Below are 54,843 nucleotides of genomic sequence, written 5' to 3'. Positions count from 1 at the left end.
CCACCCAGGAAGAAAAGGTCATCTTCGCAGGCTACGGCGAAGTGGTGATCGAGGAGCACGCCCCGCTGGTGCTGGGCAACTCCGCCGCCATCGTCACCGGCCGAAACGACCAAATGGCCGCGGATGGAGCCCGCATGCTCGAGGAGCTGGGCTGGCGCGGGATCGCTATGATCGATGCCAAATACGACCACCGCGATGGCCAGATCAAATTCTTCGAGATCAACCCGCGCCTGGGCCGCAACCACTTCTACCTGACCGCGGCCGGGGTGAACCCTGCCCGTTTCTACGTCACCGAGTTCCTCGGCGCGCAGTTCGACAATTCAGACCCGGAAACGGACGCCGTGGTGGAGACCGGGGCAGGGGTGCTGCAACTGTCGCGCCAGCGGCTGTTCACCGTGCTGCCGCACCATCTGCTGCGCCGCTTCTTCGATAGCGATACCGGACGCAAGGCCGAGGGGCTGCTCAAGGCCGGCAAGGTGTCGAACCCGTTGAAGTTCTCCGCCGAGAAGCACCCACGCCGCAAGCTCTACCTGCTGCTGAACGCGGTCAACCACTACCGCAAGTACAAGGCATTCCCGCCACGCGAGCAGTAGGCAACCTCGCCTAGGGCCTAGGGCCTAGGGCCTTGGCCGGGCAGGGGATTGCTGGGCGAAAGCGCCGGATGGAACTGTCCACCCGTCGCGGGCCTGGACCCACGGGCTCTGCGTGATCCGCGCGCCATCCAGGATGTCAAGGGTTGTGGGCTGGCCATCGATGGCCGGTGCGAGCTCGACCGGCGTTATGCCCTTGGCAACGGCAATGCCCAGCGCAACGGTTTCATCCGGATCCAGGGATGTCGACATGGCATTCCACTCCAAAGTCGAGATCACCGCCTCGCCCGCAGGGATGGCAACGCGCTCAAGCAGGATGCCCGGATCGGGCTGCAACTCGACATCCGGTTGGGCTTCCCCATCCGCATTGAGGAAAGCGATCTGCGGGTAGGAGCGCAGCGCGCACGGGCCGGCAGAAGTGTTCTTGGCAAACACCGGCAGGTACCGGGAACCGGCAGCCGCGTCAGGTGTTCCCAAAGCAATGTCCAGCTCATCCTCCGCACACCATGGGGCCGACGGGTCTTGGGACCAGCTGGTGACGTTATCGGGAAGAACCACCGGTCGGGGAATCAGCCATTCGGGTTTCTTGCCGCCAACCCAGCCTTCGGCAAGGACCTCGTATCCAGCCGAGAACAGCTTGTAGGGCATGGCCTCGTCAAATGCTTCATGCTGCTCCAGCCACACGTGGGTTTCCTGCTCGGCTGCTGCTGGCGCCTGGTTGCCAAGGGTCAGGTTCAACCCGGAATTATCAATGCTGGCGTTCTGGAAGATCCCCCGCTTGGCTGCATCGGCAAGGAGCTGGAGCTCGGACATATCGGTGCGATCCGTGGCCGAATAGCGCACGCTGTGATCGGCGAGGACCAGCTCGGCCGGGTGCTTGGCTTGGGCCGTGAATTCTCCCAGCTTCAGCAGCTGCTCCAGATTGTCCGCCGTGGCCGAGCCATTGATCACGCTGGCCGCGCCATGGTGGCGCAGGCCGAAGGCGAAGGCTGCCTTCTCGCCAAGCAAGGCAGGTTTCGCTTGTTCGTCAGCGGCGGCGGGGGAGATAATTTCGTTGATTTCCAACGGGTAGGCCTTGGTCTTCGACCCCTGGATTTTCCGCGAGGGGCCGGCAACGAAAGACAGGTGGATTTCATTCATGTCCAGCGCCGGGGCTCCGGCCTGGATGTCTTGGGCCATCTGGGTGACGGCTTCTCTGGCTTGCCCGGGGGCGAGCTGATCTGAGAGCTCGAATCGCACGTCAACTGACAACTCCGGTGCGGCCAAGGCATCGCGCTCCGACACCCTGGAGGACACCTGGGAGCCCAAGACGCCATCTCGATCCGCGACGGTTGCCAGGAAATCGCACACGTCATCGGGAGCATCGCAGGAGTCCCATGGTTTCCAGACCATCAGGAGAACTGCGATCAGCGCCAGCGCGGCAACGATGGCGCCAGCGCGCAGTGGTTTCATCTGGTTACTGTATCAAAAGCGTGTCCGTGCATCCGGGATGGCCCAGTGGAAAACAGCGTGGAAGCTATGCGAGTAAAATTTCAAGCACACGAAGTGAAAGGCAGTTCCCATGAGTTTGAAAGATCGCCTGCGCGATGACAGCATCGTCCACCTGAAGGCCGGCAACGAGCTGGAGAAGACGACCCTGCGCAATATCCTCAGCGCCATCGGCACCAAGGAGAAATCCGGGAAGAACCCCACGGAACTGAACGACCAGGACGTGGAGAACCTGCTGCGCAAGGAAGTCAGCAACCGCGAGGAAACCGCTGCCCTGGCTGCCAAGGACGGGCGTGCCGAACACGCCGAACGCGAGCTGGCCGAAGCCGCCTTCATCTCCACCTACCTGCCGAAGGCGCTGGGCGAAGCAGAAGCCCAAGAGGTTGTCGACCGCGTCATGGCGGAACTGGCCGCCGACCACGAGCTGACCATGAAGGACATGGGCCAGGCAATGAAGCTGGTTGGCGCCGAAATCGCTGGCCGCTTCGACGGCAAGGCGCTCTCGCAGATGGTGCGCGCCAAGCTGGGCTAGTTCCAATGCCGTTTAGTTAATCCTTTGCCCCGACTGCCAACAACTCACCAGCATCCATGATCTCGATGCCGAGCGTTGCCTTGGCCGACAGGGCACGTGGCTTGATGCGTCTGGCTTGGTACTTCGAGCTCTCCCGCTTCACCGTTCTGGACCGGGTGCGCAACCTGTGCGATGGCAGCGACGGCGCCAGCGGCTGCTGGCGCCGCAGGCCACCAATCCCAGAACCCTGGCTTGGGGTATCCGCTACTGCCGTGCAGGCCGGACAGCTGACAGCATGTGAGCAGGATCTGTATGGCGTCCGGCACGGTCAGGGCACCGAGACGCAGTTCCCTGAATGCCGCCGGTGGTGCTGGACGGGTAGCACATCCTTTCCTCGGATGCTGTGACGGGAGTAGCCTGCAACTACCGGGTCGCAGAGTAGGAGCGCTCATGCCGCAGTACATTATCTACTTCAACCAACAGTGGGTTGGGGAACATAGCGAGCAATGGTTCAGCGAACGTGGCCCGCTAGCCATGGCGGTCGTGGAGGAAATCCGCACCGCTGGCGAGTACGTTTGTGCCGGAGGCGTCGACGAAGACCTCGATAATGCCATCACCGCCGACGCCACCAGTGGAACTCTGGAAATCACCGACGGCCCCTTTGCACGCGCGGAACAATACATCGGCGGGCTTACTATCGTCGATGTCGCCGATGAAGCTCGGGCCCGTTACTGGGCGGGACGAATTGCGGAAGCGTGCGGCTGGCCGCAGGTGGCGCGCCGTCTCTATTGATAGTGTCGGCTGCTTCATACCACTCGATGTTCGCCGGCGTGAAAACACTTCTTGCCCAGTCGTTCCCCCGGACACAGCCATTGAGCAATGGGAATCGGCCGTTTCTGCCCTCTGAGATCCATATGGTTCTCTGAGCCGGGATCAAGGCGTCGAAGCTATGAGGGAGTTGGCTCAAGCATGCCCGGCCTCAGATGGACGCGCCGCTTTTTAGCTGGATGGCATGCACGATTCGACGGGATTTGAATCCGAAGCAGGCGGAGACACGGATTGAGCTGCTACGTCAATAGGTTCCGGCCTCGGGGTTCATTTGTGGTTCACTAGAAGCCGCTCATGTCGGTAGCAATCATTCCCTAGATATTGAATTCAAGATCGGCACGATCTTAAACTGGGTCCACCTTCCCGAACCGGCGATCGTCCGCCCGCCGGCAGACACCACCGAACCCGATATTGGAGTTGTCATGGCCAAAGTCTGCGTCAACAATCTCTTCATTTCACTCGACGGCTTTGCTGCCGGAGAATTCGTCACCTTCGACCAGCCGATCGGGGACGCACAAGCCCTGTTCTCATACTTCGACGGACGAGTGATCGAGGGTGTTCACCAGATCAATGACGCGGTCACCGCTGACCGAGCCTTGTTCGCAATGTGGGGTCAGGGCATAGGCGCAGAGATCATGGGCCGAAAGAAATTCGGCCCGCAGTCAGGACCGTGGCCCTCAGATGGTTGGCGAGGCTGTTGGGGAGACGAGCCGCCGTTTAAAACCCCGTGCTTTGTCCTCACCCATCATCCACGCGCTCCCATCAACTTCGACAACGGTACGAGTTTCCATTTCATTGACGCCGCACCAGAGGCAGCCTTCGAAATGGCAACAGTTGCCGCAAACGGCAGAAATATCCGTATCGGTGGTGGACCCTCTACTGTCAAGCAGTTTCTTGCGGCCGGCCTCATCGACTTCATGCACCTAGTCATTGTCCCTGTCACCTTGGGCCGTGGAGTCTCACTATGGGACGGTCTGGAAGGTCTCGAAAAGGACTTCACGGTCGAATCCGTCACCACGGCGAGCGGACTGACTCACCAGCTGTGGAACCGCCGCGTCGAGGGTTCAAGCGCATGAAGCGTTGAGCCAAGACGCCAGCTCGCTAGGCCGCGGGCTTCCTCCATGATTCAATGGCCTGCATTCGCCATTGCTCACGGCGGTCCAAACAATGGCGGATCAACGTGTCTGGCGACGCTACCTGGATGAGTCCGTCAAAACGAGCGTCTTCGAGGGCAATCAAGAAAAGTTCTCCCTGAACCCAAAGTCTGCGATGACAGCCTAATATCTTGCACAGAAGTGAGTCCGATTTCTCGCTGGAAATCTAAGTGGCCACGGTTCATGCTTAGCTAATCGGCAATGGGCTAGCCTCATAGGATTTCCACGCGCGACGAGGCCGTCCCGTTTTCCGGGGCGGCCTTTTAGCGTAGTGAAGGCAACGGATATGGGATCCGTGAATTGAAGCCGATAGTCTGTGGATATCATGCCTGACTTCCCGAAAAACCACGCCACCCTATCCAAGGGGTTTGGCGCCTTGCTGATCCTCGCGATCATCCTGGCCTCGCTGAATCTGCGGCCGGCCGTCACCTCCCTGGGATCGCTGCTCGATCTGGTGATCGAGGACCTGCAGATGAATGGGTTCGTGGCCGGAATGATCACCGGCATCCCCCCGTTGTGCTTTGCGCTGATGGGCCCCTTGGCTCCGCGGCTGGCGGGCAAGCGCGGCCCGGAACTGGTGGTGGCCGCGGCCATGGCAGCCGTGCTGCTGGGCATCGCCCTGCGCGCGGTCGCGCCGGGGACCGGGTTCTTCCTGCTGTGCACCGCTTTGGCTCTGGCCGGCATCGCGGTCGGCAATATCCTGATGCCGGTGCTGGTCAAGCGCTGGTTCCCGGGAAAGATCGGGATTGTCACCGGCGCCTACACCACGGCGGTCGCCTTGGGCGCGTCCGGGGTGGCTGGGATTGCCGTGCCGGTGAACCAGATGCTTGGCGGGAACTGGCGCCTGGGCCTGGGCTTCTGGGCAATCTTGGCATTGCTGGCCCTGATGCTGTGGCTGCTGGTGTACTTCGGCATGCGCAACCAGATCGCGGCCCAGCAGCAGCTGGCCGGCAGCTCAACTGACCGAGCCGGCATCGGGCCGATGCGCAAGAATGCCACCGCATGGTGGGTGGCGTTGTTCTTCGGCGGCCAGTCCGCCGTCGCCTATATCTTCATGGGGTGGCTGCCCAAGATCTTCATCGACTTCGGAGTCTCTCCCGCGTTTGCCGGATCCCTGCTGGCGATCCTGCTGGGCGTGGGTGTCCCATTGTCCTTCGTGATGCCAGCGCTGGCTGCCAAATTCTCCAACCAGACTCCATTGGTGATCTTCAACGGCGCCGTGGGCATCATCGCGATCATCGGCATGCTGCTCGCTCCGGTCCAGGGCGCAGTGCTCTGGGCGGTGCTGCTGGGCATTTGCGGTTCGAACTTCCCGCTGGCGCTGACCATGATCGGCTTGAAGGCCCGCACCGCCGCCGGGGTGTCGAAGCTGTCCACCTTCGGCCAATCGGCCGGCTACCTGATGGCCTTTCCCGGTCCGTTCCTGGTCGGGGTGCTCCATGAAACCTCGGGTTCATGGGTTGCCCCGATCTGGCTGATCGCCGGCCTGATTGTCTTCCAAACCCTGGTTGGCATCATGGCCGGGCGTCCGCGCTACATCGAGGACACCCAGCTTCGGGAAGTGCGCTAGCTGGCGACCTCGCCCGGAGAGGCCGAGTCGACGTGCTTGCCGAAGCCGAGATCCGCCTGGAATCCTGCCACGCGTCCGGCCAATGAGGCGTTGGCGCTCCCGGAGGCGGCGCGGTTCCTGCTGCGGCGCAGGAACGGGTAGTTGCTGCTGACGTAGTCGTCCACCTGCTCCTTGCGGCTGGCCAGCACCAGTTCGGTCCCGCTGCCGTTGTGCACGCTTTCTTCCTGGTACAGGGCGGCGATGCGCGAGGCGACCTGCAGGTAGAAGCTGCGCTGGAATTCGCGGCGCTCGATGGTCTTCTCCGAGTCGGTGTACCAGTTCGTGTAGAGCCTTCCCTCCTGCGCCCACCAGTGGGCCATGGCGGCGGTGGCCTGGACCACCAGGGAAGCGAACAGGTTCTTGACCGTGGCGACATCCGATTCGTGGCCGATGATGTACAGCCTGCACGAGTTCGAGTAGTTGCTTTGCAGCATCGACACCGTGCGGAAAGCCCGACCCACCGCGGACAGTCCGTCGCGCTGGCCCAGCCGGTAGACGCCGCGCATATCGAAGTGCTCCTCGATGATGGGTTCCTTCTTCTTGCCCCGGTCGGCCGAATCCGCGTCCAGCTCGGCGCGGCCGATGCCGTAGCGCACCATGAGCCGTTCGGCATGCTCCTGGAACGCCTGCGCTTCATGCGGGAAATTGGTGTTCTCCGCCTTGTTCAGCAACAGGGTGATGCGTTCTTTCAAGCGGTGCAGCTTCTGCTCTGAGGTGCTCATGGCTTCTTCCTTGGTAGCGGTCCTGCGGTGGTGAAACGGTGCTCTCCGGTTCTCTGCCCTAGTTTGCCACGAGGTGGCCGAGCCTGCTGGCGGGGCTGTGGGTAACCGCTTGCGGCAGACCCTAGCCGGTTGCGCGTTCCGCGCGTAGAGTGAAGGCACCAAGCAGGTCCAGCAGGCCGTGAACCTCGCTTCGCGGCTGGTCATCGGGAGGTTGTGATGGGTGATTTTCGGGCATACACCATGGAAGAGCGGTCCACGTACCTGGCTCCTTCGTGCGAGCGCTGCGGGCAGCATCGCCACGTCGTGTGGGAACAGGTAGAGGGAACCGACACCTACCTTCCACGCGATGCAGGGTGCTCCAATGAGGCTTGTACCGCGTAGCTAGCGCAGTCAGCCAGCCGGCGCCGCGTCAGGAGCGGACGCCAAGGCTTGCCGAGATGCGCGCCGACGCGGCCGCGAGCACGTCAGCAATATGGTTGCGGTCGCGTTCCAGTGGCGGGTAGATCACGGCAATGGCCGCTGGCTTGCCCTGCGGAAGCAGCAGCGGAACGGCAATCGAGGTCAGCCCCGGGATCACTTCGTCATGGCTGAATTCGAAATCCTTGGCCGGATATTCGTCGGGATTGAGCATGGAGCGGATGACCCGTCCCGGTGCCCCGTTGTCGATGGGATGGCGGGTGCCCGGGCGCTGGGCCACGGTGGCATCGGCCAGCCGGGGTTCGGCGGTGCTCAGCGTGACAGCCGCTTCACCGTCGAAGACCACCAGAAGCGCGGTCATCTGCAGCTCATCGGAGATGGTGGCCAAATGCGGTGCGGCCGCGGCCTGCAGGGACTTGGCGACATTGCGTGCCAGCGCGCCCAGGCGTGCTCCCAATTCAAGCTCGCCTGCCGGGTTGCGTTCCACGAAACCGTACTGCTCGAAGGTCTTGACCAGCCGGTAGGCCATGGAGCGGTGCACGCCCAGCAGCCCTGCGAGTTCCGAGACGCTCAGCGGCGCCGCGGATTCCCCGATCAGGGTCAGTGCTTCTAGCCCGCGACCCAGGGTCTGCGAACCGCCTTCGGTGGTTTTGCTCATGATCCAATCATTTCATCTGGCATGCGCGGATGCTTCCCGCGCTGTTCCCGGTGTGACGTAGGTCTTGCCTCCAGCCTACGTGAAAGCTACGATTGTTTCTATAGTTACAACAGTGTCGCAACTATAGAGACAGAAGAGGGTCGCGGCACAGCACAAGGAGTCAGATAATGCAGATTCACCACAGGGGATACGTCTCCGGAGACCCGCGCGTCAAGGAAGCCGCCGGCTACGGTATCAACCGCGCCGAGGAAATCCCCGATGAAATGGATGTGCTGATCGTTGGTACCGGTCCGGCCGCCGCCGTGGTGACCGCGCAGCTCTCTCGCTTCCCGAGCATCAACGCCCGCGCCATCGAGATGCGCCCGGGCCGCCTGGAAGTGGGCCAGGCCGACGGCATCCAGGCCCGCTCGGTGGAGACCTTCCAGGCCTTCGGCTTCGCCAATGAAGTCATCGAAGAGGCTTACCGCAATGTGGAGATGTGCTTCTGGACCCCGGACCCGGAAAACCCTGCGAACATCAAGCGCCACTCCCGCGCCGCTGACGACTCCACCGGGATGAGCGAATTCCCGCACATCTACGTGAACCAGTCGCGCATCCTCGACTATTTCCTGCGCGACGCCGAACGCGCGCCGGGCAAGATCACCCCGGACTACGGCGTGGAATTCCTGGACTGCGAGATCGACCCGTCGGCCGAATACCCGGTCACCGCGCACATCAAGTACGTTGCCGGGGAACGCGCCGGCGAAGAACGCACCGTGAAGGCCAAGTACCTGGTCGGCGGCGACGGGGCGCGCAGCCAGGTGCGCCGCTCGCTGGGCCACAAGCTGCACGGCGATGCCGCGCTGCACGCCTGGGGCGTCATGGACGTCATGGTCAACACGGACTTCCCGGACATCCAGGTCAAATGCTCCATCCAGTCCCACGACCAGGGCAATATCCTGCTCATCCCTCGCGAAGGCGGCTACCTGGTCCGCTTCTACGTGGACCTGGGCGAAACCACCGCGGAAGACGCCGGCGCCATCCGCAGCACCCCGGTTGAGCAGATCGTGGACACCGCCAACCGCATCATCCACCCGTACACCATGGACGTGAAGAACGTCGCCTGGTTCTCCGTCTACGAGGTGGCGCACCGCATCACCGACGGTTTCGACGACGTCCCCGACGAGGAGCGCGGCACCCGCAGTCCGCACGCCTTCATCATGGGCGATGCCTGCCACACCCACTCGGCCAAGGCCGGCCAGGGCATGAACGTGTCCATCCAGGACGGCTTCAACCTGGGCTGGAAGCTGGCCGCCGTGCTCGAGGGCCGTGCCCCCGAAGCACTGCTTGACACCTACGCCGAGGAGCGCAAAGTCATCGCGCAGAACCTGATCGACTTCGACAAGGAATGGTCCACGCTGATGGCCAAGTCCGTCGAGGACTGGACCGATCCGGACGAGCTGGAGAAGTACTACACCCAGACCATGGAATTCCCTGCCGGGTTCATGACCCAGTACAGCGCATCGCAGATCACCACCGGCACCGAGCACCAGGATCTGGCCCCCGGCTTCCCGGTGGGCAAGCGCTTCAAGTCCGCCGAGGTCATCCGCCGCTCGGATAACCGCTGGCGCCACCTGGGCCACTTCCACGAGGCCGACGGCCGCTGGCGCGTCTACGTCTTCGCCGATGCCGCCGCCCCGGCGCTGGAAGGCACCAAGATGGCGGACTTCGCCACCTGGTGGGCCGAGGACGCTTCTTCGCCACGCAACCTGTACACCCCGGCCGGCGGGGACGAGGATGCGGTCTTCGACACCAAGGCGATCTACCAGCAGGACTACACCGAGGTGGAGCTGCACGACGTGCCCAAGGCCTTCCAGCCGCTGAAGGTCCCGTACGGCCTGCACGACATCAACCAGGTGTTCGCCGCCGGCCACGGCCGCGACATCTTCCGCGACCGCGAGATCAGCGCCGACGGCGCCATCGTGTTGGTCCGCCCGGACCAGTACGTCGCCGGCATCTTCCCGCTGGATGCCCGTGATGAGATCGCCGGATTCTTCGCCGGGAACATGCTCCCGGTCAACCGCTAGGAAACCGCCTGGCCCCGGTGGCCGCACCCTGCTCATGCAGTGGCGCGGCCCCGGGGCGCCCAGTGCTGTTCTGCGGGTGCCGGGCTGTCGCGGGCTGCTGATAGCCTCAGATTCATGAGCGCACCTTTCGACACGTTGCCGGTTCGCCGGATCACCGAGCATCCCAAGGCACCCATGGATCGCTCGGACTGGGCCGCCCGGATCCCGGCCGTGCGCCAGCTGCTGGACGAGGGGCTGGAACTAGGCCAGCTGACTGTGCTGGTCGGCGAGAACGGCGCCGGAAAATCGACGCTTGTCGAAGCAATCGCCGCGGCTTTCGGGCTGAATGCCGAGGGTGGAACCAACCACAGCATGCACCAGACGCAGTCCACCGAATCCGGGCTGTCCTCGCATCTGCAATTGGAACGCGGAGCCGGGGCATCCAAGGCAGGAGTGTTCCTGCGCGCGGAAACCATGCATGGGCACTTCGCCTACTTGGGATCCATTGGTTCGCACGGAAAGCACAATTTCCAGAGCCATGGAGAGTCCTTCATTGAGTTCTTCACCGAGCGCTCATCCGTGAACGGGTTGTGGGTCTTCGACGAAGCCGAGTCCGCGCTGTCCTTCAACGGCTGCCTGATGCTGCTCTCGCATATTGCCGACCTGCTGCGTGCCGGGTCCCAGGTGATCCTCTCTACCCACTCGCCAATTCTCGCTTCCCTTCCGGAGGCGAAAATCTGTGAAATCGGGGAATGGGGAATCCGCGAATCGGGCTATGACGACTTGGACATGGTGCGCAATTGGCGGCTTTTCCTGGACGCCCCGGGCCGGTACCTGCGCCATTTAACGTAGGCAGTTTCCCGACGCAGAAGGATCTCTGGTTAGAGCGCCACCGCTAATTCCCCTAAGCTTTAAGCAACGGAAGACGAAGGGACGCACTATGGCCAAGAAGCGCTCAATTTGGGCTCGAATTTTCGGTATCGGCAAGGCTAACGCCAACGCTGCCTTGGATGCCCTGGAGGATCCGAAGAAGATGCTGGACCAAACGGTCCGCGATTACACCAACAACATTGCCCAGGCCGAGCAAGCAGTCGCCCAGACCATCGGCAACCTGCGCATGGCCGAAGACGACCACGCCAAGTTCCTGCAGGAAGCCAAGGACTGGGGCGGCAAGGCGCTGGCCGCTTCGAACAAGGCCGATGAATATGCCGCCGCCGGCGATTCCGCCAACCAGCAGAAGTTCAACCAGCTGGCCACCGTGGCGATTCAGCGCCAGATGGACGCCGAGAAGCGCGCCAAGAACCTGGAATCCACCATCACCACCCAACGCGAAGTCGTGGACAAGCTGAAGGCCGGCCTGAACACCATGCAGACCAAGCGCCAGGAACTGGTGGCCAAGCGCGATGAGCTGGTAGCCCGCGCCCGCAATGCCAAGACCCAGAACCAGATGATGGACACCCTCAAGGCCCTGGACATCAACGACCCGACCAGCGAGATCAGCCGCTTCGAGCAGAAGATCCGCCAGGACGAAGCCAAGGTCCGCGGTGCGCAGGAACTGGCAGCATCCTCCCTTGATGCGCAGTTCGCTCAGCTCGACGACCTCGGTGCGGCCACCGAAGTCGATGCGCGCTTGGCGGCATTGAAGGCCAGCAACGCTCCGCAGGACATCCTGGAAGAAGCCGACGGCGCCGCGCAGATCGAAACCGGCGAACCGCAGGTTTCCGAGATCGAAGCACGCCTGGCCGCGCTGAAGAAGCAGCAAGGCTGACGGCGCCGCTGGGCAGGTAGTTGATCGGCCAGGCCAATTCCCCGTCGGAATTGCCCCGCAGCAGGCTGGCAGCACTTCTTGCCAACGAGCGAAAGGGACAGCTTCTCGTGAGAGAAGCTGTCCCTTTCTGCGTTATCAGGCGGAGAGCTCGGCGCCCATGATCGCTTCCAAGGTCTTCGATGCGCCGTGGGCGTGCAAGGAGTCCAGCGCCCGCAGGTAGGGCGCGGTGAATCGCTCGTCTTCCACCAGATCCCCGAAGAGGTCGCGCTGGCGGAGGAAGGCCAGGGGGTCCTCGGCCTGGCACGCTGCCGCGGCGCGCACCTGATCGGCCAGGCGGTCCACCACCTCAATCGGCTCGCCGTTTTCATCGACGCCTTCGGCGTAGCGCGCCCAGCTGGCAACGATCGCGGCGGACAGGGCCACCTCGCCTCCAGTGGCGAGGTTTTCGCGAATTACCGGCACCAGCCACTTCGGGATGCGGTCTGAGGAATCGGCGCACAGCCGTGCAATGGTATCTGCCACATGCTCGTTGCTGTAGCGGGCGATGAGCTTGTTTTGATAGGCATCCAGATCCACGCCGGGCAGGGGGCGCAAGGTCGGCTCTGCCTCGGTCTTCATGTAGCGCAGAAGGAATTGCGCGAACAGCGGGTTGCGGGCCGCATCGTGCACGGCACGGTAGCCGGCCAGGTGCCCGAAGTAGCACAGGCCCTGGTGGGTGGCGTTCAGCAGACGCAGCTTCATCAGCTCGTAGGGGACCACGTCATCTACCAGCTGGACCCCGGCCTCCTCGAAAGGTGGCCGGCCGCTGGTGAACTTGTCCTCCAGGACCCATTGCGCGAAGTCCTCGCAGACCACCGGCCAAGCATCGTCGATGCCATAGCGTTCTGAAACCTCGGCGCGATCGGCCTCGGTCGTCACCGGGGTGATGCGGTCCACCATGGAGTTGGGGAACGGGACATGCCGCTGAACCCAAGCGCCGAACTCCCGGTCAGACGCGGAGGCGAAGGCGCCGAACATCTTGCGTGCGACCTCGCCGTTGCCCTGGATGTTGTCGCAGCTCATCACGGTGAACGGAGCAATGCCCCGTTCGCGGCGCAGCTTCAGAGCCGCGCAGATCAGCCCGAAGGTGGTCCGCGGCTGATCGGGGTTGCCCAGGTCATCGAGGATGGCCTGATTTTGCTGGTCGAACTCGCCGGTGACCGGGTTGACGTTGTAGCCGCCCTCGGTGACGGTCAAGGACACGATGCGGATCTGCGGGTCTGCCAGCTGCTCAATGGCCCGCTGCAGGTCATCCGGGGCGTAGATGAAGTCCAGGATGGAACCAATGACGCGGCCCTCGACGCTGCCGTCGGGGTTCTTCACCATGAGGGTGTACAGCCCGTCGCTCTCGGCAAGGACATCGCGCATGCGCGCATCCGAAGGCATGACGCCCATGCCGATGATGCCCCAGTCAAGGGCCTTTCCCTCGTTCATGAGCTGATCGAGGTACATTGCCTGGTGCGCTCGATGGAATCCGCCTACTCCGAAGTGCACGATGCCTGCGCGCAGCTGGCTGCGGTCGTAGCGGGGGAGTTCGGCGTCGGTCTGGAGGTTGGCCAGTGCGTTGTTGGACAGTTTCACGGTTTCACAACTCCTAGGAAGTGGGAGGTCGGGGGATGCTTAGGCGCGCTGGGCGGCTTCGCTGAGTGGCGCAGCTTCCGCACGGGGCTGGGTTCCGCGTAGGCTATGGGACATCAGGGCTGCCACGAGGTAGAGGGCCGCGAAGAGGTACACCATGCCGGCAGCGCCCAGCAGGTTGTAGAGCAGGGCGACCAGCAGTGGACCGGCGAAGACTGCAGCACCGATGCCCAAGTTGTAGGAAGCCATGGCAGCGCCGGGGTTCTGCGGCGCGAGGGAGACCGCGATGGCTGACAGCGGCACGAATCCGGCCAGTCCAATGCCGAACACTGCACCGCACAACAAGGTCAGTCCGTAGGCGAAGTCCAGGCCGTTGTCCACGGCCCATGCCGGCACCAGGTAGAGCGAGAGCATGGAGATGGCGCACAGCACCGCACCGAACCACACCACGGTTTTGGACCAGCCGAGCTTGTCGCCCAGCGCCCCGAAGACCAGGTTGAAGGGGATGTTCACTGCGTAGATCACCGTGGTCAGGATGAGGAACTGGCCAACACTCCAGCCGAACCGGTCAACGAACAATGCCGGGAAGAAGATTGCCATGCCGTAGGTTGGCACGGAGTTAATGGTGCGGGTGAGCATCACCATCATGGCCTTGCGGTTGGTGACCAGCAGGCGCAAGCCGAAGCTCATGGTCTGCCAGACCTGTTCGGGGTTGTCGACCAGCGGCGCGCGTCCGGTTTTCTCCTTGACTCCGATCAGGGCTACCGCGGCACCGATGACCACCAGGGCCAAGGACAGCCACAGGGTCTGGTAGTAGCCCAACCCGAACAAATCGATGGATGCGCTGGCGGTCAGTGCACCCAGCGTTGGCAAGCCGGAACTGAAGGCCACGTAGAACCAGCCGATGGCCACCGCCAGGCGCTTGGCATTCGCCGTCGCGGAGATCCACACCAGGAAACCGTACGCGAAGAACGGATAACCGAAACCGCGCAAGCCGTAGGTGATGAAGACCAGCGCGGTGCTGGACGAGTTCAGTGCAACCCCGAGGAACAGCACTTCGAACACGATCCACGTGGCTGCGCCGATCAGCATGACCTTGCGCGGGCCCCATAGATCCGAGAGCGAAGCGGACAGGAATGCGGCCGCGGCCACCGCTACGCCGTAGACCGTGACCAGGGTGCCGGCCAGCGGGATGGAGAAGCCGTGCTCGCCGGTCAGGTACGGCGCGAGGATATTGGTTTCGACGCCATCGCCGATCATGAAGATCATCAGGCCGACGAATCCCCACAGCAGGGGACGGGGCAATCCCATTCGATCCAGCAAGGATTCCCGGGGCGAAACGCCTCCCGGTGCGGTGGACTGGGGGATGGACATCGTATGCGCTCCTTTGCGGCCGGACTGCCTTCTCTGCTTTGTGCTGGAATCAATCTAACACCAAAAAACACAAACTCAACATGAAAAGTGTTAAATTATTTGTCTGAGGTTCAGTCTTTTGCGACTCAGTGCACAGGACATATCATCGAAATTGTGAAAAATGGGGAATCCAGAGTGGGAACAGCTGCTGCCGAAGATGTCGCGGGATTGTCTCCTGACGACCGGCGTGATGAGATCACCGGTTACGTCAATCGTATGCAGCGTACGCGCGTCGAGGAGCTGGCCGAGATTTTCGGTGTCAGCGCAATGACGATCCACCGGGACCTTGACCACCTGGCCAAGGACGGCCGGCTGGAACGCATCCGCGGCGGAGCGCGGGCGATTACCGCACGCCTTGCTGAGCGGGACGTGAAACTGCGCCGGCACCTGCATGCCGAGATCAAGCAGGAGCTGGCCGCCACGGCCGCAACGCTGATCGAGCCGGACGCTGTCATAGCGTTGGACGACTCCACTACCGTGGGGGCACTGGGCGCGCACCTTGAAGCCCGGCAGCCATCCACCGTGATCACGCACTCGCTCGCGCTGATGGGGATCGTTTCCTCGCTGCCGAACATCGCCCTGGTCGGCCTGGGCGGGCAGTACTACCAGGAAACCGACTCGTTCCTCGGATCCATCGTGGTCGAGCAGGCGCAGCGCCTCACCGCTGACGCGGTCTTCGTGTCCACTACCGCGATCAAGAACCATGCGCTGCTGCACCCGGACGCGGAAGCCGCCCTGACCAAGCGAAGCCTGCTGAAAATGGGCGGGCGCAAGATCCTGGTCGTCGATTCCACCAAATTCGAATCTTCGGGCATGTACCATGTGATGGATCTCGGCGAATTCGACGACATTGTGGTCGATGACGGGCTCGACGCCGCAACGCGCACCGAGCTGCAACGCCTGGGCCCGCGCATCCATATCGCCACTACCTCGACGAAGGCCAACTCATGACCCCTACCCATGTCCTTGGAATCGATTCCTCGACGCAATCGTGCAAGGCGCTGCTTGTCGACGCAGCCACCGGCGAGATAGTGGCAAGCAGCCGCCAGCCGCATCTGCCGGGCACCCAGATCAATCCCGAACGATGGATCGAAGCCTTGGAAGCCAGCGCTGGCGGATTGATCGACCGGGCCGCTGCGTTGTCCGTGGCCGGGCAGCAGCACGGGATGGTGGCTCTAGATGCCCGGAACGAGCCGGTGCGCGATGCGATGCTCTGGAATGACGTGTCATCGGCACCGCAGGCCGCGCAGCTGGGCGGTGAACTGGGAGGTGCCCAAGCTACCGCCGACAAGGTCGGCAGCGTCTTGGTGGCGTCGCTGACGATCACCAAGCTGCGCTGGCTGCGCGAACACGAACCGGCGAACGCCCGGCGCACCGCCCGCGTGGTGCTTCCCCACGACTACCTCACCTGGCACCTGGGCGGGCGCAAGGAATTCGTCACGGATCACGGAGATGCCTCCGGGACCGGCTATTACTCGACGGCCGAGCGGCGGTTCCTGCCCGAGCTGGCGGAGCAGGCCCTGGGGCATCCTGTTCAGCTCCCGCGGCTTGCCGCCGCCAATGAACTGGTCGGGCAGACCGCGCAGGGAGCCAGGATCGCGGCCGGAACCGGTGACAACATGGCTGCCGCATTGGGGCTGGACTTGCAGCCGGGCGATGTGTGCGTGTCCATGGGCACCTCGGGCGTGGCTTCCGCGCTGGTCGAGCGCAGCGTGCATGATGGCAGCGGCATGGTCAGCGGCTTCGTGGCGGCCGGCGCGAACTACCTGCCGCTGGCCTGCACGCTCAATGGCGCGCCGGTGCTGGATTTCGGTGCGCGCATGCTGGGCGTGACCCAGCAGGAATTCTCCGATCTTGCCCTGGGTGCCGAACCCGGATCCGGCGGTGTCACCCTGCTGCCGTATTTCGGCGGCGAACGGACCCCCAACAGGCCCGAATCCACGGGCGTGCTGCGGGGGCTGCGCACGGGCACCACACGCAATGAGATGGCCCGCGCCTACGTGGAAGGCCTGCTGTGCTCGATGAAGGATGCGGTGGCAGCCCTTGAAAATGCCACCGGGGTGGCGACCCGCAGGATCCTGCTGATTGGCGGCGGCGCCCAATCCGAAGCCGTGCGGCGAATTGCCCCGCAGGTCTTCGGCGTCGCCGTGGACGTTCCGCAGCCCGCGGAATACGTGGCGCTGGGAGCCGCCCGGCAAGCGGCCTGGGCACTGAGCGGCAAGGAGGAGCCTCCGCACTGGGATATTGCCGCACCGACTCGTTTCGAGGCGCAGCCGCGTCCGGAAATCTATGCCCGCTATGCAGAACTGCGCGAGGCGACGGACGGCTGGACCTAACGGGCAGCATCTTCGGCCGGTCCGCACGCCGGGGTCTGGCCACTGCCAGCAGAACGAAACAGCGTCCCTTCCTTCGATCAGCGTGAACTGATCAAAGGAAGGGACGCTGTTGCTTGTCCGGGAAAACCGGGACTAGCGGTCAATCGATTCCTTGTCGGTGCCTTCCGGGTACAGGATGGCATTGCCGGCAGCCACCTGGATGGTGATCTTATGCGGCGAGTTCGGATCGGTTGCAAGCTGGTTCTCAACCGAACCGGCGGCCGTATTCTGCCGCAGGTCGTAGGTGGTTTCGGGCAGCTGCAGCTCCAGCGAGCCGGCGCTGACACTGCCGTCGATGCTCTTGGGCGCCTCGCCCGACAGTTCGCCGATCAGTTCGCCGGCCGAGATGTCGAACCGTGCGCTCTCGACATTCTCCAGGCGGACCGTTGCTTCGCCGGCACCCAGATCAACATCGGCGGTGTGCGCGCTGCCGGTGAGTTCCAGATCCCCGGCGCCGACCTCCACCACGACATCCTTGTAGTTGCCGACGGCATTGAAGGATCCGGCGGACAAATCGAAGTCGGCATCCAGGGTTCCGTTATTCAGGGATTGTGGAAGCACCAGCGTTGCCTCATTTTCGTCGAATCCGCAGCCGAAGAAGCAGAAATTGTCCCAGGCGTTCGGGGCATCGACAACGAGCCGGTTGCCTTCGCGGTGCAGCTTCCAGCTGGCGGCCTTGGCGCTTCGGACTTCAAGGGCTGCCTTCTTGGTGTCTGCGAAGACCAGATCGAAGCGTCCCGAGCTGGCCGAAACTTCCAAGGCGGTCACCCCGGAGACCTCGGCTTCGTGGATCGAATGCTCCCGGGACACCGAAGCGAAAGCGCTGCGTGCCGTGGCGATGACCAGGGTGAGAATGACCAGCCCGCCTAGCACCGCGAGGATGATGTTCAGCGGCTTGCCGTTGTTGGAGGGAGCCGGAGGGGTTGGGGGTAGCGGCATGGTGTGCGTGGAAGTCATGATCCTGTCCTGTCTGTGCGGTTGGTGCCCAGGGTTTCGATATGGGCCAGGGCTGCCAGCACGCGCCGGTTACCCGTTCCGTCGGCTTCCAAGCCGAGCTTCTGGAAGATGGAAGTGATGTACTTTTCAACGCTGGCTTCCGAGAGGAAGAGCAGCGCGGCGATCGCCTGGTTGGATTTTCCTTCGGCCAATGCGGCCAGGACTGTGCGTTCCCGGTCGGTCAGGTTCTGCATGCGGTCATCGTGATTTCGCCGGGTCAACAGCTGTGCCACCACTTCCTGGTCCAGGATTGTTCCGCCACCTGCAATCTGCTCCAGCGAAGCAATGAACTCGCTGACATCCGCAACACGGTCCTTGAGCAGGTAGCCGATCGCTGAGGACTGGGTGGAGATCAGTTCAGAGGCGTAGCGTTCCTCCACGTACTGGGAGAGCACCAGCACCGGCAGATCCGGATACTTCTTGCGCAGTTCCAGCGCCGCGCGGATGCCTTCATCCGTGTAGGTCGGCGGGAGCCGGACATCCAGGATGCAAATCTGCGGGAATTCTTCCGCGGAGGCGGTCTCCAGGAAATCCATCAGCCCGCTGGCCTCTGGCAGATCCGCGACCACCTGGTGGCCGCTGTGCGCCAGCAATCTGACCAGTCCTTCGCGCAGCAGGACCGAGTCTTCGCATATCAGTACGCGCATGGCACGTTCACCTCCACTGCGGTTGGCCCGCCGGCCGGGCTGTCCAGGTTCAGGGTGCCGCCGGCGGCGAGAACCCGATTGTTGATACCATCCAGGCCTCCGCCGGGGGTGATGCGCGCCCCGCCGGTGCCGTTGTCCTCGATGCGGGCCCACAAGCTTTGCTGGCCCTCGTGCTCCCGCACCCTCACGGTGACCTGGCACCGCTGGGCCCGCGAATGCTTGGCCGCGTTGGTCAGCGCTTCGGCGATGGCGAAGTACACCGCCGCCTCAGCCACCCGCGGGTAGCGGCCGTTGAGCTGGACATCCAGTCCCACCGGGATGTGCGAGCGGCCCGCGATGGCCGACAGCGCCGCATCCAGTCCGCGGTCATCGAGCACCGAGGCATAGATTCCGCGGGTGAGCTGGCGCAGTTCGGTAATCGCCGACTTGGTCGAAGCGTGCGCTTCGGCCACCAGATCTTTGGCCTGCTGCGGATCGGAGTCGATCTGCTGGTGCGCAAGACCCAGGGTCATGGCCACGGAAACCAACCGGGGCTGGACCCCGTCGTGCAGGTCGCGTTCGATGCGGGTACGCTCCACCTCTGCGGCCCGCACGGCTCCTTCGCGCTGCACCGCGGTGGTGCGAACGCGTTCCACCAGTGCGCTCTCGCGGGCAATCGAGCCGACGATTCCCACGGTGACCATGCGGTGCAAGAAGACCAAACCGACAACTACTGCCAGTCCCAGCAGGGCGGCCAGCAGCAGCCAGGGGGCTTGGTCGACCGGGATCTGGAGGCCCCACAGCCCGGGAACGGTTGCCAGCGGATCGGCCTGACCCGATTGCAGGACCGGAGCGAAGGCGACGATGCCGGTGCGGACTGCCAGCTGCAGTGCGCTGAGCATCAGCGAACCGGCGATGCAGGAGAAGAGCAAGCTTCCCAGCAGCGCCCACATGCGTCCGTTGGCCAGGTTGCGTCCCAGCGAGCGCACGTATTCGCCGAAACCTTCGCGGCGGCGGGGCCGCCAGATCAGGGCAGTGACGTCCATGTCGTAGAGGTTGCTGACTCGCATGAGCTCGAAGCGGGCGATGCCGAAGAGCGCATAGACCAGGCCGGCCAGGAAGAGCAGGCCCAGGCCGAGCAGCGGGGTCAGCGCGATGCCGAGCGAGAGCCATCCGAGCAAAAGCGAAAACATGATCAGGCCGGCGGATCCGAGCAACGCCATGTGCAGCAGCGTCAAGCCTAATCTCAGCGGGGGACGTGCCGGTGCGGTGCCCGGTGAAACCTTTGGTGTCGAAGTCATACCTCAACACTAGAGCGCGCAGGTCAGCGCCAACACCGAGGGAACCGGAGATCTTCCTTATGGAAAACCCGAAGAATCTTCCGCCGGGGTGCCATTGCGGCCGTTCGAAGCGCAGGATGGACAGATGGAAACGAATCAGGATCCGCAAGCCACAGGAACAGCGCCCATCGAGGTCAAGCCCCTGACCGAGGAGCGCATGGAAGACTTCGCCACGGTAGTGAACCCGAACCATCGCGAGAATCACTGCTGGTGCTTGTCGCACCGGCTCAGTGCCACCGAAATCAGGGAGCGCGGCGCAGGGGACCGGTTCGAAGCCATGCGCTCGCTGAGCGCCGAGCCGATTGCCCCGGGTGTCATCGCCTATCGTGGCGGTGAACCGGTAGGCTGGTGCAGCATCTCCCCGCGCTCGCAGATCCCGCGGCTGGAGAGGTCCAAGCTCATCAGGCGCGTGGATGAAGTGGAGGTCTGGAGCATCATCTGCATGGTGGTGCGCGGCGGCCACCGCCGCCAGGGCGTGAACCGGGCCATGCTCCACGGTGCAGTGGAATATGCGCGGGACTTCGGAGCGCCAGCGGTCGAGGCCTACCCGGTGGATCCTGAAGGACGCATGGACTTGACTATGGCCTTCGTGGGAACGCGGAAGATGTTCGAGAAGGTCGGGTTCGAGGTCGTTGGAGTCAGCGACGCCCAGGCCAGCAAGATGCCGCGGCTGATCATGCGCAAGGTTTTCTGAACCGCCAGCGTTTGCCAGAAATTCAACAGCAAGCTTCCTGCTAGGAACTTTCGGCTTCTAGCGTCGGTAGCATGGGACGGCTGTTTATGGCGATCGGGGATTCCTTCACCGAAGGCGTGGGGGACTGGGAACCCAGGCTGCCCAACGGGGTGCGTGGCTGGGCTGACCGCGTGGCCAAGCAGCTGTCCAAGGCGGATCCCGAATGGCAGTACGTGAATCTGGGCATCCGCAGCCGCCGGCTCAAATCGATCATCGACGAGCAGATCCCCGTTGCTTTGGAGCTCAAGCCGGAGGTGATTACCTTCTATGCCGGAGGCAACGATATCCTCGAATTCCGAAAGGACATGAAGGAGTTCCTGGCGCAATATGCCCGAGCCGTCGACGCTCTGGTCTCCACTGGCGCCAAGGTTTTGCTGTTCACCGGGTTCGATATCCCGGTGCACCCGGTGCTCGCCCCGTTCAAGCGGCGCAACTGGCGTTTCAACGACTGCGTGCGCCAGTTGGCGGAACGCTACCCCGAATCGGTGGTGCTCGTTGACTACTGGGATTGGGATGCCTACCGGGACAAGCGCATGTGGGATATCGACAAGCTGCATATGAACCGTGCAGGCCATCGCTATATGGCCATCCGGATCCTGGAGATCCTCGGATATCCGCACCAGCTGGTTTTCGATCCCTTTGGCGCCGCGGACCGGGTCGGGTTCTGGCAGGCCACCCAGCGAGATGTGGAATGGCTGAGGCAATGGGTGCTGCCGATGTTCGGGCGGCGAATGCGCGGCATTACCTTAGGCGACCAGCTGCAACCTCGCTGGCCAGAGCCGATATATCCGGCACAGGGGATGAAAAAGCAATTCCGCAGGCGCCGCAAATCAGAAGAGTCGCGGCACCTGCGGAATTCCGACCTTGGCTAGCAGGTCAGCCGGCAGGGTTCTCCATTGCTTCGGGGCTCATCCACGCGATTTCCCAGACGTGCCCGTCCGGGTCCTGGACTGCTGCCTGGTACATGCCCGGGAAGGGCTCATCCGCCGGGCGGTAGACGCTGCCGCCGCCGGCCTCGGCACGTGCGACAAAATCGTCGACGCCTTCGCGAGTTTCCGCAGAGATGGCATTGAGCGTTTCGCGCACGCCATTTCCGAGTGCCGGTTGATCGCCATTGACCAGGAAGCTGGAGAAGAACTCCTGGCGCAGCACCATCACGAAGATGTTCTCGTCGATGATCCAGGAGGTGGCGTTCTCATCGGAGAACGTGGGGTTCTTGGTAAAGCCCAGAGCCTCGTAGAACTTGTCGGCTCTGGCTAGATCTGCGGTCGGCAGGTTGACGAAAATCATTTGTCCCATGGGTGGCTCGCTTCTGCGTAGGCGGGAATTCCTCGGTGCAGAATCAACTTTGCTGGACGCAAGAACCCAGTGCAAGAGCTTGGGGTGAATTGCCTGCAAATAAAGCAAGGTCCCGCCGGGGCACGCAACGAGGTACGGCCGAGCGGGACCTTGAATCGAACCCTTGGTTTAGTGAGGGCTTCGGGCAATCGAACAGAGGCTAGATCAGCGCCTTGGTGATTTCCAGCGGGATGCGATCGCGGGTGTAGGTGATCTGGTCGTAGCCGTGAGGCTGGGGCTTGCCGTCCGAGCCCATGTTCACGAACACCAACTTTTCGATGGTCAGGATCGATTCCTGGGTGAAGATGTTGCGCACCTCTGCGCGCAGGGTGATCGAGGTCCGGCCGAAGTCGATGGCGGTCAGGCCCATCTCGATCAAATCGCCTTCCTTTGCGGAAGCGATGAAGTTGATCTCGGACATGAACTTGGTGACAACGTGCTTGTTGCCCAGCTGGATGATCGAATAGATCGCAGCTTCTTCATCGATCCAGCGCAACAGGCTGCCGCCGAACAGCGTGCCGTTTGCATTCAAGTCTTCTGGGCGGACCCACTTGCGCGTATGAAAAGTAATACCCTTAGCCATACACAAAATGCTAAGTCAGGCGGAGGACTTTGCGCTGTTAGTTGCTCCACAATGTCGGGGAAAACACAAGGGGATCCCTATTGAGCCAGGTGTGCAAGCCTGTTCGAGACCGGGACTTTGTGCCGCTGACTCGATGCTTCCCTCCAGTACGCGGCGACCGCGAGGTGCCAAGCGCCGAAGCTGTTGATAAGGTCAAATCAATCAGCATGGACCAATGGCCACAAGATCAAAGGCAGGTGAAAATGACCTATCCTTCGGAAGGGAATAACGAAACTATTCCTACCGACTTCGACGACGTCGTTCAGCAGGTTTCAACCGGAGAGCTGGAGCATGATCGCATCGATGCCTTGCTCAAGGAAGCCCATGAGCGCTATGCGGATGTCGATGAGGGATTGCTGGCCCACTACATTCCGATCCTGGGTCAAGCCGATCCCGGCCTCTTTGGCATCGCCATGTCCCATGTGGGCGGCTCGGTCCACACGGTGGGCGATTGCACCTACCTGTTCTCGATCCAGTCGATCTCCAAGATGTTTGTCTATGCCCTGGTTGTCCAGGAACATGGCCGCGAGGTGGTCCGAGACCGCATCGGCGTGAATAACACCGGCATGCCGTTCAACTCGGTCATGGCGGTGGAATTGAACAACGGGCTGCCGATGAATCCGATGGTCAATGCCGGTGCTATCGCCACTACCTCGCTGATGCCGGGAAAGACTGCTGCCAAGAAATGGGAGAACGTGCGCGAAGGACTATCCGCCTTCGCGGGCCGGTCCTTGAGCCTGGACGACGAGGTCTACCATTCCGAGTCGTTGGCCAACGAGCGGAACAAGGCCCTGGGGCATTTGCTCAAGAGCTACGGCCGGTTGGATGGCGACCCCTATGATGCTGTGGATGTCTATACCAAGCAGTGCTCGCTGAATATCAACGCGCACGATTTGGCCATCATGGGAGCGACACTGGCTGACGGCGGCGTGAACCCGGTGACCGGACAGCGCGTTGTGGATGCTGATGTTTGCCGCGACACCCTGGCGACGGTTGCCTCCAATGGCTTGTACGAGCGCTCGGGTGAATGGCTTTTTGAAATCGGTATCCCGGCGAAATCAGGTGTTTCCGGTGGCATCGTCGCGGTGGCTCCGGGCAAGGGTGCAATTGGCGCGTTCTCGCCACCACTGGACATGGCGGGGAACTCGGTGCGGGCGCAGCTTGCCATCGGTCAGCTTTCGCGCGCCATGGGCCTGAATCTCTTTGCCTCGGCCCCTGACCGGGACAGCTGATTCCGGGAATTTCGTAGTTTAGCCAATAAGGTGGAATGATTCGCTAACTAGCTAGGGTTTCATGGGCAAGCGGCTAAACCTTGCCGGCTACTAGCCTTCATCCGGCATCAGGGCGTTGCATGGGCTGGAAATTTCACATTGAAAATGCTGGCCAACTACAGATTAGGCAGAACTGCCAGTATCCTGTGTGCGCTCGTCAGCAGAAGCTGCAGTGCCCAGTTTGCGGGATCTGACGGTCGCAACGACAAGTGGCGTGCAGGGGTTGAAAAACCTACTAAACAAGCTTTACTTAAAGTGTGTGTCACTGGGGGCACGTGAACTTTGAGGATGCGTATTTCATGAAGAAAGTAACCAAGGCAACAATCGCCGCAGTCGCTGCCGGAGCGCTGCTCCTCGGCGGTGCCGGCACAATTGCACGCTGGCAGGCACAGCAGACCATCGATGCAGGCACTGTCGAAACCGGTCATTTGAATTTGACGACGAGCGGATCCGGCACCTGGCAGGACGTCAGCAATCCAGCTGCGCCTGAGCCATTCGACCCGACGACCCAGCAGATCGTTCCTGGCGACGTCGTTGCGTTCAGCCAGACCGCCACCATCGATGCCGAAGGCAAGAACATTGCCGGATCACTCAGCGTCGACCAGGCGGCAACGAATCTCGGTGCGCTGGAAGGGTATGCGACCGTCGACCTGCAGGTCGATGCGTCAGCTCCGGGTATCACTGAAGAAGCCGACGGAACGCTGACTTTCGCCGAGCCGGGTACCTACACGGTTCCATTCCTGATCACGATCACCTTTAACGAAGGCGGAGTGGGAGACACCCCGCCATCAACCTACGACCAGCCGCTGGATCTTGAAGCCTTGACCTTGACCCTGGATCAAGTCCGCGCGTAACCGCGGAACGTGGATCGGCCGGTGCATGCCAAAACCCCTGAAGTTCGCTTTGGTCGCGGCCGTGCTCTTGCTGCTGGGTATCAGTGCGCAAGGGACGGCCGCTACGTGGCGCGCAGAAATCACGGTGGATCCGCCAAGCTTGAGGACGGGATCGCTGGCATTGCTGGCCGGTGGCGAAACGGAGCACCAGTTCGCCAATCTCTCCGGCAGCGAGCTGATCCCCGGAGCATTCACGCAGGCATCACTGGTGATCAGCAATGCAGGCACAGTTGATTTGTCGTATCAGCTGGACGGAGCGGTGAATGCGACCACTTCGCCCACCGCTGCTGATCGCACGCTGTCCAACGCATTGCAACTGAGCATCTACTCCGGCATGGACCGGAAAGCCTGCGACGATGACCAGCCGTTGTCCGGGGAGCAGCTGTACACCGGTTCTCTGGGCGCCTCCGCTTCTTTCGCAGCGCCCAGAGTGCTGCGCGCAGAACCTGCAATGGCGACGGAGACCTTGTGCGTTCGTGTTTCTCTTCCTTCCGGGGCACCGGAAGCAGCTTCCGGCGGGAAAATGGCGCTCGAACTGGGGTTTGCGGGGCAGCAGCGATGACAGCAGGCAACCGTATCCGGAATAGAGGACAGCAGGAGCGCACCGGGATCTGGTGGTGGTGCGGGCAGGTGCTTTCCTGGCTGGTGCTGTTCATCGTCCTTGCCTTGATTGCCATCATGATCGTGGTTCCGAAATTGGGCGGGGCGACAGCATTCACGGTGCTGACCGGATCCATGAGGCCGCATTTGCCTCCCGGGACTTTGGTAGTGGTGAAGCCGATTGATCCGGAGCAGTTGCGCATCGGCGATGTTGCTACGTACCAGCTGGAATCGGGGGAGCCGGAAGTCGTAACGCACCGGGTGTCCGCCATCGGCGCGAGCCTGGGCGGAGGAGCACAATTCATCTTCCGCGGGGATGCAAACAACACCGATGACGAGCCGGTGCAACCCGAGCAGATCCGGGGCAAGCTCTGGTATTCCGTCCCCTACCTCGGATATGTGAACAGCGCCCTGTCAATCCAGCAGAGAACCTGGTTGACCTGGATCGCAGCTGGCGGATTGATCGTGTATTCGCTGGTGATGTTTGTCGGGGCATGGCGTGAGCGACAAGGGAAGGAACGGCGATGAAGCTTCGTGTGCTTGCCGCCGGTGCTGCCATGGTGGCAGCCCTTCCCGGAGTGGTGATCTTCTGGGCAGCTCCCGCCTCGGGCGCGGAAACGGAACAGGGCCTGAGCTACAGCTTGGACGGCCAAGCCTATTCCGATGTCCCTCCGCCGGTATTCGAGGGCATCCCGGCTTTGGTGCCAGGCGATGAATCCACGAGGTATTTGTGGATCCGCAACGACCGCGAGTCGGATATCGAAGTTCGCATCCGGCCGGTCGAGCCTGAAGCATCAACCAGGATCTATTTCGAAACAGCCGGTGCCTCCGTCGTTCGGCTGGAACCGGACCAAGCTGCGGAAATTGGGCTCCAGGTCGGACTGCCTTGGTCTTCGGGAAATGGGCCGCAGGGCCAGCAGGTGCCTTCGCTGCAGGTGCGCATCGATGCAGTCGAAGTGGCAGACAGTGATGGGTCAGCACCAGATCCATCGCAGCCGCCGCGCGATGAGGAGCCGCCAGACGGCGATGATCCGAGGGAAGAATCGCCGCAATCGGATCCTCGAGAACGGCGCGATGACCTGGCAGACACCGGTTCCAACGGTGCATCTTTGCTTGCGGCTGCAGGCATCGCAGGCCTCGCGGGCTTGGTGCTGCTGGCTGTGCGGCGCAGAAATCAAAATGAACTTGAAGCGGATGGAGTGGAACGATGAGCGACCGTTCAATGCGCGTCAAGGCAATCCTGTCCTTGGGCATCCTCGTGGGATTCGGCGCCGGCTCGACGCTGGCCTCATGGACCGGGGAAGCGACGGCTACCTCGGATATCAGCACGGCCACCGTTACGCTGGGAGTTGGCGCCACCGCGGGCACCGCCACCACGGCCAGCTACCAGATGCCCATCAACGGCAACAACCTGTTTCCCGGATCGACATCGGCATCCGTCGTGACGGTGAAGAACACCGGATCTATCTCAGCGCCGTATGTCTTCGCCGGAAGAATCACCGGATCGGGCAGCACGGCGCTGGGGACGGCGCTCAACATCGTTGTGAAAACTGGCGCCACGGTCAGCGGCAGCGGCTCCAGCGTCACTTGCTCGGGCGGTACCGCGCTGCTGACAAAAAACGCTGGCTCCCAGTTCGGCAGTGCCACGGACTCCAGACCCTTGGCCTCCGGAGGCAGCGAAAACCTGTGCGTCCAGTACTCGCTGCCGGTGACTGCCTCCAATACGCTGCAGGGGGCCACGACGACAATCGCTGTGGACTTCACCTCGACGGTGGGATCCTGAGATGGAGTTCAACCGAACCGAAGTCCGCATAGGATCCTCGCTGACGCTTATCCAGCGCATTGTGCTGAATGCCTGCGCCGTTGCGGGGACCCTGTGCCTTGTCATGGCCGTGCTGGCTCTGGCATTCGGAATCAAGCCACTGGTTTTCGCATCGGGATCCATGGGGCCGGGCATTCCCACAGGTTCTCTTGGCATCGCCGTGCCCATGGCTGCCCAGGACGCCGCGATTGGCGATGTGGTCTCGGTCGTCAATGGCCAGGGGCAGCGGATCACCCATCGGGTTATCGAGCAGGCTCCGGGCGGACTGGTGCTCAAGGGGGATGCCAATTCGGTTCCAGATGTGGAAGCATACCCGGTGGATCAGGTAGACCGGTTGATTTTCAGCGCCCCATTACTGGGGTATGCGGTGACCTGGCTCAGCCAGCCGTGGGTGTATTTCCTTGGCGGCCTGTTGTGCGCGTACGTGTTGTTCATTGCCTTCCGACGCGATGGCCGCCGACATGGCAAGGCCGGACCGCCACGCGCAGACGGTCCGGAGACTGCAAGCGCGCCGCCTGGCCAAGCGCCGGGCGAAACGCCGACGGCGAAACGGGCCTCCAACAGCTCTCGGGTGATCGCCGTACTCGCTGTGGCGGCATTGCTGGGCACGATCGCCCTGCAGGGGCCGAAAGCCGAAGTTACCCAGGCGGCCTTCACCGGTTCAGCCACCGCATCATCCGCCATCCGCGCCAATACTGTGCCGCCGGCAACAGGAACGCTGGCCTGTACCGAGTCCGGCCTGGTGCTGACCACTGCCACGGTCTCCTGGCCAGCCCAGACGCTGCCGCCTGGTGCTCGTCTGGTACTAAGGCTGCAGACCGGCGCCTCTACTTTCGCGTATACGAATCTGGCCTCGGGAGCCACGTCCGCTGCCTATGGGCCTGGACTCAATTTGCTTGGGCTGATCACTTCAGGGGGATCCAGGGCGATGGAACTGAAGCTGCTGGTCGTCTACACGACCGATAACAATGCGGTCACGGAAACAGGCAGCAATATCGGGTGGAGCGCCCCAGTAGCTACCTCGCCTACGCGGACGATCGTCTACCATCCAGGGCTGCTGCTCGCCAGGGACTTCGCCTGCGCTTAAGGCTTCCGCGAGGGCCCTTTGCCTGAGGCGGCCGTGGCGTCGGAAACCTGCTGGGCGAAGGAGTCCAGCAGCATTGACAGACCCAGTCCGAAGGTTGCCCGGGAGCGGTTGCTGTCGGGCAGGTCAGCGTCCAAGGCTTCTTTGAAATATCTCGACGACTGCGCATTCGCTTCCCATACGATCTTCGGTGCCGCCGCGTCCAGCGCCGACCCGAGCACGAAGGAGTCGACGATCGTAATGGCCTGCAGCCGCCGCTTCGGCTCGAACCCAGCCAGCGCAAAAGCTTCGGCCAGCGCGTCGTAGACCCGCAGGGTGGTGCTGTCGCGGACCGTATGGCTGGTCAGCAGCGGGATCAGCCGCGGGTGTCGGGAGTACGAGGCCCAGTATTCCGTGGCAATATCCCGCACGGCTTCCTGCCAGGCGACATTGTCCAAGTTGGGCAGGCGGATTCCGGCCATGGCCCGCCCGCGCATCAGCTCGATGATTTCCCCCTTCCCATGCACGTGGTTGTACAGGGATGAGGCCGAGACCGAAAGCACCTTGGCCAATTGCGGCAGGGTGAACTCGCCATGGGCATCAACGAGCTCAAGTGCTGCATCGGCGATAGCAGTAGTGCTGAGCTTGGGCTTGGAGGGCCTGGCCATGAGTTCTCCCGTGGTTGAAGGTTCTGGGTAGAGCTTACACAAATAAACGAAAGTCATTCGTTAAATCCCTTGTGCAGGAGCCAACCCAACCCTTAATCTGTAAACGAATAACATTCGTTTTATCAATGGAGCTCAGCCTTGAAGGAAATAGTCGCCTTGACTCCGCCGGCCTCTTTGGCCCGCGTGGACGCCGCCGAGCGCGGCGAGATCACCATCGCTCTGGTCCAGCACCGCTGGCACGAAGACCCGCAGGAGCTGCGCAGCGAACTGGAGGGCGGCATCGCCCGTGCGGCCAAGCATGGCGCGCGCATCGTTTTCCTGCCGGAGCTGACGTTGAGCAAGTACCCGGCCTTCGTAGTTCCCAACCCGGACGCGGCTGATGAGTCCGCCGAGGAACTTGAAACCGGACCAACGGTCGCGTTCGCCAGGGACATGGCCGCCAAGTACCAGTTGCACGTGCACATCTCGCTGTTCCGCAAGGCCCCGGCCGCCGACGGGCTGGGACTGAATACCGCGGTGGTGCTCTCCCCAGAGGGCGGGATTGCCGCGCTGACCAACAAGCTGCACATTCCGCGCACCGCCGGATACTACGAGGACAAGTATTTCCGCGAGGGACCCAACGAGGATCCCTACCCGGTCCACAAGATCGAAGCCTTGGACGGCCTGGCCATGGGCCTGCCGACCTGCTGGGACGAGTGGTTCAGCGAGCCGCCGCGCATCTATTCGCTGGCCGGGGCGGACCTGCTGGCCTATCCGACGGCCATCGGTTCCGAACCGGACCATCCGGATTTCGACACAGAACCGCTGTGGCGCCAGGCCATTATCGGCAACGGCATCGCCAACGGGCTGTTCATGGTGGTGCCCAACCGCTGGGGCGACGAGGGTGCACTGACCTTCTACGGCTCCTCCTTCATCTCCGATCCGTACGGCCGCATCCTGGCCCGCGCCCCGCGCGACGAATCCGCAGTGCTGGTGGCGACGTTGGATCTGGATGCCCGCCGCGACTGGCTCACGCTCTTCCCATTCCTGCGTACCCGCCGCCCGGAAACGTACGGCGCGCTCACCGAAGCCCGCGCCGAGTCCGGCCTGGGAGAGCTGGGGTATTCCCATGCCTGAGTTCTTCATGCCCGCGGAAACCGACCCGCATGAACGCATCTACATGGCCTTCCCCTCCGGCGGCTACACGCTGGGCGAGAGCGAGGAGCAGGCCGAAGCCGCCCGGTCCGCGTGGAGCGCAGTGGCCCGCGCAATCAGCGCCTTCACCCCGGTCACGATGGTGGTGGACCCGGCCAGCGAAGCCGCGGCCCGGCGCCGCCTGGGCGATGCAGTCGACTATGCCCTGCACCCGCTGGATGATGCCTGGATGCGCGACTCAGGCCCGAGCTTCGTGCGCACCCCGGACGGCCAGCTGGCGGCGGTGGACTGGAACTTCAACGGCTGGGGCGCGCAGGAGTGGGCCAGCTGGGACAACGACCGGCTGGTAGCAGGCCACGTCGCGCAGCTTGCAGGCGCGGCGCACGTGCGGGCCTCGATCACCAACGAGGGCGGCGGAATCCACGTGGACGGGGAAGGCACGCTTCTGGCCACGCGCAGCGTCCAGCTCGATCCGGGCCGCAATCCGGGGAAGACCGAAAAAGACATCGAGGCCGAATTCGCGCGGCTGCTGGGCGCCCGGAAATCCATCTGGCTCGATCGCGGGCTGAGCCGTGACAACGAGAAATTCGGCACGCGCGGGCACGTGGACATTGTCGCCTGCTTCGCCCGGCCCGGCGTCGTGCTCTACCACGACCAGCAGGATCCGCGGCACCCGGACCATGCCATCTCCCAGGCGGTGCGCAAACGGCTGGAGCAGTCAACCGATGCCCAGGGGCGGAGCCTGGAACTCATTGCCGTGCCGGCCCCCAAAGTGCTGCGCGATGCCGAGGGTTGGGTGGACTATTCCTATATCAACCATCTGGTGACCAATGGCGGGGTGATCGCTTGCAGTTTCGATGACCCCAACGACCAGCAGGCTTCTGGCATCCTGGCCGCCGCCTATCCCGGCCGCCAGGTGGTTGGCGTGGATGCGCGCGAGCTGTTTGCCCGTGGCGGCGGCATCCACTGCATCACCCAGCAGGTGCCCGCAGCTGCACGGGAACAGGCGGCTAGCTAATGCCGGCCGCGCGGCGGCGCTGCAGGAAGACTGGCTTCGCCACCGTGCGGTTCGCCGAGAACTTCGGTTCGGCCGTGCGCCGGCCCAAGGCCAGCTCGGCCAGGTGCTCGCCGATGGCGGGCACGAACTTGAAGCCGTGGCCGCTGAACCCTGCGCCGACGGTGATCGGACCAAGCGAGTCGAGGATGAAGTGCTCGTCCTCGGTATTGGCGTAGGTGCAGGACACCGTCTCATAGCGCGAGGGATCGACCCCTGGAAGCCAGCGTTCCGCGTAGTCCTGCAGCCCGCGCAGCTGTTCCCCGCTGGCTTGGTGCGGGCGGTGCTCTGGATCAATGATCTGCCCGGAGCCGTGCCAGCCCACCTTGATGCCTTCGCCGGGGGTGCGCATCCCGTAGACGGGACCGAAGATCCGTGAACCGATTTCCCGGTTCGGGTCCAGGATGTGGTTGAATCCGGGCCAGTGCGCAGGCAGGTCCTTCTGCGCGAAATGCACCGGATGCTCTTCGGTGACGTGGATGGCCGGCAGCCTGAGCGCATCGCCGAGCAGCGACCGGGTCCAGGCGCCCGCGGCGACAATGGCATGGCGGGCCCGGATGCGCGAGCTGGTTCCCCGGTGCTGGGCATGGACCTCGACACAGTCATCGGCAAGCACCTGAACGCTTGCCACCTGGTGCCCATGCTCCACGGACGCACCCTCGGCAACTGCCAGCTGCTGCAGGGAGGAAACTGCGAGGTCGGCGTTGATCTGGCCGCCGGAAGGGATATGCAGGACTTCGGTCTCGAACTTCATACCGGCGAAACGCTCTTCCGCAGCTTCAAGGGACAACAGCTCGCTGTCGAAACCTGCCTGGCCCAGCATCTCGTGCATGGCGCGCTGCGCTTCAACGATTCCGTGATTGACCAATCCGGTGCGCGTCAGGATCGGCTTGCCGGAGCGTTGCGAGATCTCATCCCACAAGGTATTGGAGCGCTGCAGCAGGCGCAGGTACTCGGGTTCGGCATAGGCCGGATTGAAATTGCGGGTGGCCCCATGCGAAGCGCCTTCCCGATGCCCCGGAGCAAAACGCTCAAGCAGCAGCACCTCGTGTCCGCGAGCGGCTAGGGACCACGCCGCTGCCGAGCCCATCGCCCCGCCGCCAATTACCAGGAAATCCACGTCATTGCGCATTCCTACAGCCTAGAACTCCAGCTGAAGCGTGCTCCATTCAAATGACTCATTGGCCGTGGACTAACGTAATAGTGGACAGCGACGAGGGATAGCGGAGGCAGCGTGGAGCAGGGCGTGCAATTAGCGGCGATCATTGGCTTGGCGGCCGCAGTCTTCGTGGGTGCCTCCACACAGCGTATTTCCGGCATGGGATTCGCACTGGTTTCCTCGCCCTTCCTGGTGATGGTGCTGGGGCCGCACGAAGGTGTCATGCTGGTCAACTTGCTCGGCGCCTGCAGCAGCCTGCTGATCTTTGCGCAGGTCTTTCGGCAAGTCGAATACCGGAAAGTCGCTTTCATGCTCATCCCCGCCATGCTCATGACCATTCCCGGGGCGTGGGTGGCGAACTCGCTGGATGGGCCATGGCTGAACATCGGCATTTCCTTCATGGTGATCCTCGCACTGTGCTCCAGCTTCATGATCCGGAACCTCGCCATGGCCCAAAGCAGGGGATTGGCGATTGGCGCAGGGGCTGTCTCCGGATTCATGTCCGTGACTGCCGGGGTCTCCGGTCCAGCCATTGCCGGATATGCGGTAGCCAGCCGCTGGCCGCAAGCCCAATTCGCCATCTCCGTGCAGCTCTATTTCCTGGTGCTGTCCTTGACTTCGCTGATCGCCAAGGGCGGCATGCCGCAGCTGCATTGGCAGCAATGGGGTGCCTGCTTCGGCGCGATGGTGATGGGCATCGTGCTGGGCAATTTTCTGGCCCCGAGGATTCCGCAGAAGTTCAGCCGCGCCTTCGTGGTGCTGATTGCCTTCAGCGGTGCGGTGAGCCTGATGGTCAGCGGCTTGCTCGCGTTGTCCTCGAACTAGTGCAAGGACCTGTTCCGCGGAGTTCGGCTGCGCCGCAAGGGCACACGAATCTGCTGGTTGTCCTCTTCACCCGTGGCGGCTAGGAGCAGCAGCCGTCAGTGCATTTTGCTTTAACCCGTTCACCGGTCAGCGCGCTGATGGGGGTGGCGCAGCAGGCGTCTCCGCGCCATGCTTCAATGCCCTCGCGTACTGCGACTACGGCGATAATCAATGCCGCAGCTGAATCGGCCCATGCCCACCCCAGCATGCTATTGAGCAGCAACCCGGCAAGCAGGGCCGCTGAAAGGTAGGAGCAAATTAGTGTTTGCTTCGAATCGGCCACCGCCGAGGCTGAACCAAGCTCACGTCCGGTTCTGCGTTCAATCAAGCTCAAAAACGGCATGACCGCCAGGCTCAACGCGGCCAGGACGATACCTACCGTGGAATGCTCCGCTTCGCGAACACCTGTCAACGACAGTACGGCATCTACGGAAACATATGTGGCCAATGCGAAGAACGAAATAGCTATGATCCGCAAGGCAGTTTTTTCACGTCGCGCTGGATCGGGCGCAGCGAATTGCCAGGCGACGGCCGCAGCGGAGAGCACTTCAACTATGGAATCCAGACCGAAGCCCACCAAGGCGGCTGACGATGCGGCTCCACCAGCGATCAACGCGATAACAGCTTCAATGATGTTCCAGGTGATAGTGATGGCGACAATCAGCCGGATTCGTCGTTTGAGGATTGCTGCGCGCGCGGGGGTTGCCAATGCCAGATTCATGAGACTTCCTTTGGATTGCAACAACCTGGAACGGTGCAGGTCGAATCCATGCACGGGACATTCTCATCGACCGCTAGCGTCACTTCCACTAATGCCAACAGCGCTGCAGCTATATGCGGGTCGCTGATTTCGTAGCGAGTCTGTCGTCCTTCCTGTTCCGAAATAACGATTCCGCACCCGCGCAGGCAAGCAAGATGGTTGGAGACATTCGTCCGCGACAACTCAAGATTCCGTGCCAGCTGGGCGGGATATCCGGGTTCTTCCAACAGGGACAAAAGTATTCGTGATCGGGTTGGATCGGCTAGAGCGCGCCCGAGCCTATTCATCACTTCCACACGACTCGAAATGGTCAGCATATGATGAATATACATTATTCGCTGACCTATTGACAGGTGTCTTGAGTGCCATCCACCTCTTGAACTTCAGCAGCGCGCCCCTGCTCCCGGAAAGCAACAGCAACGACTACCGACGTTCTTCAATGAAAATGAGAGAATGTACTACGTGCATTCCCAATATCCCGATGTCACTCTCAGCAAGCGAGTCACCGAACTGGACATCGAGCGCCGTGCCCTATGGGCCGGCCTGATCTGTTCCCTCTTCGGGCTGGTTGTCGGGCTCATCATCTTCGCCGGTGAACGTCCGCCGCTCTTTGGCGATCTGTCGGTAGGCATTGTTTCAGCCGTCTGCGGTGCCGTCTCGGCCGGAACCAGCAGCGCCTATGCGTTCCGCGCCATGCTCCGGGCCCGCGAGACGTGGCTGAAGAGGATTCCCGCATGGCGCCAGATGGTTACTGCCCTTGGCCTCGTCTTGGTGCACGTAGCCAGCACCATCATGATCATGCTGGTCGTGTTCCACCTGCTCCAGCAGGCTTTCTACGGGCTGCATCTGGACGTGCTCGCAGGGGCGCTGGCAGTCAGCGTAGCCACGGGCATCAGCGCCTACCTGTCCCTGGAGGCCACCGCGCGGATCAATGCGGAGTCCCTGTCAGTGGTGCTGGGGATCTTCATGTGCGCCGGTGTGCTGATCAGCATGCTGCTGGCCGAAGACCAGAACTGGTGGCGGAGCATGTTCTCGTCGCTGGGGACCACGCAAGCCGGCATGGGGTCCTTCTGGACTTTCAATCTCACCCTGGTGATTTCCGGCTTGGTGCTCGCTGCCTTCACCGAGTTCCTGACCCGCGACCTGGTCCGCCTGGCACAGACCTACCGTTGCCGCCCGGCGTTGGAACGCTACAAGATTGCACGCATGGTGCGTCCTCGTCCGAAGCTGGTGCGCTGGTGCCTGCTGCTTGTCTCCATGGGCATTATCGGCATCGGCTTGGTCCCCTTCGACGTGGCCATGGAGGTGCATTCGGCCTTCGTGCAGATGGTCTCGGTGGCCATGATCTTCCTGCTGCTGGGCACTATCGTCCTGCTGCCGGGCTACCCGGTGGTGTTCCATCTGCTGTCCTATGCGGCTATCGGCGCGATCTGGGGCGCCTTCCAGCTGTGGACCAAATGGTCCTATTACAACCTGACCGGTTTCGAGCTGTCGGTGGTGGCCATCATGTTCAGCTGGATCTCGGTCTTCATCCGCACCACCTCGGCCATGACGCAGGATCGCTCCGAACCCCGGACCACCCATTCGCCATCCGAACTGGCCAAGGCCAAGAAGAAGCCCACGGCCAAGGGCGACTGAACCTGAATATCCGTCGCAAGGCTGAAGATCTCCTCCAGTGCGGGCCGGTAGCCTGAGAACATGTTGATCGCAGAAAAGCTCTACTTGCTCATGGCCGATGACTCCGAGAAACCAGAAGCAGTTGTATCAGCTACGGGATACGGCATGAACGCCGCCATCATCACCGACCTGATGATTGCCGGGCGTGTGGCGCTCAGCGAGGATGAGCAGCGGCAGATCCAGCTCATCGGTGCCGGCCCCTGCCCGGATCCAGTGCTTGCCGCGCCATTGGAGCAGCTGGAAAGGCGGGGCAGCCTGAGCCTGGATGACGCAGTGAAGATCAATTCCCTGTGCGATGTCCGGTTGCTGACCGATTCCCTGGCCAAGGGCGGAATTATCGAATACGGCGAACGCACGATGCTGGGCTTGGGAAAGCAGCGGGTGCGCATCATCAACCAGCAGATCCAGCGCCAGATCAGAACCGACCTGCACGGTGCCCTTCACGGGCAGAAAATCCCGGGAACCAGCGATACCACCGTGCTCGCGATCCTTCAGGCCGTAGGCCTGGTGCACCCTGTGCTGGAGGAAGAGCTCGCGCCCATGACTTCGGCCCAAGCGCAGTCCCGGATAGCGGAACTCGCGCAGGATTCACCGGCAGCGGATTCGGCGCAGCGAGCAGTGGCGGCGATGAACGCCGCGATTGTCAGCGAGCGCGTCATTCCGCCTGCGCCAGGCAAGAAATAGCCGAACTGCGCGCGCCACCAACGGCGTGCCAAAGGGGTCAGCGCAGGGTGCTCAACCCAGCATCAATGACCACTTGGACGGTGGAACGGTAATGGTTTCCGAGCAGTTCTCCGAGCAGGTCGGCATCACGAGCCATAGCGGCATCCAGGATTTCCTGGTGCTCCTTCTCGACGTTGCGCTTGCCTGCCGCCTTCGACGGGGCGGCCCAGCGCCGGTAGAGCTCGGTGAAGTTCGCCAGGTCGACGGATAGCTTGAGCATCGGCTGGCAATCGCAAGGCACCAGCAGAGCATGGTGGAATTCGCGGTGCGCTTCGGACCACGCAGGGTTGAGAGTGCCAGGTTCCTCCGGCAAGCGGCGTGGGGTGCGCGAGAGCTTGTGATGGGCCGCAATCACCTTGGATTCCCATGCGACATCTCCGCGTTCCACTGCCAGGCGGGCGGCCAGCGCTTCGGTGGAGCAACGCAGCTCGGTGATATCTGCCAGTTCGCGCACATCAAGCTCAGGTACGAAGAAGCCGCGGTTCGGGCGGATGACCACCAGATTTTCACCAGCCAGCCGGGTCAGCGATTCGCGGATCACCGTCGTGCTGGTTTCGAACTGCACTGCTAATGCGGTCGGCTGCAGGCGATCTCCGGGGGACCAGAAGCCATCAAGGATGGTCCGGCGGATACCCTCCAAGGAATGAACTGATGCCTTTGCCACGGGGCCTCTTCCTGCGCGATCGATTAAATCTGACGTTAATAACAATAATCATATTCTTCGCCGAGGATAGATAATCCACGCGCGGAGGGCAACGGATCATCGGGTGAATGCTGGCAATTCGCCGAAGCTGTTTACCATCGCTGGCAATGGCCCTAGGCTCGGGGCATGCCAGTGAAGATCCGCACGATCCAGACCGCAGTGCCCGCGACGCAACTTGCCCAGGACGAAATCCGTGATGTCTTCGCCAGCCAGCCGAATCTGAGCCGGCTGGGCGAACGGCTCATCGCCACTTCCTTCAACTCCGCAGCGATCAGCACCAGATACAGCTGCGTCGACGAATTCGACCTCACCCTGCCCCAGCCGGAACAGCCGATGTTCTATGACCGGGCCGCCGGACTCCTGCTCTCCCCGAGCACCGCGGAGCGCAACAACGTGTACGCCAAGCAGGCAGGCACGCTCTTCACGGAGACCGCGAAGAAGGCGCTGGATGCCTGCGAGGACTTGGCGCCGGAAGACATCACCCACGTCATCACCGTCTCCTGCACCGGGTTCTACAACCCCGGCCCGGACTACCAGATCGTGCGGGCGCTGGGGCTTGCCCCGAACACCGTACGCCATCACCTGGGATTCATGGGCTGCTATGCCGCCTTCCCCGCATTGCGCGCGGCCCGCGACTTCTGCCTGGCCGACCCGGACGCCACGGTGCTGGTGGTCTGCGCAGAGCTGTGCACCTTGCATGTGCACAGCTCGAATGACCCGGACACCATCATGGGCTCGGCTATCTTCGCCGACGGGGCGGCCGCGGTGATCGTTTCGGCAAAGGGCAGCGGGCCGCTGCTGATGGACGGCTTCGAGACCGTGCTCACCCCGGTAGGCGAAGAAGCGATGGCGTGGAATATCGGTGATCACGGATTCGAGATGGTGCTGGGCACCTACGTCCCGCACATCATCGACGAGCACATCACCGCGGCATTGCAACCGCTCCTGGACAAGGACACCGACTCGGAACTCTCGGTTGAGAAGATCCAGCACTGGGGACTGCATCCCGGCGGCCGGGCCATTTTGGACCGGGTGCAAAACCGGCTGGGCCTGGATGATCGGCAGCTTCAGCCGGCCCGCGCGATCCTGGATCGCTATGGAAACATGTCCAGCGCCACGGTGCTTTTCGTGCTCAAGGAAATCCTGGATTCCGCGGCAGCGGACAGCGGGGATCGAGTCTGCTCCATGGCTTTCGGCCCGGGGCTGACCGTTGAAACCGGGCTGTTCACCGTATCCAGGAGAGAATGATGCTCCGGCTGGAGCGGGATACGGCAGCCATCGAGGAAATGGACAGGCCGGATTGCGACCCGGTGCTGCTGCACCGCACCTACGCCCAATTCCCCTTGGTGAACCGGGTCGTGGCGGGCTGGCGGAGCAACTATCTGGAATGCATCCGCCCGTTGCTGGTGCAGCGGGCACGGGCCAAAATCCTGGATGTGGGCTGCGGCGGCGGGGATATCGCGGCGAATCTGGCCCGGTGGGCGCTCGCCGACGGATTCGAAGTCGCAGTGCACGGCATCGACCCGGATCCGCGGGCCATCGGATACGCCCGGCAAGCGTTGCACCGCAGCAAGCTGCCTGGCGGGGTGCTGGAATTCCATGAAACCACCAGCACCCGGCTGGCGGCCGCCGGCGAGCGGTACGACCTGGTGCTCTCCAACCACCTGCTGCACCACCTGTTGCCGGATGAGCTGCAGCAGCTGCAGGAAGACACCGAGCAGTTGTGCACCGGTCTCGGGTTGCACAGCGATATCCGGCGCTCGCCGATGGCGCTGGGACTCTTCGGCCTGGCGACCCTGCCCTTGGCCGGCAGCTCGCTGATCCGCCGCGACGGCCTGACCTCCATCAGGCGCAGCTTCGTGCCGGAAGAACTGGAGCAACTGCTCCGGGCAGGGTGGGAAGTGCGCACTCAGCGTCCGTACCGCAACCTGCTGCTCTGGGAAGCTGGCGGCCGTGGATGACGTCGCGATCATCGGCGCCGGACCGGTGGGCTTGGCCTTGGCCATCCTGCTCGCCCAAAACGGGCGCAGCGTCCGGGTCTTCGAGCAGCGCAGTGTGCCGGCAGCCCACTCGCGGGCCTTTGGCCTGCACCCTCCGGCACAACAGGTCCTGGATCAGCTCGGAGTGGGGGAGGCCGCGCAGCGCCACGGCGTGCAGATCCGCGGCGGGCTGGGGATCTCGCGCGGGCGGAGCATCGCCGCGATGGATTTCGCCACGATTGGCGGGCAATACCCCTATGTTCTGTCCTTGCCGCAGCAGTCCACCGAGCAATTGCTGCGCGAGCGCCTGCAGCAATTGGCGCCGGGTTCGCTGGTGCCCGGATGCGCTTTTGAGAAGGTGCTGGGACAGTCCGAGCAATCCGTGGAGTTCCTATCCGGCGGCACCGCTTACCGGGCCCGATGGTTGGCCGGTGCCGACGGGGTCCGCTCCGCAGTCCGCACGGATCTCGGGATGGACTTTGCAGGAGCAAACCATCGTGACAGGTATCTGATGGGTGACTTTCCCGATACCACTGGACTGGCGCATGCTGCGGCGCTGTTCCTGCACCAGCAGGGGATTGTCGAATCCTTTCCGTTGCCCGGTGCATGGCGGCGCTGGGTGGTGCGCGTCGAACAGAAGCTGGACAATGATTCGCCGGGAATCTTGACCGAAATGATCATGGACCGGACCGGATACCTGCTTGACCCCGGGGCCTGCACCATGACCAGCTATTTCGGCACTGCTACCCGAATGGTGTCCTCGATGGTCCACGGGCGGGTGGTGCTGCTCGGGGACGCGGCCCACCAGATCAGCCCCATCGGCGGGCAGGGGCTGAGCTTGGGGCTGGCTGATGCGCAGGCAATAGCCGACCTCATTGCTGCCGGTGCACCAGCTGGTTCACTGGATGATCTGCGGCTCGCGGCCGCCCGCAGTGCTGCCCGGCGTGCGCAGGTCAACATGCTGCTGGGGCGGGCCCTGCCGAGCTGGTCCGTCCCACTGCGGGATACGGCGATTTCAGCATTGGCTGCCAGCGGCTGGTTGAAGCAGAAGGTCGCGCGCAGTTTCACGATGACTTCGCCCGGGCAGAGGACTATTCCCGTTGCATGACGAAATGGCAACGCTTCGGTTGCTGGTTGCGTGATTGCATCAATCAGTGCGATACCCGGTGGCGAGGACAGCACAGGTCGTGGCAGAAGCGTGACGGCCTGGCCGGATCTGTTGCCTGCGAGCATGCATTGAGCTCAGATAACTTTTATGTCCATCTGTTGAATTAACGGGGTGGGTGACTGCACACTGGTCGGGTTCACTTGCGCATGCAGCGAGGCATGCGCAGCGGAAAGGACCCATCATGAGGAAAACGACCAGTGCCGTGCTATGCGGCGCAAGTACCGCCCTTCTGGCGCCCACTGCGCTTGTCCCCGCTTCGGCGGTGCCCCCGGAAAAGACCGACAGCATCTGGCTCTCGGGCGAGGTGGCCCATGTCGGCGAGCTTGACGGTTTTGCCGGCAATGCACACCTGATCAGCTTCTTCGCACGCACCACTGGTTCGGGTGATGCAGCTGTGGTGAACTTCGACTGCCCGGCAGGCGAACTGCCGTCGTGGGATCCGGACAGCGGATGCGAGACGCTGGACATCGTGGGAATGTACGGTGACGCGCTTGAAGTGCATATCGACAAGCAGCTGAAGAACGGCTCGGCCAGCGGATCAGTCAGGGCATACCAGGGCGAAGACGAAAACGGCGAGCCGATCTGGGGCGAGACCTACCAGCTGGAGGCGTTCATGGCTGGCACCGGTGACGCGGTGATTACCCGCGAGCACCAGGAAGGATTCCGCCACTGGAGCAAGGGCCGCCCTGCAGCTGCCACCAGCGGGCAGCTGGGGGACATGGACCTGGCCGGGGCCGTGGGCAACATTGGCCACCTGAAGGAATCCTTCAAGTACTGAATACCCGTATGCAGCAGTGCCGTACCGCCGGTAGATTGGCGGTGCGGCACTGCTTGCGCGTGCCCAAACTCACCGCCAAACTCTCGCGGATACATGAAACAATAGGTAGCAATGACTTCCATCGATTCCACTCCACTTTCCGCTGAAGAACGCAAGGCGCTGCGCAACGAGCAGGCCGCGGCCCAGCGCGCCCAGCAGCTGCGCATCTCCAAGTCCCGAGCCGAAGCCGAAGGCCGTGCCCAGGTCGTGCCGACCGCCGAAGGTTGGAAGCAGGAGATGGGTGCCGATGGCCGTCCGGAGCTGCAGTTCTCCACCAAGCGCCGCGTCTCCCAGCCGCCAACGCACCTTGCCGACCTGTCCCTGGCCGAACGCCAGGCCAAGCTGAAGGAACTGGGACTGCCGGGCTTCCGCGCCAAGCAGCTCTCCGTGCACTACTTCCAGCACTACACCACCGACCCGGCACAGATGAGCGACCTGCCGAAGAACGGCCGCGAGGAACTCGCCGAGGCGATGTTCCCGAAGCTGCTCACCGAGGTCAAGCGCCTGGAAACCGATGACGGCAAGACCATCAAGTTCCTCTGGCGCCTGTTCGACGGCTCGCTGGTCGAGTCGGTCTTGATGCGCTACCCGGGCCGCATCACCCTGTGCATTTCCTCGCAGTGCGGCTGCGGCATGAACTGCCCGTTCTGCGCCACCGGCCAGGCGGGTTTGACCCGCAACATGTCCACTGCTGAAATCCTTGACCAGATCGTCCAGGCCAACCGAGTGATCGCCGAGGGCGGACTGGGCGGACGCCAGCACCCTGATGAGCGCGTGGGCAACATCGTGTTCATGGGCATGGGTGAACCGCTGGCCAACTACAAGCGCGTGATGAACGCCGTGCACCGCATGGTCGCCGAGGCCCCGGAAGGCCTGGGCATGAGCGCCCGTGGCATTACCGTTTCCACCGTCGGCCTGGTTCCGGCGATCCGCAAGCTGGCGGACGAGAACGTCCAGGTCACCTTCGCCCTGTCGCTGCACGCCCCGGATGACGAGCTGCGCGACGAACTGATCCCGGTGAATTCGCGCTGGAAGGTCGACGAGGCGCTGGATGCCGCCTACGACTACTACGTGAAGACCGGACGCCGCGTCTCCATCGAATACGCGCTGATCAAGGACATGAACGACCACGAGTGGCGCGCGGAAATGCTGGCCAAGAAGCTCAACGCCCGTGGTCGTGGCTGGGTACACGTGAACCCGATCCCGCTGAACCCGGTGCCGGGCTCCATCTGGACCCGCAGCGAACCTGACATCACGTCCAAGTTCGTGCGCCGCCTGGACGAGCTGGGCGTGCCGACCACGCTGCGAGATACCCGCGGCAAGGAAATCGACGGCGCCTGCGGCCAGCTGGCCGCCGACGGCGACAAGTAGCAAACTTCGTGGAGACCAGCTTTCGCTGGTCTCCACGGTTCTTTACCCGGATGCCTTCAAGCAGGAGGGCTGCACGTGGATGTATGGTTCAACTATGGCCGTTTCAGACCCGATGTTCCTCGACAAGACCAATCCCGAGCTTTGGAACTCGATTGGCAGATTCTCCAAAGATGTCGCCAAGTCCTATCGCGCCGCCGGGATCAGCGACCGCACCGCCGAGCTGGTCAATTTGCGCGTATCGCAGATCAATGGCTGCGCCTTCTGCCTGGACCTTCATGCGCGCAAGGCGCTGGATGCCGGCGAGAGCCTGCAGCGGATCACCCTGCTGCGCACCTGGGATGAATGCGGAGGGCTATTCACCGAAGAAGAATGCGCCGCATTGGCCATCGCCGAAGCTACCACTGGCCTTCCGAACCCCGAAGAGCGCATAGCTGCGGTGGCTTCGGCCCGGCTGGTGCTGAGCGATGAGCAGGTGGCCGCGATCCAATGGATCGCCATCGCCATGAATGCCTTCAACCGGATTTCCATCCTTTCGCGCCACCCGGTCAAGGAACGCGAACTGGACACCACGGGCAAATAGCCAGAGGCCGCCGTGCCCCTTGGAGACACGACGGCCTCTGCCGTGGATGCGTGCTGCCTACAGCTTTTCCTGCGGGCTGGTTGCGCGCACGGCTTCGGTGAAGCGGCGCTCGAATTCTCCAGCGGAAACCATTTCGCGCTCGACGCGGAACGAGGATTCCTCGATGCCCAGCACCGCTGCGATCAAGGAGCGGGTGTAGAGGGAGACCTTGCGGGACTTGCGGGTGGAAGTCACATGATCCAATTCGGGAACCCAGATGTTCCACCAGCCGGCTTCCTTGGCGACTACTGCCTTGAAAACGCGCTGTTCACTCATGTCTCGTCCTGCTCTCTACGCTGCTGCGCTCAGTGGCCTTTGCTCTCTCCAATAGTCCACTACCTGCAGCCATGGCGACAAGTCGCCTGCTCCGCCAGCGCTACTTCGCCAGCGGCGCCCCGTCCTTGCCGACCGCGAAGCGCACGACATCGTCATAGGCCCGCCGCTCGGTCTTCTCCAGCCGGTACTGCGAATCCAGCTGCGGGAAGATGTGCACCGGGGTCAAGGTCAGCTCGGCGCCCTGCGCGGTATTGGCCACATCGATCTGCAGGTGCCCATAGTGCAAGCCGCCGGAGACCAGCTGCGGAACACCGTTGGCATCCTCGGCCCAGGTTTCCGGCTCATCGGCGGGGGCCGACCACTGCGAATGCGAGTTGAAGCGCAGCGGCTCGTACTCGCCTTCGGCATTCTTCACCAGCTTCTCGCCGCGCAGGCCATCGGCTGCCACGCCGACGTCATAGGAGTGGAAGCCACGTCCGTCGCCGTCCTCATCCACCCAGGAGCGCTCGAACATCTCATCGTGGCCGGAGATCACCGCTGCCACGCCGTGCTCCTCGAACATCGGGGTGTAGGCGCGCATTGCGGTGCCCGACTGGTTATCCGGGTGCTCATGGTTGGGCGGGGTGCCGTGCACGCCGTTGGAATAGCCCGCGTGGTGGAACTGGACCAGCACGATCTGGCCCTTGGCGCGGGCATCGGCCAGCTGCTTCTCGGCCCATTCCCACTGCGCCGAGGCGGCATCCATATTGGGCAGGTCCACGTCCTTATCGGTGGAGCCGGGGAACAGCTCCTTGAAGCCCTGGACGTAGGACTCGAAGGTGAACTCGCCTTGGGTATCGGTGGACAGCTTCGCCGCGTCCATATTCGTATCATCGCCCGAGAACTTCTCCCCGGTCAGCTGGCCGGTCCGGGTGTTCTCGTCCGGGCGGCCGTTGGTGGAATCCAAGGTCAGCACGGTGACCGGCCCGTGATCCACCCGGTAGTAGGAGCCCTTGTACTCGGGGTGCTGCGGATCGCGCGGCAGCGAGAAGTAATCCAGGAAGCGGTTGCGCGAGATGACCGCCGGGGTGCGGTCGGCATCCGTGCCGTAGCCGCCGTTCAGCGCGGCATAGGTTTCCCAGTTGCCCAGCGCCGGAAGCAGCGGGACATTGGAGGCCAGGTCCGAATGCTCGCCGGCCACATGGCCGAAGAACTCATCCCAGGCCGGCTGGTAGCCCGAACCCTGGGTGAGGTCGCCGGCCATCATGACCAGGTCCGGATCGGCGGCCTGGATGTGCTTGAGGTTCTCGTTGAAGGCGGTGGACTGGTCCAGCGGGTAGCGCAGGGTCGGCTGGCCGTAGCGGGTGGTCATGCCGAACTTCTGGTCCCAGGCAGATCCTGCGCCCGGGCGCTGCAGCGAATCCGCGGTGTAGCCGTTGACCGGGGAGAGTTCCCATTCGCGGTGCTCGGTGCGTCCGCGCGGCTCGGTCTCGGAATCGGAGAACGCGATGATGCGCACGTTCTTCCAGGCCTCGCCCTTGGGCGCCGTATTGAAGGCGGCGCTGTGCGTTTCGCCGGACTGGGTCACCGTGTAGTTGTAGGTCTTTCCCGGCTTGAGATCTTCGAAGGTCACCGAGTGCTTGTAGTTCGAATTCGACTTCAGCCACGAACCCTGCTCCAAGCCAGCGATCTGCTCATCGAGCTCGGCCTGGGTGTATTCCATGAGATCCAGGTATGCCGGCTCGCTGCTCTGCTGGCCGGACTTGCCCAGGCCCGGTCCGCTCATGCTGATGGTGCCCGGCTCATCGGTTTCGCTGATCCAGTTGATGGTCATCGAGGTGGAAGAAGGAGCTTGCAGGTATGGCAATACGCGGAACCCGGGTGAGGGGTCCTTGGCAACTGCCGCGGGAAGTGCGGAAGCCGCGGTTGCAGGCGAGGCTGCCGCTCCGGCGGTTGGCGCCAGGGCCAGGGGGAGCAATACTGCGGCGGCCAGGGCGGCTGAGAGTGGCTTGTTCATGGTTCGTTCTCCTGTGCGAGGTGTCGCCTGCAATAGGCGGATACTTCGAGGATGCTCGGGGCGGATGCCCCAACGGTGGACGGGAGGCAAACGGAGGGTGAACCGGGGCAGTGAGCCTGCTCACCGGCTGTCCTTGGGCACAATGCCACGCTGGAGCCGATAGCCTTGAAGCAGATAGCGCAGAAGGCCGCGGCGAGGATGCTGCGGTTCTTCGATGCCTGCGGAAAGAAGGACAAATAGTGCAAGCTTCCCAGCGTTCCAAGGTAGCTCCCTTTGAAGTGATGCAGATTGTCGACCAGGTCGCCACGATGCGTGCCGCGGGGCACGACGTGATCTCCTTGTGCGTCGGAGAACCCGGCGGCGGTGCGCCAGCGGCGGTCAATGAGCTGGCCGCCCAGCTGCATGCCGGGCACGCCGACTTCGGGTATACCTCCACCGCGGGCCTGCTCGAAACCCGCCAGGCTCTGTCCCGGCACTACTTCGATACCTATGGGGTGCAGATCCCGGCCAAGAACTTCGTGATGACCACCGGGTCCTCCGGAGCCTTCCAGCTCTCGTTCCTGGCGGCCTTCGATGCCGGAGACGTGGTGGCGCTAGCCCGCCCCGGCTACCCGGCCTACGCCAATATCCTCGGTGCCCTGGGACTGGAAGTGGTGGACCTGCCCACCGGCGCGGCACAGCGTTTCCAGCCCACCGTGCAGCTGCTCGAAGCGGCCAAGAAGGAGCATGGCCGCCTGGATGGTCTGGTGATCGCCTCGCCGAATAATCCCACCGGAACCATGTTCAGCGCCCAGGAGCTCAAGGACCTGGCCAGCTGGTGCGAAGCCAACGGCGTGCGGCTGATCAGCGACGAAATCTACCACGGCATCGAGTTCGTCCCTGACCGCAGGGGGCACACCTCGTGGGAGTTCTCCCGTACCTCCATCGTGGTCTCCTCCTTCTCCAAATACTGGGGGATGACCGGTTGGCGCCTGGGCTGGATGATCGTGCCCGATGACCTGGTGGTCACCGTTGACGCGCTGGCTTCGAACCTGGCGCTGTGCGCTCCGGCGCCTGCGCAGCGTGCCGTGGTGGCCGCTTTCGAGCAGCGGAGCCTGGATGAGGCCAATGAGCGTGTGGCCGAGTTCACCCGCACCCGGGCCCACGTGCTGGAGCACCTGGGCAGCCTGGGGATCAGCGAGGCGGCACCCGCCGATGGGGCCTTCTACCTCTATGGCCGGTTGGCCCCCGAAGTCCTGGAGCTTTTCGGTTCCGCGGGCCAGTACTGCCAAGCAGTCTTGGAATACGCGCACGTGGCGCTGACCCCGGGAGGCGACTTCGATCCGTTCGAAGGGCACCTGTTCATCCGCTTGTCGTTCGCTGCAGGATACGAACGAGTGACAGAAGCAGTGGAACGCGTAGCGGCATTCCTCCGCCAGAGCCTGGCAGGCAGCTAGATATCCACAGCTGGTGAGCTTGGCGCGGTGCGTGGTGCTTGAACCACAGACAGTTGAAGGCAGTAGCGAAACACTACTGCCTTCAACTGCTTTAAGGAGCCACCCATGCCCGCGGTACTCGAACCCGTCGACCATGAATGCCTTGCCTGCTTCCTCTACCGGGCCCTGAGAGCCCAAGGATGCGACGGGACCCATCTCTTCCTGCTGGCCTATCGCGACGAGAGTGCCCCGCGGGCTACCGCGGTGGAACGGAAGATGCAGCTGCTGGGCGGTTACTGCGATTGCGAAGTGCTGGCCAATGCCATCCGCCCGATCACGCGCGAGGCAAGCAACGCCTTGGAAGACGAGGTGGATCTTGTCTGCAAAGGAGTACGCCGCGGCACAACCCAACCTTGTGAACATTGGTTGATGCGCCGCGGCGTACAGTGGGGTGGCGGACAATTCCGCCGGAGAAGTGCTTGAAAATCAGTCTTCGATGGTCTTGCTCTTCGACTTGCGGGCCTTGAGCAGTTCGACACCGATGGGGATGACCGAGATGAGGACGATCAGGATGAAGATCAGGTCGATGTTCTCTTCGATCCACGTGAACTGTCCCAGCCAGTAGCCCAGCAGGGTGACGCCGATGCCCCACAGGGCAGCGCCGATCAGGTTGTAGAAGACGAAGGTCTTGTGGTTCATCTTCGCAACGCCAGCGATCACCGGGACGAAGGTGCGGACGATTGGCACGAAGCGTGCAAGGATCACCGCGCGGCCGCCGAACTTCTCGAAGAATTCGTGGGCGCGTTCAACGTTCTGCTGCGAGAAGAAGCGGGAATCCGGCTTCTTGAAGATGGCAGGACCAGTTTTCTTGCCGATGATGTAACCGGTCTGGTCGCCGGCGAAAGCGCAGACGAAGATCGCTGCGCAGAAGAGCCACAGCGGGATGTGGATGGTGCCGGTGGCGATGAGCATGCCAACAGTGAAGAGCATCGAATCGCCGGGCAGGAAGAATCCCACCAGCAAGCCGGTCTCAGCGAAGACAATGGCGCACACCAGCAGCAGGACCCATGGGCCAAGCGCAGGGTTGTTCAGGAAGACGGCCGGGTTCAGCCAGTCGGGCAGGAATGCCGCGCCCATGGTCGGGGCCGCATAATCGGTCACAAGCGAAAGAAACGAAGAATGATCTAGCACAGCAAAAATCCTACGGGAATACGCTGTGAGTTTCCCAGAGAGGAATCCGTAACGTCTGATGGGGGATAACCCGACCACAAGGGCGGAAATCTCCAATTTGTTCGTTGACCCGGTGGATCATGGCATTTCCCAGGGCCTGCATCACGAGGCGAAGGCGCATCGCGCAGCGGCGAGTTGCCAAGCTCACAGCAGGTTTCCAAGCATTGATCAGCATAGTTGCGTCGGGAAACTGGTTTCGGTCCATGACAACGGTCATGGGCAACCCATGACTTTCTGCTCTTCTGCCCGCCTGGCAAACGGAGAAAACTGGGAGTCATGGAAACGCTGACAAAGACCAATGCAGTTTCGCTCAGCGGCTTGAAGAAAACCTTCTCAACGCCGCGCAGCAAGGTCGAAGCCGTCAAGGGCATCGACCTGCAGATCCAGACCGGTCAGATCGTGGCCTTCCTAGGGCCCAACGGAGCCGGAAAGACAACAACCGTGGACATGATCCTCGGGTTGACCCAGCCCACCGAGGGATCGGCCCAGATCCTCGGCTTGGACCCGCGCCAGGCGGTGTTGGCTGGCAGGGTCTCGGCAGTGCTGCAAACCGGCGGGCTGCTGCGCGACATGACCGTCAAGGAAACGGTGTCGGTCATCGCCCACATGCATGAGCAGGCAGATCGCATTGGTGAGGTCATGGAACGCACCGGACTGGACAAGATCGCCAAGCGGCGCGTGGGCAAATGCTCGGGCGGCGAGCAGCAGCGCATCAAGTTCGCGTTGGCGTTGCTGCCGGATCCGGATGTGCTGATCCTCGATGAGCCTACTGCAGGGATGGACGTGATGGCTCGCCGGGATTTCTGGGCCGCAATGCGCGTCGAAGCCACCGAAGGACGCACCGTCATCTTCGCCACGCACTATTTGGAAGAAGCGCAGAACTTCGCAGAACGCACTGTGCTGATGAACCACGGGCTCATCGTCGCCGACGGCGCCACCGAGGATCTGCGCAAGCTCATCTCCGGACGCACCGTCAGCGCTTCCTTCCCCTCGGCCGAGCATGCCGAACGGGCCGCCGCCTCCAGCGATTCGGTGCAGGTGGCTGAACGCAATGGCTTGCGCTTCGCCTTCCGCAGCTCCGACTCCGACAGCTTCGCAGCCGCCCTGCTGACCGAGTACCAAGGCTACGACCTGGAAATTTCCTCGCCGAGCCTCGAGGACGCTTTCATCCAACTGACCAAGGACCCATCATGATGAGCACCTACATCCGCGTGGAATTCGCGCGGCACTTCCGCGATGGATACAACCTGATCTTTGCCCTCCTGCTGCCCGCGGCAATGTACATCCTGTTCGGCAGCATCCCCAGCTACACCGAGTTCGAGCTGGGAGCCGGTAATGTGAAGTTCTATCTGATGATTTCCATGGCGGCCTACGGAGCGGCAGTCAGCACCGTGGCCATCGCTGGCACCGTGGCCACCGAGACCATGCAGGGGTGGGGCCGGCAAATTTCGCTGACAAAAATGCCGCCGAGCATGTTCGTCAGCAGCAAGATGATCGTCGCGGCCACCGTTGCCGGCGCCTCGGCAGCGCTCGTCTTCGCCCTCGGCGCCGCTACCGGAGCCGAAGCGCAAGAAGGCTGGATCTGGGCCGCGAGCTACCTGATCATCCTGCTCGGTGCCATGATCTTCGCCTGTTACGGGATCGGGGTGGGCATGGCGTTCAAATCCGAATCGGCCCTGGGCCTGGCCTCGGGACTGATGGTGTTCTTCGCCTTCTTCGGCAACGTGTTCATGCCTCTGGAAGGAGGCATGCTCGACGCGGCCCGCTTCACCCCGATGTATGGCTACGTCGCGCTGGCCCGCTACCCATTGCTCAAGGACATGCCTGCCGGGGTCGATATGGCACCGGATGCGTTGTGGATCCCAACCGCTAACCTAGTGGCATGGGCACTCATCTTCGTTCTCTTCGCGGTCTTCGCCACCCGCAAGGCCAAGGCGCGCCAGTGAGCCCACGCCAGCCTGGCTCCGCGCCGGTGGACGACCCGCTCTGCGGCCTCGACGAAGACCAGAAATTCTGGGATCGCCGAGGCTGGCTGGTGGCCGGGGTCTGGGTGATCTTCCTGGTCTTCCCGGTGCTGGACCTGCTCGTCGAGGACTATTCGCTGCCCACCCGGATCATCGGCTTGGCGCTGATTGCCCTCTTCGCCGCCGTGTATTTGCAGTCCTATTCGAAATTCTCCTCGAAGATCGGGCAGGGCGGAACCAGTGCTCGCCGGGCGCACGTGAACTTCCTGGTGCTCTGCGCGATTATTGTGCTGGGCATCCCGGTCGTCGGGTTGACCACCATGGGGCTTTTCCCTTTCATCACCTCCTTCGCGATCTTCCTGCTGGGCAGGAGGTGGGCCATCGCGGCCTACTCGGCGGTGCTGGTGCTCAGCTTCGCGTTGCCAATCATCTACGGCCAGTTCATGGACGCGATCTTCCTGATCGGCCTGAACCTCGTGCTGATGGTGGTGTATGCGATCACCGTGGCGGCCATCCGGCGCTCGACCGAAGCCGAAAAGATGCGCAGCGACTACCTGCTGGTCGCCGAACAGGAACGCGTTGCCCGGGACGTGCATGATGGGATCGGCCATTCGCTCACCGCATTGAACCTGAAGGCGCAGCTGGCCCTGCGCCTGCTGGACCAGGAGCAGTACGCCCAGGCCCGCGGCGAACTGGAACAGCTCAGCGCCTTGGCCGTGGATGCGCTGGATTCGGTGCGCACCACGGTGCAGGGGCTTAGCCGCCAGGATCTGGCTGCGGAATTAGCTGAGCTGCGGCAGGCCTGCAACGACAACAACCTCGAATTCACGGTGGCCGGATCCGCCGAGCAGGTCCCGATGCAGCTGCGTTCGCATGTGGCATGGATCCTGCGCGAAGCGGTCACCAATGTGCTGCGCCATGCGCACGCCAGCAGGATCGTGCTGCAGCTGGAACCCGGACACGTCAGCATCGAAGATGACGGCGACGGGCTGCAGGCCAGCACGCCCGGGCACGGCATCCGCGGAATGCAGGAGCGTGCCAAGCAGTTCGGCGCCAGTTGCACGGTGGGGGCCTCGCGGCTGGGCGGAACCAGTGTGCAGGTAGTCTTTGCGGCAGACGGGAACGCCCGATGATCCGGATACTCATTGCAGATGACCAGCATCTGGTGCGCGGCGCACTGGCAGCCTTGCTGAACCTCGAAGAGGACATCGAGGTCGTTGCGCAATGCGCCGACGGAGACGAAGTTGCCGCGGCGCTGGATGCGCATCGGGCCGATATTGCATTGCTTGATGTGCAGATGCCGCGGCAGGACGGGCTGAGCACCGCGGCAGAACTGAAGGACAGCCACCCCGAGGTAAAGGTGCTGATCCTGACCACCTTTGACCGTCCCGGGTACTTCCGCCAGGCTTTCGAAGCCGGAGCTCATGGTTTCCTGGTCAAGGATTCTCCGCCTGCCGAGCTGATTGCCGCCATCCGCAGGGTCTATGGCGGGGACAAGGTGGTGGATCCGCAGCGAGCGATGCTCAGCGTGGAGAGCCGCAGCAACCCGCTGACCGGGCGCGAACGCGAGATCCTGGCCTTGGCCGCGTCCGGTGCGCCGGTCTCGCAGATCGCCTCGACGGTGCACCTGTCGGTGGGCACCGTGCGCAACCACCTGTCCAATGCGATCGGCAAGACCAGCACGGCCAACCGCATCGAGGCCGCGCGCTACGCCAGGGAGATGGGCTGGATCTAGCGCATCACGAAGTGCATGATCATGCCGATGACCCAGATGGAAGACGCCAGCAGCACGCAGCCGAATTCCACCACGATGCCCAAGCCCATGGCCTTCAGCGCAGCCCAGGATGAGCCGAACGCCCCGGAGACCTCGCGGCGGCGCACGCTTTCACCAGCGAACAGGCCCACCGCGAAACCGATGAACATGCCGACGACCGGGATGATGAACGCGCCGGCGATGGCACCGACGACCGCGAAGAGAATGGATCCCTTGGGGATCTGATGTTCCTTGAGCTTCTTGCCGGTCAGGATTGCTGAGGCCGACCAGCCCAGCAGGGCGATCGCCATGCCCAGTCCGGCCGCCCACCAGGAGGCGCCGGATCCCAGCAGCCAGCCCCAGGCCAGGAGCGTGCCGATGGTCAGCAAGGACCCGGGCAGCACCGGGAAAATAGTGCCCAACGCCGAGACGACCAGCAGCAGTCCGGCGATGATGGTGTAAATAATCTGTGCATCCACACGCCCAGTTTCGCACAGGTGCCACCTGCTCGGAGGCCAGCGGCGCGTGGAGAGGTTCCGCAAGCTGGCCGATTCGCGATAGATTGCCAGAGAGGCACGAGGAATCGGGGAGGATCCTGATGGGCAAGGACAATAATGCACGGGTCAGCGTAGGGATTGCCGGGTCCACCGCCGTGGTGCGGCTGGAGAATCCAGGCCAGTTCAATGCGCTCACCAAGGACATGTGCCTGCAGCTGGTGGGCGCCTTTGCCGGCCTGGCGACCAATGACGAGGTCGCTTCCATTGTGGTGCGCGGTGCCGGAGGGAACTTCTGCGCCGGGATTGCCATCGATGAAATGGACCAGGTGCTCTTCGATCGGGATGGGGACGGGGAACTGATCAACCACTTCGATCTGCTTGACAAGATCATCGTGGGCTGTCCGAAGCCGACCATTGCGGTGGTGGAAGGCAATTGCTTCGGCGGTGCCTGGCAGCTGGCTTCGGCCTGCGACATCCAGCTGGCCTCGGAAAATGTGCGCATCGCGATCACCCCGGCAAGAATCGGCTTGGTGTTCCCGCGCCCGGGCATCGAGCGGCTGGTGCGTGCCGTGGGGGAGCACCGGGCCAAGTACCTGCTGCTCTCCGGAGCGGAGGTGTCCATTGCCGAAGCCGAACGCTGGGGCCTGTTCACCAAGGTGGTTTCCCATGGGCAGCTCGAAGAGCAGCTGGACGCCTTGCTGGGCCAGCTGGCGGCGAACTCGCCGTATTCCATTTCGCGCACCAAGGAAGCGATCAACCTGGTGAGCGCTGGGGAAGCCACCGACAGCTGGTGGGAAACGCTGTGGGAAGAGAACGGGGCGAACGCGGACCTGGCCGAAGGCAGATCCGCGTTCCTGGCACGCCGTACCCCGGACTACAGCGGGCTGCGCAAATAGTGCCAGCTAGCGCTGCTCGGCGGTGAACTGGGCGACCAGTTCGCGCTTGAGGATTTTCCCGCTGGGACCCAGCGGGAACTCGGTGACGATCTCGATCAGCCGCGGGTACTTGTATGCGGCCATCTGCTCGCTGGCCCACGCCACCAGGTCCTGCGCGCCTAGTGTGGAGCCAGCGTCCAGGGTCACCGAGGCGGCGATCTCCTGCCCGTGGGTTTCATGCGGCACCCCGTACACGGCAGCGTTGGAAATCTCCGGGTGGGACACCAGCACCTCCTCGATTTCGCGCGGGTACACGTTGTAGCCGTTGCGCAGGATCATGTCCTTGGTCCGGTCCAGGATGCGCAGGTAGCCATCCTCGTCCTTCGTGCCCAGGTCCCCGGTGCGGAACCAGCCATCGACCACCGCTTCGGCCGTGGCCTCGGGCCGGTTCAGGTAGCCGGAGAACAGGTTATGCCCGCGGACCACCAGTTCGCCCAGCTCGCCGCGCGGCAGCAGCTGGATCTTCTCCGGGCTGGCCGGGTCCGCGATTTCCACATCCACGCCCCAGACCGGGGTGCCGACGGTGCCGGGCCGCGGCTCGACGCCCACATGGTTGAAGCAGGCCACCGGAGAGGTCTCGGTCAGCCCGTAGCCTTCGTGGATCCGCGCGCCGAAGCGCTGCTCGAAGGCGGTCAGGATGGATACCGGAAGCGACGCTCCGCCGGAAATGGCGTAGCGCAGCTTCTGGGGCGTCTCCGTGCGGTGCTTGCCTGCTTCGAGAAGGGCCACATACATGGTCGGCACCCCGAAGAAGACATCGATGCCCGCGTCCAGCAGCAGCTCCAGGGCGCCTTCGGCGGTGAACTTGGGCAGCAGCATCAACTCGGCGCCCACCCGCAGCCCGGTATTGAGCACGCAGGTCTGGCCGAAGGTGTGGAAGAGCGGCAGCCCGCCGAAGAGCTTGTCGCCGCGGCGCAAGTCCATGGTGTTCAGCAGCGTGGTGTGGGTCTGCTCAATCAAGGCAAGGTGCGTGCCCAGGGCACCCTTGGGCTTGCCGGTGGTGCCCGAGGTATACAGGATCGTGGCCAGGTCCTCGGGGCGCCGCGGCAGGTAGGTGGCAATCGGCGTAGCCGCCCGGGCCAGGTCTTCGAGCCGGTCGGTGCCCGAGTCTTCTGGCGCCAGCACGCTGAGCACCGGGACGCCTGAAGCGGTGGCTCCGGCAGCACCCTCGGCGAGCAGCGGCGCGGCGCAGATCATCAGCTTGGCCTCGGAGTCCTCCAGGATGTAGGAGATTTCGCGGGCCTTGAGCAGTGCGTGCACCGGCACCACCACGGCACCCAGGGCCAGAACCGCGTAGTAGGCGCGAGCGAAGTCCGCGACATTGGGGATGAGCAGAGCCACCCGATCACCCGCCGTGATGCCACGGGCCTGCAACGCCCCGGCATAGTTCCGCGTCTCATCCCATAGCTGCCTATAAGTTGTGCTGTGGCCATCGACGGTGATGGCGTTCAGTTCGCCGTAGCGGGTGGCCCCTTCTGCGAGGATTGCTGCTACTGAAACTGTGAGATTGGACGTGGGAACGCTCGTGGTGAACTCCTCGGGTGAACTTACAGTGCTATGTGCCCTGTGTCACATTAAAACA

At 63.0% G+C, this 54,843-nt stretch carries 57 protein-coding genes (1 of these 57 only partly in view); 37 read left to right on the top strand and 20 right to left on the bottom strand.

Features of this window, described 5'->3' with window-relative positions:
* Positions 1–593, top strand: partial view of a carbamoyl-phosphate synthase gene (locus tag ACR9WD_RS14570; RefSeq protein WP_038993102.1) — the 3' portion only. It extends 682 nt beyond the left edge of the window; 593 of the gene's 1,275 nt are visible here — the last part of the coding sequence; its start codon lies off the left edge, out of view; it ends in the stop codon at positions 591–593.
* A gap of 24 nt (positions 594–617) precedes the next feature.
* On the opposite strand, the gene ACR9WD_RS14565 is transcribed toward ACR9WD_RS14570, so the two are convergent.
* Positions 618–2,042, bottom strand: coding sequence for a DUF4232 domain-containing protein (locus ACR9WD_RS14565; protein ID WP_434922314.1), 1,425 nt, complete (start codon positions 2,040–2,042; stop codon positions 618–620).
* A 109-nt stretch (positions 2,043–2,151) separates the two neighbouring features.
* Here ACR9WD_RS14565 and ACR9WD_RS14560 point away from each other — a divergent pair, with 109 nt between their 5' ends.
* The 4 genes from ACR9WD_RS14560 (at position 2,152) to ACR9WD_RS14545 (ending at position 6,141) form a co-directional block, all read left to right on the top strand.
* Positions 2,152–2,610, top strand: coding sequence for a GatB/YqeY domain-containing protein (locus ACR9WD_RS14560; RefSeq protein WP_066142085.1), 459 nt, complete (start codon positions 2,152–2,154; stop codon positions 2,608–2,610).
* A gap of 429 nt (positions 2,611–3,039) precedes the next feature.
* Entirely contained in the window at positions 3,040–3,381 is a 342-nt protein-coding gene (locus ACR9WD_RS14555; RefSeq protein ID WP_190264071.1) for a YciI family protein, read from the top strand.
* 458 nt (positions 3,382–3,839) lie between these two features.
* Positions 3,840–4,493, top strand: coding sequence for a dihydrofolate reductase family protein (locus ACR9WD_RS14550; RefSeq protein WP_434922313.1), 654 nt, complete (start codon positions 3,840–3,842; stop codon positions 4,491–4,493).
* A gap of 403 nt (positions 4,494–4,896) precedes the next feature.
* Positions 4,897–6,141, top strand: a complete 1,245-nt coding sequence (locus ACR9WD_RS14545) for a CynX/NimT family MFS transporter (protein WP_434922312.1) — start codon at positions 4,897–4,899, stop codon at positions 6,139–6,141.
* On the opposite strand, the gene ACR9WD_RS14540 is transcribed toward ACR9WD_RS14545, so the two are convergent.
* A complete protein-coding gene (locus tag ACR9WD_RS14540; protein ID WP_162989359.1) occupies positions 6,138–6,902 on the bottom strand; it encodes a DUF2786 domain-containing protein in 765 nt (254 codons plus the stop codon). The genes ACR9WD_RS14545 and ACR9WD_RS14540 overlap by 4 nt on opposite strands.
* Positions 6,903–7,311: 409 nt before the next feature.
* The gene (locus ACR9WD_RS14535) at positions 7,312–7,977 is read right to left on the bottom strand and encodes an IclR family transcriptional regulator (protein WP_038993108.1); all 666 of its coding nucleotides are present in this window, start codon (positions 7,975–7,977) and stop codon (positions 7,312–7,314) included.
* Between the two features lie 167 nt (positions 7,978–8,144).
* Between ACR9WD_RS14535 and ACR9WD_RS14530 the strand changes: the two genes are divergently transcribed.
* The 3 genes from ACR9WD_RS14530 (at position 8,145) to ACR9WD_RS14520 (ending at position 11,790) form a co-directional block, all read left to right on the top strand.
* Positions 8,145–10,043, top strand: a complete 1,899-nt coding sequence (locus tag ACR9WD_RS14530) for an FAD-dependent monooxygenase (RefSeq protein WP_434922311.1) — start codon at positions 8,145–8,147, stop codon at positions 10,041–10,043.
* 114 nt (positions 10,044–10,157) lie between these two features.
* Complete coding sequence (locus ACR9WD_RS14525; RefSeq protein ID WP_434922310.1) at positions 10,158–10,874, top strand: AAA family ATPase; 717 nt, start codon at positions 10,158–10,160, stop codon at positions 10,872–10,874.
* Between the two features lie 88 nt (positions 10,875–10,962).
* Positions 10,963–11,790, top strand: a complete 828-nt coding sequence (locus ACR9WD_RS14520) for a PspA/IM30 family protein (protein ID WP_434922309.1) — start codon at positions 10,963–10,965, stop codon at positions 11,788–11,790.
* Between the two features lie 135 nt (positions 11,791–11,925).
* Here the strand turns inward: ACR9WD_RS14520 and ACR9WD_RS14515 are convergent, their stop codons facing one another.
* Positions 11,926–13,410 (bottom strand): mannitol dehydrogenase family protein, encoded by a 1,485-nt coding sequence (locus ACR9WD_RS14515; RefSeq protein WP_434922308.1) that lies wholly within the window; start codon positions 13,408–13,410, stop codon positions 11,926–11,928.
* Between the two features lie 39 nt (positions 13,411–13,449).
* A complete protein-coding gene (locus ACR9WD_RS14510; protein ID WP_149597422.1) occupies positions 13,450–14,781 on the bottom strand; it encodes an MFS transporter in 1,332 nt (443 codons plus the stop codon).
* Positions 14,782–14,955: 174 nt separating this feature from the next.
* Here ACR9WD_RS14510 and ACR9WD_RS14505 point away from each other — a divergent pair, with 174 nt between their 5' ends.
* Positions 14,956–15,771, top strand: coding sequence for a DeoR/GlpR family DNA-binding transcription regulator (locus tag ACR9WD_RS14505; protein WP_073706916.1), 816 nt, complete (start codon positions 14,956–14,958; stop codon positions 15,769–15,771).
* A complete protein-coding gene (gene xylB, locus ACR9WD_RS14500; RefSeq protein WP_038993115.1) occupies positions 15,768–17,156 on the top strand; it encodes a xylulokinase in 1,389 nt (462 codons plus the stop codon). Before ACR9WD_RS14505 ends, xylB begins: the two co-directional genes overlap by 4 nt.
* A 132-nt stretch (positions 17,157–17,288) precedes the next feature.
* Here xylB and ACR9WD_RS14495 read toward each other — a convergent pair whose 3' ends face one another.
* From ACR9WD_RS14495 to ACR9WD_RS14485, 3 genes are read right to left on the bottom strand one after another with little or no spacing between them, the layout of a single operon-like run.
* Entirely contained in the window at positions 17,289–18,152 is an 864-nt protein-coding gene (locus ACR9WD_RS14495) for a hypothetical protein (protein WP_434922307.1), read from the bottom strand.
* Positions 18,149–18,838 carry a response regulator transcription factor gene (locus ACR9WD_RS14490; RefSeq protein ID WP_038993116.1) on the bottom strand — a complete coding sequence of 230 codons (690 nt, stop codon included), beginning with the start codon at positions 18,836–18,838 and terminating at the stop codon, positions 18,149–18,151. Before ACR9WD_RS14490 ends, ACR9WD_RS14495 begins: the two co-directional genes overlap by 4 nt.
* Positions 18,826–20,118 carry a sensor histidine kinase gene (locus tag ACR9WD_RS14485; protein WP_434922306.1) on the bottom strand — a complete coding sequence of 431 codons (1,293 nt, stop codon included), beginning with the start codon at positions 20,116–20,118 and terminating at the stop codon, positions 18,826–18,828. The genes ACR9WD_RS14490 and ACR9WD_RS14485 overlap by 13 nt, the downstream gene beginning before the upstream one ends.
* Positions 20,119–20,242: 124 nt before the next feature.
* On the opposite strand from ACR9WD_RS14485, the gene ACR9WD_RS14480 reads away from it, so the two are divergent.
* Complete coding sequence (locus ACR9WD_RS14480) at positions 20,243–20,851, top strand: GNAT family N-acetyltransferase (protein ID WP_434922305.1); 609 nt, start codon at positions 20,243–20,245, stop codon at positions 20,849–20,851.
* A 71-nt stretch (positions 20,852–20,922) separates the two neighbouring features.
* Complete coding sequence (locus tag ACR9WD_RS14475; protein WP_434922304.1) at positions 20,923–21,762, top strand: SGNH/GDSL hydrolase family protein; 840 nt, start codon at positions 20,923–20,925, stop codon at positions 21,760–21,762.
* Positions 21,763–21,766: 4 nt separating this feature from the next.
* On the opposite strand, the gene ACR9WD_RS14470 is transcribed toward ACR9WD_RS14475, so the two are convergent.
* Positions 21,767–22,189, bottom strand: coding sequence for a VOC family protein (locus ACR9WD_RS14470; protein ID WP_038993120.1), 423 nt, complete (start codon positions 22,187–22,189; stop codon positions 21,767–21,769).
* 199 nt (positions 22,190–22,388) lie between these two features.
* Positions 22,389–22,811 (bottom strand): acyl-CoA thioesterase, encoded by a 423-nt coding sequence (locus ACR9WD_RS14465; protein WP_434922303.1) that lies wholly within the window; start codon positions 22,809–22,811, stop codon positions 22,389–22,391.
* Between the two features lie 242 nt (positions 22,812–23,053).
* Here ACR9WD_RS14465 and glsA point away from each other — a divergent pair, with 242 nt between their 5' ends.
* The 7 genes from glsA (at position 23,054) to ACR9WD_RS14430 (ending at position 28,523) form a co-directional block, all read left to right on the top strand.
* Positions 23,054–24,082 carry a glutaminase A gene (gene glsA, locus ACR9WD_RS14460; protein WP_434922302.1) on the top strand — a complete coding sequence of 343 codons (1,029 nt, stop codon included), beginning with the start codon at positions 23,054–23,056 and terminating at the stop codon, positions 24,080–24,082.
* A 338-nt stretch (positions 24,083–24,420) separates the two neighbouring features.
* Positions 24,421–24,975, top strand: a complete 555-nt coding sequence (locus ACR9WD_RS14455; protein WP_190264061.1) for an alternate-type signal peptide domain-containing protein — start codon at positions 24,421–24,423, stop codon at positions 24,973–24,975.
* A gap of 25 nt (positions 24,976–25,000) precedes the next feature.
* Entirely contained in the window at positions 25,001–25,576 is a 576-nt protein-coding gene (locus tag ACR9WD_RS14450; RefSeq protein WP_434922301.1) for a hypothetical protein, read from the top strand.
* Positions 25,573–26,142, top strand: a complete 570-nt coding sequence (locus ACR9WD_RS14445; RefSeq protein ID WP_434922300.1) for a signal peptidase I — start codon at positions 25,573–25,575, stop codon at positions 26,140–26,142. The genes ACR9WD_RS14450 and ACR9WD_RS14445 overlap by 4 nt, the downstream gene beginning before the upstream one ends.
* Positions 26,139–26,825, top strand: coding sequence for an LPXTG cell wall anchor domain-containing protein (locus tag ACR9WD_RS14440; protein WP_190264058.1), 687 nt, complete (start codon positions 26,139–26,141; stop codon positions 26,823–26,825). Before ACR9WD_RS14445 ends, ACR9WD_RS14440 begins: the two co-directional genes overlap by 4 nt.
* Positions 26,822–27,397 carry a hypothetical protein gene (locus ACR9WD_RS14435; protein ID WP_434922299.1) on the top strand — a complete coding sequence of 192 codons (576 nt, stop codon included), beginning with the start codon at positions 26,822–26,824 and terminating at the stop codon, positions 27,395–27,397. The genes ACR9WD_RS14440 and ACR9WD_RS14435 overlap by 4 nt, the downstream gene beginning before the upstream one ends.
* 1 nt (position 27,398) lies before the next feature.
* The gene (locus ACR9WD_RS14430) at positions 27,399–28,523 is read left to right on the top strand and encodes a hypothetical protein (RefSeq protein ID WP_434922298.1); all 1,125 of its coding nucleotides are present in this window, start codon (positions 27,399–27,401) and stop codon (positions 28,521–28,523) included.
* Here the strand turns inward: ACR9WD_RS14430 and ACR9WD_RS14425 are convergent.
* Complete coding sequence (locus ACR9WD_RS14425; protein ID WP_434922297.1) at positions 28,520–29,167, bottom strand: TetR/AcrR family transcriptional regulator; 648 nt, start codon at positions 29,165–29,167, stop codon at positions 28,520–28,522. The two genes, ACR9WD_RS14430 and ACR9WD_RS14425, sit on opposite strands and share 4 nt — an antisense overlap.
* A gap of 138 nt (positions 29,168–29,305) precedes the next feature.
* On the opposite strand from ACR9WD_RS14425, the gene ACR9WD_RS14420 reads away from it, so the two are divergent.
* A complete protein-coding gene (locus ACR9WD_RS14420) occupies positions 29,306–30,283 on the top strand; it encodes a nitrilase-related carbon-nitrogen hydrolase (protein ID WP_434922296.1) in 978 nt (325 codons plus the stop codon).
* Entirely contained in the window at positions 30,276–31,319 is a 1,044-nt protein-coding gene (locus ACR9WD_RS14415; RefSeq protein ID WP_434922295.1) for an agmatine deiminase family protein, read from the top strand. The genes ACR9WD_RS14420 and ACR9WD_RS14415 overlap by 8 nt, the downstream gene beginning before the upstream one ends.
* On the opposite strand, the gene ACR9WD_RS14410 is transcribed toward ACR9WD_RS14415, so the two are convergent.
* Positions 31,312–32,475 carry an FAD-dependent oxidoreductase gene (locus ACR9WD_RS14410; RefSeq protein WP_434922294.1) on the bottom strand — a complete coding sequence of 388 codons (1,164 nt, stop codon included), beginning with the start codon at positions 32,473–32,475 and terminating at the stop codon, positions 31,312–31,314. The genes ACR9WD_RS14415 and ACR9WD_RS14410 overlap by 8 nt on opposite strands.
* A 126-nt stretch (positions 32,476–32,601) precedes the next feature.
* Between ACR9WD_RS14410 and ACR9WD_RS14405 the strand changes: the two genes are divergently transcribed.
* On the top strand, positions 32,602–33,339 hold the full coding sequence (locus ACR9WD_RS14405) for a sulfite exporter TauE/SafE family protein (protein ID WP_434922293.1): 738 nt from the start codon (positions 32,602–32,604) through the stop codon (positions 33,337–33,339).
* A gap of 79 nt (positions 33,340–33,418) precedes the next feature.
* Here the strand turns inward: ACR9WD_RS14405 and ACR9WD_RS14400 are convergent, their stop codons facing one another.
* Together ACR9WD_RS14400 and cmtR are read right to left on the bottom strand one after the other, a co-directional pair.
* Positions 33,419–34,099: a cation transporter gene (locus ACR9WD_RS14400; RefSeq protein ID WP_434922292.1), complete on the bottom strand. Its 681-nt coding sequence runs from the start codon at positions 34,097–34,099 to the stop codon at positions 33,419–33,421.
* A complete protein-coding gene (cmtR, locus tag ACR9WD_RS14395) occupies positions 34,096–34,455 on the bottom strand; it encodes a Cd(II)/Pb(II)-sensing metalloregulatory transcriptional regulator CmtR (RefSeq protein WP_073707232.1) in 360 nt (119 codons plus the stop codon). Before cmtR ends, ACR9WD_RS14400 begins: the two co-directional genes overlap by 4 nt.
* 145 nt (positions 34,456–34,600) lie before the next feature.
* Here cmtR and ACR9WD_RS14390 point away from each other — a divergent pair, with 145 nt between their 5' ends.
* Together ACR9WD_RS14390 and ACR9WD_RS14385 are read left to right on the top strand one after the other, a co-directional pair.
* A complete protein-coding gene (locus ACR9WD_RS14390) occupies positions 34,601–35,776 on the top strand; it encodes a hypothetical protein (RefSeq protein ID WP_149597405.1) in 1,176 nt (391 codons plus the stop codon).
* A gap of 60 nt (positions 35,777–35,836) precedes the next feature.
* Positions 35,837–36,499 (top strand): GOLPH3/VPS74 family protein, encoded by a 663-nt coding sequence (locus ACR9WD_RS14385; protein ID WP_190264048.1) that lies wholly within the window; start codon positions 35,837–35,839, stop codon positions 36,497–36,499.
* A 37-nt stretch (positions 36,500–36,536) separates the two neighbouring features.
* On the opposite strand, the gene ACR9WD_RS14380 is transcribed toward ACR9WD_RS14385, so the two are convergent.
* The gene (locus ACR9WD_RS14380; RefSeq protein ID WP_190264047.1) at positions 36,537–37,202 is read right to left on the bottom strand and encodes a GntR family transcriptional regulator; all 666 of its coding nucleotides are present in this window, start codon (positions 37,200–37,202) and stop codon (positions 36,537–36,539) included.
* A gap of 165 nt (positions 37,203–37,367) precedes the next feature.
* Between ACR9WD_RS14380 and ACR9WD_RS14375 the strand changes: the two genes are divergently transcribed.
* From ACR9WD_RS14375 to ACR9WD_RS14350, 6 genes are all read left to right on the top strand, one after another.
* The gene (locus tag ACR9WD_RS14375; RefSeq protein ID WP_434922291.1) at positions 37,368–38,489 is read left to right on the top strand and encodes a type III polyketide synthase; all 1,122 of its coding nucleotides are present in this window, start codon (positions 37,368–37,370) and stop codon (positions 38,487–38,489) included.
* Positions 38,486–39,202, top strand: a complete 717-nt coding sequence (locus tag ACR9WD_RS14370) for a methyltransferase domain-containing protein (RefSeq protein WP_317628467.1) — start codon at positions 38,486–38,488, stop codon at positions 39,200–39,202. The genes ACR9WD_RS14375 and ACR9WD_RS14370 overlap by 4 nt, the downstream gene beginning before the upstream one ends.
* On the top strand, positions 39,195–40,328 hold the full coding sequence (locus ACR9WD_RS14365; RefSeq protein ID WP_434922290.1) for an FAD-dependent oxidoreductase: 1,134 nt from the start codon (positions 39,195–39,197) through the stop codon (positions 40,326–40,328). The genes ACR9WD_RS14370 and ACR9WD_RS14365 overlap by 8 nt, the downstream gene beginning before the upstream one ends.
* 241 nt (positions 40,329–40,569) lie before the next feature.
* The gene (locus tag ACR9WD_RS14360) at positions 40,570–41,166 is read left to right on the top strand and encodes a hypothetical protein (RefSeq protein ID WP_434922289.1); all 597 of its coding nucleotides are present in this window, start codon (positions 40,570–40,572) and stop codon (positions 41,164–41,166) included.
* Between the two features lie 111 nt (positions 41,167–41,277).
* Entirely contained in the window at positions 41,278–42,576 is a 1,299-nt protein-coding gene (gene rlmN, locus ACR9WD_RS14355; RefSeq protein ID WP_073706892.1) for a 23S rRNA (adenine(2503)-C(2))-methyltransferase RlmN, read from the top strand.
* A gap of 94 nt (positions 42,577–42,670) precedes the next feature.
* Entirely contained in the window at positions 42,671–43,156 is a 486-nt protein-coding gene (locus ACR9WD_RS14350) for a carboxymuconolactone decarboxylase family protein (protein ID WP_038993136.1), read from the top strand.
* A gap of 57 nt (positions 43,157–43,213) precedes the next feature.
* Here the strand turns inward: ACR9WD_RS14350 and ACR9WD_RS14345 are convergent, their stop codons facing one another.
* Together ACR9WD_RS14345 and ACR9WD_RS14340 are read right to left on the bottom strand one after the other, a co-directional pair.
* Positions 43,214–43,471, bottom strand: coding sequence for a hypothetical protein (locus tag ACR9WD_RS14345; RefSeq protein ID WP_434922288.1), 258 nt, complete (start codon positions 43,469–43,471; stop codon positions 43,214–43,216).
* Between the two features lie 100 nt (positions 43,472–43,571).
* Complete coding sequence (locus tag ACR9WD_RS14340; protein WP_434922287.1) at positions 43,572–45,467, bottom strand: metallophosphoesterase; 1,896 nt, start codon at positions 45,465–45,467, stop codon at positions 43,572–43,574.
* Between the two features lie 239 nt (positions 45,468–45,706).
* Here ACR9WD_RS14340 and ACR9WD_RS14335 point away from each other — a divergent pair, with 239 nt between their 5' ends.
* The gene (locus tag ACR9WD_RS14335) at positions 45,707–46,903 is read left to right on the top strand and encodes a pyridoxal phosphate-dependent aminotransferase (protein ID WP_434922286.1); all 1,197 of its coding nucleotides are present in this window, start codon (positions 45,707–45,709) and stop codon (positions 46,901–46,903) included.
* 105 nt (positions 46,904–47,008) lie between these two features.
* Complete coding sequence (locus ACR9WD_RS14330) at positions 47,009–47,365, top strand: DUF2695 domain-containing protein (protein WP_066141960.1); 357 nt, start codon at positions 47,009–47,011, stop codon at positions 47,363–47,365.
* 3 nt (positions 47,366–47,368) lie between these two features.
* Here the strand turns inward: ACR9WD_RS14330 and ACR9WD_RS14325 are convergent, their stop codons facing one another.
* Positions 47,369–48,043: a DedA family protein gene (locus ACR9WD_RS14325; RefSeq protein ID WP_434922285.1), complete on the bottom strand. Its 675-nt coding sequence runs from the start codon at positions 48,041–48,043 to the stop codon at positions 47,369–47,371.
* Between the two features lie 345 nt (positions 48,044–48,388).
* Here ACR9WD_RS14325 and ACR9WD_RS14320 point away from each other — a divergent pair, with 345 nt between their 5' ends.
* The 4 genes from ACR9WD_RS14320 to ACR9WD_RS14305 are packed head-to-tail and all read left to right on the top strand — an operon-like array spanning position 48,389 to position 51,811.
* Positions 48,389–49,306 (top strand): ABC transporter ATP-binding protein, encoded by a 918-nt coding sequence (locus ACR9WD_RS14320; protein ID WP_128469341.1) that lies wholly within the window; start codon positions 48,389–48,391, stop codon positions 49,304–49,306.
* Positions 49,303–50,058 (top strand): ABC transporter, encoded by a 756-nt coding sequence (locus ACR9WD_RS14315; protein WP_038993179.1) that lies wholly within the window; start codon positions 49,303–49,305, stop codon positions 50,056–50,058. The genes ACR9WD_RS14320 and ACR9WD_RS14315 overlap by 4 nt, the downstream gene beginning before the upstream one ends.
* On the top strand, positions 50,055–51,209 hold the full coding sequence (locus ACR9WD_RS14310; RefSeq protein WP_434922284.1) for a sensor histidine kinase: 1,155 nt from the start codon (positions 50,055–50,057) through the stop codon (positions 51,207–51,209). Before ACR9WD_RS14315 ends, ACR9WD_RS14310 begins: the two co-directional genes overlap by 4 nt.
* Positions 51,206–51,811 (top strand): response regulator transcription factor, encoded by a 606-nt coding sequence (locus ACR9WD_RS14305; protein WP_073706883.1) that lies wholly within the window; start codon positions 51,206–51,208, stop codon positions 51,809–51,811. The genes ACR9WD_RS14310 and ACR9WD_RS14305 overlap by 4 nt, the downstream gene beginning before the upstream one ends.
* Here ACR9WD_RS14305 and ACR9WD_RS14300 read toward each other — a convergent pair.
* The gene (locus ACR9WD_RS14300) at positions 51,808–52,308 is read right to left on the bottom strand and encodes a DUF456 domain-containing protein (protein WP_073706882.1); all 501 of its coding nucleotides are present in this window, start codon (positions 52,306–52,308) and stop codon (positions 51,808–51,810) included. The genes ACR9WD_RS14305 and ACR9WD_RS14300 overlap by 4 nt on opposite strands.
* A 119-nt stretch (positions 52,309–52,427) precedes the next feature.
* Here ACR9WD_RS14300 and ACR9WD_RS14295 point away from each other — a divergent pair, with 119 nt between their 5' ends.
* Entirely contained in the window at positions 52,428–53,222 is a 795-nt protein-coding gene (locus ACR9WD_RS14295) for an enoyl-CoA hydratase/isomerase family protein (protein WP_434922283.1), read from the top strand.
* Positions 53,223–53,228: 6 nt separating this feature from the next.
* Here ACR9WD_RS14295 and ACR9WD_RS14290 read toward each other — a convergent pair whose 3' ends face one another.
* Complete coding sequence (locus ACR9WD_RS14290; RefSeq protein WP_434923215.1) at positions 53,229–54,746, bottom strand: long-chain-fatty-acid--CoA ligase; 1,518 nt, start codon at positions 54,744–54,746, stop codon at positions 53,229–53,231.
* Between the last annotated feature and the right edge of the window lie 97 nt (positions 54,747–54,843).

This window comes from Glutamicibacter sp. PAEs-4 (assembly GCF_051161755.1).
GTDB classification, from domain to species: Bacteria; Actinomycetota; Actinomycetes; order Actinomycetales; family Micrococcaceae; genus Glutamicibacter; species Glutamicibacter nicotianae.
This window is presented reverse-complemented; position numbering and strand designations above follow the sequence as displayed.

What these genes read in the sequence shown, in the direction of transcription:
- ACR9WD_RS14565 (WP_434922314.1), bottom strand. Translation starts at nt 2,042, where the DNA reads ATGAAACCACTGCGCGCTGGCGCCATCGTTGCCGCGCTGGCGCTGATC.
- ACR9WD_RS14560 (WP_066142085.1), top strand. Translation starts at nt 2,152, where the DNA reads ATGAGTTTGAAAGATCGCCTGCGCGATGACAGCATCGTCCACCTGAAG.
- ACR9WD_RS14555 (WP_190264071.1), top strand. Translation starts at nt 3,040, where the DNA reads ATGCCGCAGTACATTATCTACTTCAACCAACAGTGGGTTGGGGAACAT.
- ACR9WD_RS14550 (WP_434922313.1), top strand. Translation starts at nt 3,840, where the DNA reads ATGGCCAAAGTCTGCGTCAACAATCTCTTCATTTCACTCGACGGCTTT.
- ACR9WD_RS14545 (WP_434922312.1), top strand. Translation starts at nt 4,897, where the DNA reads ATGCCTGACTTCCCGAAAAACCACGCCACCCTATCCAAGGGGTTTGGC.
- ACR9WD_RS14540 (WP_162989359.1), bottom strand. Translation starts at nt 6,902, where the DNA reads ATGAGCACCTCAGAGCAGAAGCTGCACCGCTTGAAAGAACGCATCACC.
- ACR9WD_RS14535 (WP_038993108.1), bottom strand. Translation starts at nt 7,977, where the DNA reads ATGAGCAAAACCACCGAAGGCGGTTCGCAGACCCTGGGTCGCGGGCTA.
- ACR9WD_RS14530 (WP_434922311.1), top strand. Translation starts at nt 8,145, where the DNA reads ATGCAGATTCACCACAGGGGATACGTCTCCGGAGACCCGCGCGTCAAG.
- ACR9WD_RS14525 (WP_434922310.1), top strand. Translation starts at nt 10,158, where the DNA reads ATGAGCGCACCTTTCGACACGTTGCCGGTTCGCCGGATCACCGAGCAT.
- ACR9WD_RS14520 (WP_434922309.1), top strand. Translation starts at nt 10,963, where the DNA reads ATGGCCAAGAAGCGCTCAATTTGGGCTCGAATTTTCGGTATCGGCAAG.
- ACR9WD_RS14510 (WP_149597422.1), bottom strand. Translation starts at nt 14,781, where the DNA reads ATGTCCATCCCCCAGTCCACCGCACCGGGAGGCGTTTCGCCCCGGGAA.
- xylB (WP_038993115.1), top strand. Translation starts at nt 15,768, where the DNA reads ATGACCCCTACCCATGTCCTTGGAATCGATTCCTCGACGCAATCGTGC.
- ACR9WD_RS14495 (WP_434922307.1), bottom strand. Translation starts at nt 18,152, where the DNA reads ATGACTTCCACGCACACCATGCCGCTACCCCCAACCCCTCCGGCTCCC.
- ACR9WD_RS14490 (WP_038993116.1), bottom strand. Translation starts at nt 18,838, where the DNA reads ATGCGCGTACTGATATGCGAAGACTCGGTCCTGCTGCGCGAAGGACTG.
- ACR9WD_RS14485 (WP_434922306.1), bottom strand. Translation starts at nt 20,118, where the DNA reads ATGACTTCGACACCAAAGGTTTCACCGGGCACCGCACCGGCACGTCCC.
- ACR9WD_RS14480 (WP_434922305.1), top strand. Translation starts at nt 20,243, where the DNA reads ATGGAAACGAATCAGGATCCGCAAGCCACAGGAACAGCGCCCATCGAG.
- ACR9WD_RS14475 (WP_434922304.1), top strand. Translation starts at nt 20,923, where the DNA reads ATGGGACGGCTGTTTATGGCGATCGGGGATTCCTTCACCGAAGGCGTG.
- ACR9WD_RS14470 (WP_038993120.1), bottom strand. Translation starts at nt 22,189, where the DNA reads ATGGGACAAATGATTTTCGTCAACCTGCCGACCGCAGATCTAGCCAGA.
- ACR9WD_RS14465 (WP_434922303.1), bottom strand. Translation starts at nt 22,811, where the DNA reads ATGGCTAAGGGTATTACTTTTCATACGCGCAAGTGGGTCCGCCCAGAA.
- glsA (WP_434922302.1), top strand. Translation starts at nt 23,054, where the DNA reads ATGACCTATCCTTCGGAAGGGAATAACGAAACTATTCCTACCGACTTC.
- ACR9WD_RS14455 (WP_190264061.1), top strand. Translation starts at nt 24,421, where the DNA reads ATGAAGAAAGTAACCAAGGCAACAATCGCCGCAGTCGCTGCCGGAGCG.
- ACR9WD_RS14450 (WP_434922301.1), top strand. Translation starts at nt 25,001, where the DNA reads ATGCCAAAACCCCTGAAGTTCGCTTTGGTCGCGGCCGTGCTCTTGCTG.
- ACR9WD_RS14445 (WP_434922300.1), top strand. Translation starts at nt 25,573, where the DNA reads ATGACAGCAGGCAACCGTATCCGGAATAGAGGACAGCAGGAGCGCACC.
- ACR9WD_RS14440 (WP_190264058.1), top strand. Translation starts at nt 26,139, where the DNA reads ATGAAGCTTCGTGTGCTTGCCGCCGGTGCTGCCATGGTGGCAGCCCTT.
- ACR9WD_RS14435 (WP_434922299.1), top strand. Translation starts at nt 26,822, where the DNA reads ATGAGCGACCGTTCAATGCGCGTCAAGGCAATCCTGTCCTTGGGCATC.
- ACR9WD_RS14430 (WP_434922298.1), top strand. Translation starts at nt 27,399, where the DNA reads ATGGAGTTCAACCGAACCGAAGTCCGCATAGGATCCTCGCTGACGCTT.
- ACR9WD_RS14425 (WP_434922297.1), bottom strand. Translation starts at nt 29,167, where the DNA reads ATGGCCAGGCCCTCCAAGCCCAAGCTCAGCACTACTGCTATCGCCGAT.
- ACR9WD_RS14415 (WP_434922295.1), top strand. Translation starts at nt 30,276, where the DNA reads ATGCCTGAGTTCTTCATGCCCGCGGAAACCGACCCGCATGAACGCATC.
- ACR9WD_RS14400 (WP_434922292.1), bottom strand. Translation starts at nt 34,099, where the DNA reads ATGAATCTGGCATTGGCAACCCCCGCGCGCGCAGCAATCCTCAAACGA.
- cmtR (WP_073707232.1), bottom strand. Translation starts at nt 34,455, where the DNA reads ATGCTGACCATTTCGAGTCGTGTGGAAGTGATGAATAGGCTCGGGCGC.
- ACR9WD_RS14385 (WP_190264048.1), top strand. Translation starts at nt 35,837, where the DNA reads ATGTTGATCGCAGAAAAGCTCTACTTGCTCATGGCCGATGACTCCGAG.
- ACR9WD_RS14375 (WP_434922291.1), top strand. Translation starts at nt 37,368, where the DNA reads ATGCCAGTGAAGATCCGCACGATCCAGACCGCAGTGCCCGCGACGCAA.
- ACR9WD_RS14370 (WP_317628467.1), top strand. Translation starts at nt 38,486, where the DNA reads ATGATGCTCCGGCTGGAGCGGGATACGGCAGCCATCGAGGAAATGGAC.
- ACR9WD_RS14360 (WP_434922289.1), top strand. Translation starts at nt 40,570, where the DNA reads ATGAGGAAAACGACCAGTGCCGTGCTATGCGGCGCAAGTACCGCCCTT.
- rlmN (WP_073706892.1), top strand. Translation starts at nt 41,278, where the DNA reads ATGACTTCCATCGATTCCACTCCACTTTCCGCTGAAGAACGCAAGGCG.
- ACR9WD_RS14350 (WP_038993136.1), top strand. Translation starts at nt 42,671, where the DNA reads ATGGCCGTTTCAGACCCGATGTTCCTCGACAAGACCAATCCCGAGCTT.
- ACR9WD_RS14345 (WP_434922288.1), bottom strand. Translation starts at nt 43,471, where the DNA reads ATGAGTGAACAGCGCGTTTTCAAGGCAGTAGTCGCCAAGGAAGCCGGC.
- ACR9WD_RS14340 (WP_434922287.1), bottom strand. Translation starts at nt 45,467, where the DNA reads ATGAACAAGCCACTCTCAGCCGCCCTGGCCGCCGCAGTATTGCTCCCC.
- ACR9WD_RS14330 (WP_066141960.1), top strand. Translation starts at nt 47,009, where the DNA reads ATGCCCGCGGTACTCGAACCCGTCGACCATGAATGCCTTGCCTGCTTC.
- ACR9WD_RS14320 (WP_128469341.1), top strand. Translation starts at nt 48,389, where the DNA reads ATGGAAACGCTGACAAAGACCAATGCAGTTTCGCTCAGCGGCTTGAAG.
- ACR9WD_RS14315 (WP_038993179.1), top strand. Translation starts at nt 49,303, where the DNA reads ATGATGAGCACCTACATCCGCGTGGAATTCGCGCGGCACTTCCGCGAT.
- ACR9WD_RS14305 (WP_073706883.1), top strand. Translation starts at nt 51,206, where the DNA reads ATGATCCGGATACTCATTGCAGATGACCAGCATCTGGTGCGCGGCGCA.
- ACR9WD_RS14295 (WP_434922283.1), top strand. Translation starts at nt 52,428, where the DNA reads ATGGGCAAGGACAATAATGCACGGGTCAGCGTAGGGATTGCCGGGTCC.